Below are 57671 nucleotides of genomic sequence, written 5' to 3'. Positions count from 1 at the left end.
AACATAAACAAACCGGAAAGATTGTAGAGCGGATAATAGAATAAAAATTTTTATACAGCCTCAGTTTTTACAATAGCCTGCTTACTGGTTAGGAAATTATTGGCGGAACCACTGGCATCGCTTTTTTTAATTTTTTAAAACCGGTTACTTAATCTTAAGTTCTATTTTGGCCCCGGGAAACGAAAACCAATACTGCATATTGCCTTTTCTGATAAAGAAAAACTTAAAAAAAGGCCATTTTTTTAGCCATTGTGTATTTTTCACTACATTTATGTTATCATAATCCATCAAAAAACCTTTTAGCATGAAAACGAAAAATGAAGCTGCTGACGTGCAGCGCTCTGAAGGCCGGGACATTGGAAACATTTTAAGTGCGGTGGTACTTACTACCGGATTTATTGCACTAATTCTTTTTGCAATTTTCGGTAAGTTTTAAACCCGTTTTTATCAAAAAATTGTAGCTAATGAAATGAAATGTACACTGTAATTAAAAATGTTCACACAATGTTTATCAAGCCCGGTTATGCCGGGCTTGTTTTTTACATAGACTTTTAGCTAACCAACACTACTAAAATATTCCACGCATTTATATAAGTTTTCTTTATGATAAGACAATTGAATCTTCAACCAATAAAATAAGCTTGCTTTTCGTTATTTACTGCAAGAGCTGTTTTATCCAATATTCAAAACCAATATTTCATGCAGGCAGAATCTATCAGCAATCCATTCTCAGTAATACATTATAATTATTCCTGGTCTGCAGTCAAAGAACAGGTTTATGAACTCCTCAATCGTTTCCCAAACAGGTATAAGATGGCCTATCATGAAGAAGACGAACAAAAGATCATTCTTTTTACAAGTCTCGATTTTAGTGTTTTTGGTAAGCAAAGAATGACTGTTGTATATATTTCAAAAATTGATGATGCCAATGACAACTGCATACTTGCTTACGAAGCAAAAAATTATACAGGCGATATAACAAGCAAAGAAGATTTTGACCGCGGTCAATATTTTATTGATGCTTTAACGGAAGATATGATGCTAGTATATTAAAAAACAATTCTCACCCCGCAGTCTTTGAATCTTTGTAATGCAGCCGGCATTGGAAAAACAAAGCCCAAATAACAACAAAGCGTTCAAGTGTGCGACGCAACAGCCGATGCAATGAGAACTATTGCCGGTATCAAAATCTTCTTCTATTCTCCAACTCTTTACCTCTAAAAGCAGTTTATATTTGCTGCCATGCAGCCAAAATCTAACAGCTTATTTCAGCTTGCAGTTATAGTTAGTGCATTAGGTTTCTTTGTAGATGTTTATGATCTCTTACTCTTTGGCATTATACGTAAACCAAGTCTTACTGATCTTGGCTTTTCACCCGGTGAAATACTTACGCAGGGTGAATTTCTCATCAGCATACAAATGACTGGCCTCGTTGCAGGTGGCATTCTCTGGGGTATTCTTGGTGATAAGAAAGGCAGGCTGAGTGTACTTTTTGGTTCGATCCTTTTATATTCAATTGCCAACATACTCAATGGCATGGTATATAATATTACACAATATGCAGTGCTGCGTTTTATTGCAGGCGTTGGTCTTGCAGGTGAACTTGGCGCTGGCATTACATTGGTGAGTGAATTGTTGCCAAAAGAAAAACGCGGTATCGCGTCTGCCATGATCGCATCATTCGGTATCCTCGGTGCAGTCACTGCATTTTTTATGAAAGAATTTTTTGACTGGCGCATGTGCTATTATATAGGGGGTGGCTTAGGAATATTGTTGCTATTGCTCCGCGTATCTGTGCATGAAAGCGGTCTATACAAACAACTTAAAACAACAGAAGTGCAACGTGGTAATTTTCTAATGTTCTTCAACAACAAAGAACGGTTCTTTCGTTACATGCGTTGCATACTTATTGGTTTGCCTGCGTGGTATATCATTGGCGTACTCGTAACATTCAGCGATGAGTTTGGAAAAGAATTTGGTATTGCAAATATCGATCCTGGTAAAGCCATCATGTTTCAATATATGGCCATAGCATTTGGTGATCTCACTGTAGGCTTATTAAGTCAACGCTTGAAGAGCCGCAAAAAAGCGCTCTTCATTTTTTATGGTGTTACTATTTTCTTTTGCATTTTATATTTTATACAAAGTGGTGGTAGCACGAATACATTTTATCTCATTTGTGCCGGACTGGGTTATGGTACTGGCTTTACCGTAGTGTATATAACCATGAGCGCCGAACAGTTTGGTACAAACCTTCGTGCAACTGCGGCTATTACTATTCCTAACATGGTGCGAGGCACATTGCCATTGATTTTACTCTTGTTCAAATTTATGCGCTCACTCTTTGCTAGTTACATTACAGGTGGCTGGGTTACGGGTCTTATTCTTATGATCATTGCGCTTATTGCAGCTTACTATACCGAAGAAACATTTGGTAAGGACCTGAATTTTGTAGAAGTATAAAATTTGTTGGTCAACTGCACTGCTACTATTAAGCTGTTGTTGTGTCACTCACTTTTACGTCCCGAACTTTATGGGGCATTACTTCAATCTTGTTTTCATTTACCAGGTTCGCAAAGCTATAAACACATTGCCAATAACTACTTTTGCTTTGCATAATAAACGTCATCATTGATACATCAATACAATATATATTCCACCGGGGATCATGCAATGACTATTTCATTCGGCAATGCAATTAATATTGAAACCCATGAAAAAGTAATGGCATTATTTCATCAGCTTACAGCAATGGAACTGCATGGTGTAAAAGATGTTATTCCTGCATACACAACCGTAACTGTTGTATATGATATTCAAAAAATAAGACAACAAACTGATCTTAATGCTTATGAGTTTATATACCTAATTGTAGAAGCAACACTAAAAGATTTGACTGTAAAAACCACAGAGCAACAATGCATTGAAATACCTGTTTGCTATGATCTTTCTTTTGGCATTGATCTTCCTGCAATAGCAGAGCAAAAAAAGGTAAGCGTAGAAGATATCGTAACAATACATACATCAACAAAATACCATGTATACATGCTGGGCTTTCTGCCGGGCTTTGCTTATATGGGTTTCGTAGATGACCGTATTGCCAAAGCAAGATTGACATCACCACGTACGCAGGTAGCAGCGGGTAGTGTAGGAATAGCAGGCAATCAAACAGGCATATATCCATTTGATTCTCCCGGTGGCTGGAATATTATCGGCAGAACACCGCGACTATTGTTTGATGTAAACAAAGAAGAACCATGTTTACTGCAAACCGGCAACACTGTACAATTTATTTCCATTACAAAAGACGAATTTGACTTTATAAAACAACAGCATGAGCATCCGCATCATTAAACAAGGTTTGCTTGATAGCATACAGGATATGGGCAGGTATGGCTATCAACACCAGGGTATCAATCCCGGCGGTGTTATGGATACTGTTGCGGCTGTTACAGCCAATATACTTGTCGGCAATGAAATGACTGAAGCCGTAATAGAAATGCATTTCCCGGCAGCTACTATTCATTTTGAAAAAGCTGCAGTAATTGCAATCAGTGGCGCAGATTTTTCTGCTGCAATAAATAATGAACCTGTTCCATTAAATACTGGTTTAGTCATTGCTCAAAACTCAACACTATCCTTCACCAAATACCTCAACGGCGCAAGAGCCTACCTTGCCATACAAGGTGGTTTATCAATAACACCATGGCTTAACAGTTATAGCACGAATAACAAAGCAAATGCCGGTGGTTATCATGGAAGAGCTTTAAAGAAAGACGATCTCATTCATTGCCGTGCAGAACAATTTGCCTTTGAAGCATTGCCTGCTTCATCTTTTGTCGTAACACCTGTTACTGCAAACACAGAACAGTTATATAATACTACAAACAGGGTTCGTTGCATTGAAGGGACAGATTTTCAAAACCTGCAGGCAACAAGTCAACAAAGTTTTCTCAATACATCTTTTTCCATCAGCATGCAAAGCGACAGGATGGGTTACCGCTTATCAGGAGATGCTATTACATCAACAGAATCAACTGAACGCATTTCTGCTGCTGTTATAAAAGGCAGTATTCAATTATTACCAGATGGACAATTGATCATACTTATGGCAGATCATCAAACCACCGGTGGCTATCCCGTAATAGCACATGTTATCAGTGCGGATATTAACCCGCTTGCACAAAAGCAGCCAGGCACTTCATTAATGTTTAGTATTATTTCTCTGGAAGAAGCAGAACAACTCTATATAACACAACAACAATATTTGCAGCAATTACAGGATGCCTGTAACTTACAGTTAAAGCAATTTTTTTCATGATATGTTATCAATAGATCTCAATTGTGATATGGGCGAAGGCATGCCAAATGACGCAGCTATTATGCCTTACATAAGTTCTGTGAACATTGCTTGCGGCTATCATGCAGGTGATTCATCAATCATGCAAAGAACCATTGATCTTGCTCTGCGACATAATGTGGCTATTGGTGCACATCCGGGCTTTGCAGATAAAATAAATTTTGGCAGAACAGAGCAAAAACTTTCTCAAGAAGATTATTATGAACTGGTAAAACAACAATTATTAATAATACAGCAACATATTAAAGCGGCAGGAGCTTCTATGCATCATGTAAAACCACATGGCGCCTTGTATAACATGAGTGCAATGAACAATACGCTGGCTACTATAGTTGCGAAAGCCGTTAAAGATCATGATCCTTCACTTATTTTATATGGATTAAGTAATAGCTATTCTGTTACCGCAGCCGCAACAATCGGTTTACAAACCGCATCAGAAGTTTTTGCCGACCGCACCTATACACATGAAGGTAATCTAACACCAAGAACAAACACAAATGCGCTTATTACACATAAAGCACAATCAGTAAAACAGGTATTACAGATGATACAGCAGCAAACAGTTACTACTATTGATGGTAAAATAATTCCTGTAAAAGCAGAAACGATCTGTATTCATGGAGATGGTACACATACGGTGAGTTTTGTAAAACTAATTGCTGAACAACTAAAAAAAAATAACATACAAGTAAAAACTATTTAGCTTTTGCAACATAAAATGAATATATGTAGTAAGTCATAAAAAATGTTGTAGTACGCTTTATTACAAATTACTGTTAGCACAGTTGCCATTATAAACTTTAATTGATTCTTAGTTGGCTTAGTCTCTTTTTAAGCATGTTCCCCATGTATGCTTTTCTAACTTTATCGTTATCCAAGAAACCGAATCCAATCATCTATCAAAAATCTGTGTGTTATGCAAAAAGAAGTTATAACGAACCCTTTCCGCATTCAGTACTACGATTATTCATGGAACGACATCAGGGACATGGTGAACACTATGGTAGCCCGGTTCCCACAGCGTTACAGGCTGGCTTATCACAATGATTATTATGAAAAGATCATCCTGCTCATTAACCTGCATCCAACATTCAACATTGAGCATGCAAACCTTATTTATATTTCCAAGATAGATGCAGAACCACAATCAAGCCTGCTTGTGTATGAAACCAAAAAATATAATGGCGACATAACAACACTTAACGATTTTAAGAGAGGCATCACCTGTATGACAGAATTTTCAAACGATCTTTTTCTTGTAAATCATGTAAACTGATCTTACAGTATTTATACCTGTTTTACCCCCCCAAAACAACCAACAAAAAAGCACGTCAACAGTAAGCCCCCTTTCTGTTACGTGCTTTATGTTTTTATAGCTGTTAATTTATTTTATTGTACCCGGCACCATTACTGCTATTGAACTTTTCTTGCGTCGCACTCTTGTACTGCATTGTATTTAGCAACAAATGAGAAGGCAAAAGTGGAAAGCGAATATTATGTTTTGACCTTTCACCTTTCCACTTCTCACCTGATGAATTTAGTTCCGAACGTACAAGTGAGTGACACAACGAAAGCATCATAGCATTACCTCAGCCTGTCCCATTTATCTCTCACACTTCATTTTACTTTTTAAACAGTTCATACATCCGTTACTATGCGCAGCATTATAAACAGTTAACATTTGCACGCATAAATCTTATTCAAAACTGTTTATAAAACTATTTTATGGCTACCTTATTTACTAAAACACCAAAGCAAAACTGTAACACAAAAAGTATGTTTACAATTAGCTTATCATTCATCATTTTATTTTCGGTATTATTTACAAAAACAAATGCGCAGGATGTACTTGCCGGCATTACATCAAACGGTGGTGTTGAAGGACATGGCACCGTATTCTCTATTAAAACAAACGGTAGCGGCTTCTCTGTTATACAGGGCTTTGCAGATTGGGGTAAAATACCACATGGCGATCTTTATAAGGATACAGATGGAAATTTTTATGGCATGACCAACCTTGGCGGCACCTACAATCAGGGTACTATATTCAAAATGACTCCCGGAGGAGCGGTTACCATTATAAGACATCTTAACAGCTTAACTGATGGGAGTAACCCTTATGGCGAACTGATCAAAGGAACAGATGGCTATCTGTACGGTATGACAAGTGCAGGTGGTACCAATACTTATGGAACGATCTTTAAAATGTTGCCTGATGGTACTTCATTCCAGGTATTAAGAAACCTTGCTTATGCAACAGATGGTACAAATCCACGTGGCCATCTTGTACAGGCAGCAGATGGAAATTTTTACGGCATTACCTACGGTGGTGGTGCAAATGGCGGCGGCACTATTTTTAAAATAACATCAACAGGTACATTCTCTGTATTACGTCATTTTAATACCACGACAGACGGAAATAAAAGTTATAACAGCCTTACATTGGGTAAAGATGGTAATCTTTATGGTGCTACTTATTACGGCGGCACTTTCGGTTATGGAACTATTTTTAAAATAACAACAGCCGGTGTTTATACAGTTATCAAAAACCTGAACGGCCCAACGGATGGCGGCTCTGTTCAAAGCGATCTTATACAGGGAACTGATGGTTATTTGTATGGCACAACCAGCATGTATGGCACGTACGGTAATGGAACAATTTTTAAAGTTTCTACTGCTGGAGTCTATACTGTATTACGTCATCTTTCCTCAGGTAAGGACGGTGGTTATCCCTATGGTGGCCTTTATCAGAACACTGACGGCGCATTATATGGCTTAAACAGAACTGGTGGTACCGGTGGTGCCGGTACGGCTTACAAAATAACCACTACGGGTGTTTATACAGTGTTGCATTCATTTGTTACAGAAACAGAAGGCAACACACCTGATGGAAGTTTCGCCAAAGGAAATGATGGTAATCTCTATGCGCTCACAAGTACAGGTGGTACATACAATTTTGGTACGGCTATAAAAATGACTACTACAGGAGCGGTAACTACGCTGGTTCACTTCAACGCTGCCACAAAGGGAAACGCACCCATGGAATCTCTTATTAAAGGTAAAGACAGTGCTTTCTATGGACTTAACAGTGAAGGTGGAGCATATGGTTATGGAACAATTTTTAAAATATGTGGAGGCACAACAAGCATTTTACGCTCATTCAATAGATCTGCGGATGGCGGTTATCCTATGGGCAGCCTTATTCAGGCAACAGATGGTAATTTTTACGGTATGACATCAGACGGTGGTACTTACGGTTATGGAACCATCTTTAAAATAACACCAGGTGGTGTATACACGGTTTTAAAACATTTTAGCGGCACAGCGGATGGTGGTAATCCTAACGGCAGCCTGGTACAAGCAACAGATGGCTTTTTATACGGTATGGCAAAAGGCGGCGGTGCAAGTGCTGGTGGTACTATATTTAAAATTTCCACAGCAGGCGCATTTACATTACTTCACAGTTTTAGTTATACAACAGAGGGTAGCAGCCCCGAGGGAGATCTTGTGCAGGCAACTGATGGCAACTTTTATGGTATGACTGTATCAAATGGAAAGTTGTTCAAAATGACTGCTGCCGGTGTGGTAACGATACTACACACTTTCGTAACCGGTACTGATGGTTATTCTCCATTTGGCAGTCTTATACAAGCCAAAGATGGAAAACTATATGGAATGACAACAAGTGGTGGCACCTACGGTTATGGCACTATTTTCAACATTACAACAGCCGGTACTTTTAAAACCATGAAGCATTTTAACCCGGCAACTGATGGTAAAATGCCAAAAGGGAAATTGTTGCAGGCCAACGACAACAACTTCTATGGGCTCACAAGTGCAGGTGGCACTAATAATGTAGGAACAATTTTCAAGATTACTCCGGCCGGTGCTTACACAGTGCTGCGTCATTTCACTATGAGCACAGATGGAGGAAGCGCTTTCGGAAGTTTAATTATCGCACCGGTAAATAATCTTATTGCAAACACACAGAGCGTTACAACTGATGAGGATACAAAGAAAATAATAACATTATCCGGCAGTGGTGGTTCCCCACTCTCTTATGCTATTACTACTTCACCAAGAAGAGGCAAACTCGCAGGCACAGGAGCCGACAAAACTTACACACCTAATGCCAATGTTTCCGGTAAAGATTCCTTCTATTTCAGTGTAAAAGTTGGCTGTATTTCTTCTGCACCTGCAATTGTAAGAATAACAGTAAAACCAATTGCTGATACGCCTGTATTGGCACCTATCGGTAATAAATCTGTAGTAAAAAATACAACACTAACTTTCACAGCAACTGCAACTGACGGAGATGCAAAAACTAAATTCACCTATTCTTTAATAGGTGCACCAGCCGGCGCAAGCATCAATGCAACAAGCGGTGTATTTACCTGGACACCCGCAACAGCAGGCTCTTATAGCTTTAAAGTACGCGTTACAGATAACAGCACACTTGCTTTATATGATGATGAAACAATAACTGTTACGGTAACGAATACACTCACTGCATTAACGTCAGCAGATCAGGGGCAGGCTATTATAAACGTTCAGGCATCTATTTATCCCAATCCCGTTCATGATAAATGTTATGTAACACTCAATACGCCTGCCGAAGAAGTTACCATTCGCATTATTGATATTAATGGTAAAATCATCAGTACAACTTCTTATGAGGCATCAGGTAAGAACAGAATAGAGATCAATGCGGCACAATTAAGCCGTGGAATTTATTTTGCACAGGTACAAACACCAGATGGAAATGTTTCTCTAAAATTTATTAAACAATAATAGAAGAGACTCTTTATAAAAAAGAATGCAGCATAAGCTGCATTCTTTTTGTTTTTGAACCGGACTGCATTACTGCTATGATGCTTTACTTGCGTCGCACTCCTGTACTATCGTTCACTATGCAGCATTGGCAAACAACTTTTATTTAAGCGTTGCTTTAAATTATTATTACAGGTTAATTGCTATTCCTACGTAATAATTTCTTACAGGTGCCGGGTTAAAATACCTACCACCAAATGCGTTGATATCATTTCCCAAACTATACCCTTCATTCAGTAAATTATCTGCACCGGCAAAAATTTTCAGTTTCATTTTATGTAAAAGAAAATCTTTTCCCATTTTCAACTGCAGCAAATGATAAGGCTTAGCTGATACAGTGCTTGCATCATCCAATGATATAGATGATGTATAATTGAAAGTTATGTTAGTATAATAATCATGCATAAATTTTACATCAACACCACTTACATCAATAGCACGCGGTACACCTGTTAATTTATTACCTGAATAATCATTACTGCCTGATTTGTATGAATCAAATTTGTAAGGCTGGTAGCTAAAGCTGTTCCATATATTTAATGATTGTACAAATCCCTGATGAGCATTAATAATATTTGCATTCATCCAAAGCTCTGCACCTTTTTGTATCGTTCCTCCTGCATTTACAAAATACTCATTACCATTATCATCTACTCTTCGCACAATAGCGTCTTTCAAAGCAAAATAATAGAAGGATGCATTGTATTGAAGTTTATTATTAACAACAGATCCTTTTATTCCTGCTTCGTAATTCCATCCATATTCAGCCTGCAAAGTATTTGTAAATAAACCACTCGAAGGCAGCACTTCTGCAAGTGTTGGTGGCGAAAACCCTTTTGCAGCAACAGCATACAATGAAACATTTTTTATAATGCTATAAGTTATGCCAACTCTTGGACTTACCGTATTCCCTGTTTTTTTGGTTATGGGATACACACCTGAACTGTCTGTCAGGCGGCTATATTTATATTGCAAATTATTATTACTTAAACCTGCCTGGAATAACCATTTGCCGGTTGTTATGTTTACCTGGGCAAATAAAAAATATTGCGTTGTATATACGCGGTCTTTATATTGATTATCTCCCAGAGTTCCACCATTGTTGTCATACACTCTTATATAAGAGTTATTGTATTGCAACTCTCCACCGGCATTCGTTTTTAGCGTAAAGCTATTCCCTTTGTTAATTGTGTATTGGAAATCTGTTCTGCCGCTATAGTTGAACTCCTTTCGTTTTTCATAGTTGGTGATAAAAGGATTTTTAAAATCAGTATGATTAAAAACAAACGACGTTGTATTATTAAAATGTTTTGCAAATGCTGACCGAAACGTAACGGCACCAAAATAAGTTTTGTTATACACGCCTGCATTTTGTTCTACTGCTCCGGGAGTTGAACCTGATGGCTGCCTTGCCAGTGTTGGTAAAGAATCCATTTGTTTTTGTGTAATACCGCCGGGGGTTTCGTAATGCAGGTTGGCATAAAAGCCAAGGAATAAAAGAGAAGATGTTTTATTTAACTTCCAGTTGAATTTACCCTGAACAATATCTTTTCTCAATGCGCTTTGCTGACGATAACCATCGCTTTGAGTATGTGATTGCTGAAGGCCAAAGAACAATTTATCGGTATGTTCTTTTATACTTACATACTCTTTAAATAATCCATACGATCCACCACTAAGACCTGCATCTATACCGCGTTTATCATCTGTATTTAAAATAACTGCGCCTCCGGTATTGGCTCCATAAAAACTGGAAGATGGTCCTTTTATAATTTCGATTGAGGAGAGTTCATTAAGATCAATAAGATTTAAATAAGTGTTGCCCGTTGCATCTGTTAATGGCACATCATCCATATATATTTTCACATTCCGTACACCAAACGGAGAACGTAATAAGCTACCCCGCATGGAAAGACGGTAACTACCGGGAGAACGTTCTTCCATTCTTACACCTGCAATTGTATTTAATAAAGGAACCATCGAAGTTCCATCATAACGCATCAACTGTTGTTTGTTTAACAGAGCAACAGAAGCTGGTACATCTTTCCATTTTAAACCTGATGCAAATGCGGTAACGGTTACTGCATTTAAGGATGCTGTATCTGATGAAGTAGCATTATTATTTTGTGCAGTGCACATTATACTGCATAGTAATAAGCAAACAACCAAACTGTAATTAGCTGAATATTGATTAGAATGTACAAGGGTGCGACGCAAGCAAAGCATCATAGTAGTAATGTAATTTGGTTCAAAATAAAATAAAAAAACCCGTGCATTTGTGGCAGCGGGATTGATAATATAGTTTAGTTACGTTATATAAAGCTTTCTACTTTTTCATATACATCACTTCTTTTACCAGTTTTACTGTGCGTGGTACATCCGGGAGGTAAGCAGCGGCAAGATTTGGCGCATAGTGCATAGGTGCATCCGCACTGGTGATGCGACGGATGGGTGCATCAAGATAATCGAAACCTTCCTTCTGAATGCGGTACGAAATTTCAGAAGAAACAGAACACATAGGCCATTGTTCTTCAACAATTACCAAACGGTTTGTTTTCTTTACACTGTCAAGAATCGTTTGCCAATCTAATGGACGAATCGTTCTGAGATCAATAACTTCTGCGCTTACACCTTCTTTCTCTAACTCAGCAGCAGCACTTAAAGCCACTTTCATCATTTTATTATAAGAAACGATGGTCACATCGCGGCCTTGTTTTTTTACATCGGCTTTGCCCAATGGAATGTAATATTCTTCTTCAGGTACTTCGCCTTTATCACCATACATTACTTCACTTTCCATATATATTACCGGATCTTCTTCATAACGGATGGCTTGTTTCAATAAACCTTTAGCATCGTAAGGTGTAGAAGGCGAAACCACTTTTATACCGGGAATATTTGCATAGTAACTTTCAAAAGCTGTAGAGTGTTGTGCACCAAGCTGACCTGCGCTGCCGTTGCCACCACGAAAAACGATGGGACAACCAAGCTGACCGCCACTCATGGCAAGCATTTTAGAACCTGTATTTAAGATCTGGTCTAACGCCAATACAGCAAAGTTCCAGGTCATATATTCAACAATAGGCCGTAACCCGTTTTGCGCCGCACCCACACCGATAGCAGTAAAACCAAGCTCTGCAATAGGTGTATCAATTACACGTTTTGGACCAAATTCTGCCAGCATACCCTGGCTTACTTTGTAAGCGCCGTTGTATTCGGCAACTTCTTCACCCATCAAAAATACCCTGTCGTCTCTTCTCATTTCTTCGTTCATGGCCTCACGGATGGCCTCACGAAAAGCAATTTGTCGCATAGTTTATAATTGGTTTGTGCGCTTAAATCCTGATTGTTACGGGATGCAAAAATATAGGTTTATAGGTTATAAAATACAAAGGACGTTTTGCTTTGCTGATAAATGTTTGGAGCGCTGAAGTGTGCGACGCAAGAGGCGATGCTATAGAATTCAAAAGTTGGGTTCAAAAGAAAAATGGTCGGATAGAAAACAGTTAGATCAAACAAAAAACCACCACAAAAATGTGATGGTCTTATAATGTAAACTGTATGTAGACGTTAGAGCGAATTATTCGCCTACCACTTCGAATTCCATTTCTGCAACGTTGCCGCCGCCGAAATCGATAGAAGATTTGTAAGTGCCTAATTCTTTCACCTCATCAACGATGGTGATGCGTTTGCGATCGATCTCATAACCTTTCTGATCTTTGATAGCGCGTGCAATCTGAAGAGCTGTAACGCTTCCGAAGATCTTGCCGCTGGTGCCTGTTTTTGCACCGATCTTTACAGGGCCGCTTTGTAAAGCAGCAATTACCTGTTTAACCTGCGCCAGCATTGCAGCTTCTTTTCTGGCTTTTACTTTCAGCTTTTCTTCTAATTGTTTAAGATTAGAAGGGCTTGCTTCTACCGCAAGTTTCCGGGGGATCAAATAATTACGGGCATAGCCGTTCTTTACCTTAACCGCTTCATTTGCCTGGCCCAGTGTATCTACATCCTGGATTAATATTACCTGCATTGTTTTGTTTTTTAGTTCCCAAGAGCCCAATCGGTGAATTTGATTTAGACTGTCTCCGCTGTAAAACGGATTAGGGATGGTTACTAATTATTCTATTTCAAAAGATCAGTTACAAAAGGTAACAGTGCCATCTGGCGTGCCTTTTTAATGGCATCTGAAACCTTGCGCTGATATTTTAAAGAGTTACCTGATAAACGGCGGGGAAGAATTTTACCCTGCTCGTTGATGAATTTCTTCAGGAACTCGATGTCTTTGTAGTCGATGTATTTTATACCATACTTTTTGAAACGGCAGAATTTCTTTTTAGGTTTTTCCTGCTTTATCGCCGTAAGGTATTTTATTTCGTTTGCCTTTGCCATGATTTATATGGTTGCTACTTTTTCAATTCCTGTAGGTACACCACTTCTCTTTTTGGCATTGTACTCGACGGCGTATTTATCGAGTGCAGTGATCATGTGACGCATCATATGCTCGTCACGTAGCATTTGTACTTTAAACTTCTCATTGAAGCTGGATGGCGCACTGTATTCCAGAACCCAGTAAATACCTGTGGTTTTCTTCTGGACAGGATACGCCAGTGATTTCAGACCCCAGGGATTGCTGTGCGTAATGCTTCCGCCGTGCTCAATTATATAGTCGGCGTACTTTTTCTGGGCAGCTTTAAATTCTTCCTCAGAAAGCACAGGGGTAAAAATCACCATCAATTCGTAATTGTTCATTACCCTGAAATTTTTTGTTATTAAATAGATTTTCGGGCGGCAAAGGTAAGGGAAGCAATTGGATTATTGGAGCTGGAACTCAGTAATTTTTGGTATTTGTTTTTTAACCCGGCAAAAGTAAAAAGATGAAGCTTCAGTTGCGTCGCACTCTTGTACGTTCTGTTCAATACTGAACAGGCATATGAGGTTTTGTAATATTTGATAATCAGTAGTTTATCAGCAAAACCACCGCAGTAAATGATTAAGGCAAACTTTATCAAAGATTAGAAATATCAGTACATTTTACAGGTGCAATTGTTTTACATTTATCCCCGCTTAAAGTGGTCAGTGTAATTTTAATATCATCAAAAAAATTATTTTATGGCACAAATACTTAACGATGCTGATGTGAAAGCCTTTCATAAAGATGGCTATGTAATTGTAAAGAATTTCTTCAGCAAACAGGAAATTGATAAGCTTTATAGCATTGCAACCGGAGATGCAGTGGTAAAAGAAAATGCAGTTGATTTGAATGATCAAAGCGGACGCAAAACAAAACTTACGTTGTGGTTTACACCGGGTAATGACGTTTATAGTATGTTGCTCCGCAGCGAAAGAATGGTAAAATCCGTTGGCAAATTATTAGACAGTGATAGTCCTGTTTGTCATTTTCATACAAAGCTTATGCAAAAAGAGCCACGGGTTGGCGGCGCCTGGGAATGGCACCAGGATTACGGTTACTGGTACAAGAACCAGTTTCTTTTTCCGGACCAATTGGTGAGCGTAATGATTGCGTTAACAGAAGCGAATAAAGCCAATGGATGCTTACAGGTAATAAAGGGCTCACACAAAATGGGACGCGTGAACCACGGCTTTAGTGGTGAACAGGTGGGTGCAGATATGACCATGGTAAATAATGCACTGCAAACAATGGAACATGTATATGTAGAAATAGAACCGGGAGATGCCTTATTCTTTCACAGCAATATTTTACACCGCAGCGAAGCCAATCTCAGCGATAAACCAAGATGGTCTCTCATCTCCTGTTATAATTCATTAAGTAATCATGCATACAATGATGAAAGTACTTCGTGGAGAGAACCGGTAAAAATAGTACCAGACAGTGCGTTGATGGATGCTGCGATTGGCGGCGCTTCAACTGATGGTGACTTCCTAAAAAAAGAAAAAGACCCTGCACTAAAAGAAACAGGTTGGGAAAAAGAAGTAGCCACAAGCTAATAAACAACAAAAGAATTTTTGTATTTAATGCTGCCTTTGTATCTTCCGCTCAACAACATTTACACTCATTAATTTAAAACATTGCTATGCCACTTGTAAAAGTTATCGAAGTGATTGCATCTTCAGAAGTAAGTATAGATGATGCTATACGAAACGCTGTAAAAGAAGCATCCAAAACCATCCGCAACATTGATTCTGTTTGGGTAAAAGATATTAAAGCACATGTAAAGGGTGGAAACATTACAACATTTGGGGTTATTTGTAATATTTCTTTCAGGCTCGATTCATCACCCATTTAAAGGAATTGGAAAACAAAAAACACCCGCTATATAACCGGGTATTATTATGAAAGTTTGCTGTTAAAAAATTCATTTTAGTATACCTGTAAATGATCCGTTGAAACTTTGCTTTTGGTAAGTTGGCCAAAATGATGCAAATAAAAGATGCATCCTAATTTTGGCGGCTAATTGTATTTCTTTATTTTTGCTGCCCTATAACAAATAAGTTATTGTACGGAGGTTGTAGCTCAGTTGGTTAGAGCGTCAGTTTGTGGCACTGAAGGCCGTGGGTTCGAGACCCATCATCCTCCCGTAGTAAGCCTTGTAAACGCAAACCGTTTACAAGGCTTTTTTTATTAAAATAATAACTATGAATAATACCCTTTTACTGGTTCCTTTTGTTGCGGCCTTACTTTCATGGCTAATGATAAAGTTTGCCGTCAGAAGTATATTCAGACCTTTCAAAGTAATTAATATTGCCGGTATTAGATGGCGCGGCTTATTACCAAAAGTGAAAGAGGGAATGACTGTTTCTATTGCACATGCCGTAAATATTGAAATACTTAACTCCTCATTCATAAATGAAAAGCTCACAGGACCTGAAACGCTTGAAAAAGCGATGCCTGCGATTGAAGCCCATATTGATAATTTCCTAGATCATAAACTAAAAGAAGCAATTCCTGTTATATCTATGTTCATTGGTGAGAAAATTACTAACCAGTTGAAAGAGTTGTTTTTGGAAGAGTTAAAAGAGCTTTTTCCGTCAGTTATGTCGCAGTTTATTGGCAACTTGTCGCAAAGCAGTGAACTCGAAAAGGAGATTGTGTTAAAATTGCAATCGGTTTCTATAGAAAAAACTGAAGCGCTCTTTTATAAAAATTTTAGAAAAACAATAAGAAGGATAGAAGTTGTTTTTGCAATCAGTGGTTTGCTGGCAGGCATTATTCAGTTAGTGCTTACCTTGCTGGTGTTAAGTGTTGTTTAAAAATTAATTTTTCCAACGCAGCATACGAACTACAGATGCTTTTTTTGGAGATGATAAAGTGATTGCGACGCAACGATGATGCTATAAAAATCTTTGCTGGAATAATATTTTTAACCGCTTCTTTAGTTGAGCCGTTGCTTAATAAATAAAACACCAAACATGTTGCAAACCATAGAAAGAGCTAAACCTTTGCTGTGATTAGTTTTTAAAATCTGAAAAAGAAACGAATTGATGAAACTACTATTTACGCTCATATGCAGTTTGGCACTAACCACAGTTATGGCACAGCCTCCTGCCGGATCATTTAACAGACAAGGGAATGGCCAGAATATGAACATTGGTCACATGTATGGCAAAGTTGTTGACAGCAGTACTAATAAAGGCATAGATGCAGCCAGCGTGCAATTGATCGGGCACAAATTTGATTCAGCAACCAAGAAAATGAAGGATGTTATCGTCGCTACATTAATCACTGAAAAGAACGGAGATTTTAGCATTGAAAACCTTTCCATGTTTGGAAATTACCAGCTGCATATTAGCGCTGTTGGTTATACTGACTATAATAAACCTGTTTCGTTTGGGATTAAAAGACCGCAAGGTGGAGCTGCCAGTACAGACAATAGTCAGCAGGATCGCGCCCAGCAAATGCTTGGAATGATTGATAAAGACCTTGGCAATATTAAACTTGCTGCATCAGAGACAAATCTTACCGGCGTTACAGTAACTGCATCTGCAAAACCCTTTTTTGAAATGGGCGTTGACAGAAAAATATTTAATGTAGATAAGAATATTGTTAGCACAGGTCAAACTGCAACTGAGTTAATGAAGCAGATACCTACACTAAATGTGGATATTGATGGCAACGTTACTTTAAGAAATGCTACACCAACTTTATTTGTTGATGGGAGACCTACAACACTTACACTTGACCAGATACCTGCTGATATTATAGACAGGGTTGAACTTGTAACTAATCCCTCCGCAAAATACGATGCCTCTGGCGGTAATGCCGGTATACTGAATATTGTTTTAAAGAAGAATAAAAAGACCGGCTATAATGGCGGCGTAAGAATGGGTGTTGATTCACGTGGCAAAATAAATACCGGTGTTGATATAAATGTGCGCCAAAACAAACTAAATTTTTTCCTCAGTGGAAATTATAACCAACGCAAATCAAAATCAACATCCATAACAGACAGGAATAATTTTATTGATCCTGTAAGCACCATTCATCAAACAAGTGATGCCGTGAACGAAGGCTATTTTGCATTTCTTCGTGGCGGCCTTGATTATTTTGTTGACAACAGAAATACGATTTCACTTGCTGCAAATTATAATCGTGGGCAGTTTAATTCTTCAGAGTCGCAGATTATCGATTCAACTATCAATACTGTTTTTGCTACGCACAGCGACCGCTATACCAACTCGAAGAGAAACTTTAAAAATTTTGGCGGAATGCTGAGTTTCAGGCATAATTTTACGGAAAATGGACATGATATTACTGCTGATATAAATTATAACTCAAGCACAAATAATAATGCTGGTAATTATACAACAAACTATTTAACGCCACCATCCTACTCAATAAAATATCCTTCCCTGCTTCAACAGACAAATGGTTTTGGTTCCAATAAATTTTTAACCATACAAAGTGATTACGAGAACCAATTCAATGATAAAAATAAAATAGAAGCGGGGGTAAGAACAGCAATTAGAAATTTTGAAAACTTAAATGATCAGTATTTTTATGATTACTCAACTGATGAGTATGCCTTGCTTCCTTCTATAAGTAGTAAATATAAATTTACAGACCAGGTTTACGCAGCTTATACAACCTATAGTCTTAAAACAAAGAAAATAAATTACCAGTTAGGATTACGTCTAGAAAGTTCTAACTACGATGGAAATCTTATTGGTAAAGATTCTGCCTTTTCCGTCAAGTATCCTGTAAGTCTTTTCCCAAGCGCTTTTATAACTTATAAACTTACCGAAAAACAGGACTTCCAGGTAAATTATTCACGCCGTATAAACAGGCCAAATTTCTTCCAGTTACTGCCTTTTATTGACAACAGCGATCCACTGAACATAAGCATTGGTAATCCGGATCTTAAACCGGAATTCACTAATTCTTTTGAATTGAATTATAATTACGCCTATAAAAAAGGCGCAAACTTTCTGGTATCAGCTTATTATAAAAGAACCAATAATCTTATCACAAATTTTATTTACAGAAATATAAATCCAGACACAACCATCAACAAAAACGATAGTGTATATTATACCACATTTGTAAATGCAGATAACAGCAGGTCTTTTGGAATGGAGTTTACCAATAAAATAACCCTGGCTAAGATCTGGGATCTTACGGTTAACGTGAATGTATTCAACTCAAAGATAAATGGTGGTGATGCACAAAGCAATATAACCAATGAAAAATGGAGTTGGTTTGCTAAAATTAATAACAACTTTAAATTACCAAAAGGGTTTTCCATTCAGTTGTCCGGAGATTATCAGGCAAGAACTGTATTACCAGCTAACTCTGGTGGTGGTCGTGGTGGAGGTGGTTTCTTCGGCGGCTCTATTACTTCTGCACAGGGATATCTTGATCCAAGATACAGTTTTGATGTTGCTGTAAAGAAAGATTGGACATGGAAGAATGGAAAAAGCCTTTCGCTTACACTTAGCATGAACGACTTTCTTAGAACCCAGGTGTATAAAACATATTCCGAGTCTGATTACTTCAACCAGTATTCAGAACGCAGAAGAGACCCGCAGGTTCTGCGCTTCAATCTTAACTACCGTTTCGGAAAATTTGATGCAAGTTTATTCAAACGCAAAAATACAAAAGCAGATAACAGTGGTGGAAATGATATGATTCAATAATGTTTTCTCATAACAGCAAGATAGAAAAAGAGGCTGCACTATTGTAGTCTCTTTTTTATTTATTATGAGCCGGGCTATCGCTTTTCATAGCATCGTTCCTTGCGTCGCACTCTTGTACTTCAAAACGCTGGCACCATTTATAAAATTACTATCTCCAGGCTGAATCATTGAGTTTAGAAGGTATTTCCTTTTTGTTATCAATGGAAAATTGGGAGTAGCTGCTGTGCAGCCAGAAACATTTTTAAAGCCATTGTAAAAATCTTTCGAAGACTGGCGCAGCAACACCAGCCTGAATTCACTATAACAGAAGGGGCAGTTTTCAAACCAGTTGGTGGCTGTGATCAAGAGGGCTTATGCTTTTGAAGACATGCCGATAATTTTTTGGAACGTACAAGCGAGTGACACAACAGGCGATGCCATAAAACATCATAGCCGGAAACAAAAAAGCAGTATTGCGGTAAAACAATACTGCCTTTTATTAAGCCTTCGTCAGCAATTAATTATTTTCTATTGCCGCAATAAAACTCAGGTCGAAATTCTGGTGGAACAACCCTTTGGGATTTTCTGATGAACCCGTCCACTGTGCACCTTCTTTATAAAGGTTCTTTTCTTTCCAATGACTTTCAGCAATAGCCATCATAGCCTCTTTGGCACAGGTTACTTTAAAAGCATATTGCTTGTTGCTGTCGAGCTTTACATCCTTAAGCTCAAAAGATAACCATTGTTTCTCCATAGATTTTTTAATAACAACAATAGTCTCAGCAACTTTTTCTTTCCACTCACGTTTTGCAGTGTCAAACTCAAATACGCTTAACGTGGCTTCTCCTTCGCTAATAATTATTTCAGGAAAAATGGAGATAGATTTCAAATCTCCTGTTTTGTTGGCACGAAAGGTTTGACCTGCAAAGAAATCTTTCTCTTTGCCTACCCGGCCCACCCAATAATGATGGCCAGTTTGAGTGTTTCCTATGGTGCTAATGTTTTTCACGTTACTGTAAGAGGATAGATTTTTCATGGATTGAGGTTTTTTATTAAGACAATAACGCATTATTGTACACTTTATGTGTGTATGAATGTTAAAATCTTTGGTTTTTTATGCGTCTTTTTGTTCTTGTTTTTAAAACCATATTCCTGTAATTTTGATATTCTGCAACGCTGCATACAATAAATATGTGGCGTTGTATTTTTTTATCTAACGCAAACCTCAATGTTATGAGTGATGTAATGTATGTATCCAAAGAGGCTTACGAGAATATGAAGGAAGAGCTTCACCGCATGAAATCGGTAGACAGGCCTGCTGCTTCAAGGGCTATTGCAGAAGCAAGAGAAAAAGGTGATCTTAAAGAAAATGCCGAATACGATGCGGCCAAAGAAGCCCAGGGCATTTTGGAAGCTAAAATGAAATTGCTTGAAAATCAACTGGCTATAGCCAGGATAGTAGATGCAAGTACTATTGACACAAGTAAAGTTTCTATAATGACAAGGGTAACTATTACCAATATTGGTACCAAAAAAACGGTTACTTATCAGATAGTAGGTGAAAAAGAAGCCGACCTGAAAGCCGGTAAAATATCTGTAGGTTCTCCCATTGGCCAGGGTTTACTTGGCAAACTCAAAGGCGATATTGCCGAAGTTAAAGCACCAACGGGGGTTATTAAATTCAGGATTGAAGATATTACTGTTTAACGCCAGCCTTACATCTTATAAGAAGTGCAGTAAATAACTGCACTTTTTTATTTTCCACAGGCTCCATACATGTTTAGTAGCTCTAAAAATATTTTTTATTATAATAAATCCTATTTTAGTACCATCATAACAACTGCATTTGATTAAAATAGGCGCCATATTGTTACTTACACTTCACCTGTGCAGCAGTGTTTTCTATACTTTTATTTTCAAATATTTTATATCGCTCTCAGATAAAGATGCAGTTTCACAAATAGACAAAGCAGCATATAAAGATGCAGAACTTGTGGAAATAGCTATCCCGCTGAATATGCCTTACATGCAAAGCCAGAATGACTATGAACGTTATGATGGCAGCATTGAATTTAATGGCACACATTACAATTACGTTAAGCGCAAAACAACCAATGATACATTACATTTACTTTGCCTGCCCAATGCGCAAAAAACACAATTGTATGCAACAAAAAACGATTACGCAAAGCAACTAAGTGATGCTCCTTCAAGCAAAAAAGGAAGTGAATCATCCGCAATAAAAAGTACATTTTTTAGCGAATACAGCTATCAATCCATGCAATACGATCTTACCTGTTTTCATATCCGGATTAACCAGCATATAACAATCATGAATCCTTTCTTAGCCAGTTGCTTTATTGAAACAGCAGGCAAACCTCCACAATCGCTTGTATAAGTTTTTTAGAACTGCATTTTGAATAACAGCAAAAAAGGCCTGTATTATTTTATTAGCCAGCCTGCATAGCTGCACTCATCAGTTGTTGCGTCGCACACTTATACGTTCTGTTCAGAATTCAGCATGTTGCAAGACGCAGCATAAATGCAGTCTCAAACAGCAATTCAAAGTTTCATTATAAATTATTAATCACTTTTTTTACCATGCCATATATACCATTGGAAGAGCATTTGCCCGGCATAACCGGTTTGCTTGAATACAGGCAGGATACAGCAGCACCAATCCGTGAATTAACGCAGGTACTCATGCGTGGAACTTCAACCTTATCAGAAGCAGAACGAGAGTTAATTGCAACAATTGTTTCGCATCGCAATGATTGTAAGTTTTGTGCAACTGCACATACTGCTGCAGCTGATGTTTTACTTGGCGAGCATAATACTTGTGAAAGTATAAAACAGGATATTAACACTGCGCCTGTAAGTGATAAAATGAAAAAGCTTTTGATCATTGCATCACAAGTACAACAAAGCGGAAAGAGTGTAACTAAAAGTGCTATCCGGGAAGCAAAAGAAGCTGGTGCAACAGATGTTGAAATTCATGACACAGTTTTAATAGCTGCATTGTTTTGTTTATACAACCGTTATGTAGATGGCCTTGCTACAGTAGCTCCGGATGACCCTTCATTCTACACAAGCCTTGGTGGAAGACTAAAAAAGAATGGCTACAACCGTTTGCCGCAGGGTTATGACCATCTTAAACAAACAACTACACATTAAGATGGAAACAGGAACCGTTAGCCCGAACGAGAAAATAAATATTACAACATTGCCGGTTTCGGAAAGTTATATTACAGGCAGGCCTGGCATTGCTTTTATTATATGTTTTCTAAGTACGTTTTTCAGTGGAATTATTTCTATGCTGATGTCTGTTTATTTACCCATTGTAGTAAAAGATCTGCTGGGAAATGTATCCGAAGAAAAGCTGAATGATGTAAGTGCATGGATCAATTGTGTTTTTATTTTCGGTTGGATGTTTGGTGGCATTGCATTGGGCATTATCTGTGATAAGATCGGACGTTCGAAATCTGTGATTTTATCTACTGCCACCTTTGGCTTTTTTGCTTTAGTAACAGGCATCTCGTCATCCTGGTTACTGGTAAGTATATGCAGGTTCCTATCAGGCTTTGGTATAGGTGGTGTGTTAGTTACAACAACTATTCTTGTTGGCGAGTTATGGCCTGAAAAGAAAAAAGCAGTTATACAGGGTATTGTTTCTTTGGCCATGCCTGTGGGTTTTTTTGCAGCAGGTGCAATTAACAATTTTACAGAAGACTGGCGAACTGCATTCTGGATAGGCCTTGCTCCTGTTGCCTTAGCTTTATTTGCTTATTTTACTTTACCTGAATCAGAAAAATGGAAAACGGATAAGCAAGCCGTACAAAAAAAAGAAAGTATCAACAAACAACTTTTTGCGCCTGTTTACAGAAAAAATTTATTGATCGGCTCTGTTGTGTTTGGCGCCATGCTTATTGGTTTATGGGCAATTTTTTCATGGGCGCCTACATGGGTGCAAAGTATTTCCACCAGTTATGATGTACAACAACAACGTGGTATGACAATGATGATACTTGCAGGTGGTGGTATTATCGGCAGCTTCTTTTCCGGTTGGATCGTTAATGCAATTGGCTTGCGCAAAACAATGATGATGTGTTTTGCAGCCTGTTTCATCATGGCCTTTGTTGTATTCAAATTAAACACAACTGTTACTGTTGCAACCTTTGCAGAGATGGCATTGCTTGTATTCTTCTTTGGTATAAGCCAGGGGGCATTAGCAGTATATATCCCTGCACTATTTCCTGTTTCAATTTGTGCATCTGCAACAGGTTTTTGTTTTAATGTAGGAAGATTATTTACAGGTACTGTTGTATTCTTTATTGGTGCACTGGTAACATTGCTTGGTGGTTATGGAAATGCTGTTTTTACTTTCTCATTCATCTTTGTTATTGGTTTTATTGTAACATGGTTGGCGAAAGAAAATCGAAAAGCTGAATAGTGTTCTAAACCTACAAGAGTGCGACGCAACGAAAGTATCATAGTATTACTAATGCCCGGCTCAAAAAAAATTACATAACACATCTTATATAAAAATGGCACACATAGAAGTCCCCGAAGGCGTACCAGGCATAAGAAGTTTGGTAATGTTCAGACCAGAAACTGGCAAGCCGCTGTATGAATTAGCACAAGTTTTATTGAGAGGTCCATCAACATTAAGTGAAGCAGAAAGAGAATTGATTGCAGCTTATGTTTCTTACCGCAATGATTGTATGTTTTGCATGAGCAGTCACGCAGCCGCAGCAAGATGTTTATATGGCGACGCAAAAAATACAGTTGATGAAGTATTAAAGGATATGCGGCATGCACCTGTTAGCAATAAGCTGAAAGCCTTGCTGCATATAGCTGGTAAGGTACAGATACTTAGCAAAGAAGTAACACCCGATGATATTGTTGCTGCAAGAAAAGAAGGAGCAGATGACAGGGAAATACATGACACTGTTTTAATTGCTGCTGCATTCTGTATGTTCAACAGGTATGTAGATGGGCTTGCAAGTTTTACACCAACAGATCCTGAAGTGTATGAAGCAATGGGAGAACGCATGGCAAAGGGTTATGTAATGCCAGCAGAAACTGCTTATTAATTTAAAATCTAAAATCTTTTTATGGCATATATAGATCTTCAAAATGATTTACCGGGCATAAGAGGTCCGATGGCATTCAGGCCTGAGACTGCAAAGCCTTTAAATGAACTCGCGGAAATTTTATTGCACGATGATAACAACACTTTATCACGTGGTGAAAGAGAATTGATCGGTGCTTATGTGTCTTCTTTGAATGATTGCTTCTTTTGTCAGAATGTGCATGGAGCATTAGCGCAACATTATATGCAATGCGATATGCAGTTCATAGACAACATTAAGAAAGATTTTCTTTCATCCAACATTTCAGATAAGATGAAAGCATTGCTTGCCATTGCAGGCAGTGTACAGAAAAGTGGGAAGCATGTAACTGCAGAACAAATTGATCATGCAAGAGAACTTGGTGCAACAGATAGAGAAATACATGATACTGTTTTAATTGCTGCTGCATTCTGCATGTTCAACCGATATGTAGATGGGCTTGGTACTTGGGCGCCGCAAGACAGGCAGGTGTATGTAGAACGTGCACCACGCAGGGCTGCAGAAGGTTATATAGATTTTGATCTGTACAAATAAATCACCTCACTTTAAAATAAAAATATGGCACATATAGAAGTTGATCCAAATCTTCCGGGCATCCGGTCGTTAATGGCTTTCAGACCAGAGACCGCCGAACCCATGAGTGCGCTTGCAGAAATTTTATTGCGCAGCGATGATGGCCTTTCACGTGGAGACCGTGAGCTCATTGCTACGTATGTTTCTTATTTGAATGATTGTTTTTATTGTCATCATTCGCATGGAGAAATTGCGGTTTGTTATCTCAACGGCAACCGTTCGTTGGTAGATGATGTAAGAAATGATTACACAACTGCAGATATTTCTGATAAACTCAAAGCATTGCTGAACATTGCGGGTAAAGTGCAAAAGAGTGGCAAAGCTGTTACTGAACACGATGTTGCAAAAGCACGTGAATCTGGTGCAACGGACAGAGACATTCACGATACGGTGCTTATTGCCGCTGCATTCTGCATGTTTAACAGGTATGTTGATGGTCTTGCGGCAAAGACCCCAACAGATTTGAGTTCTTATCCGTTAAGAGCTAAGCAGGTAGCAGAAAATGGATATGGCAGTCATATTTATTTACAAAAGCAACCTGCATAAGTATTCAAAGAGAAATTTATTTATGAACCCGACAAAGAATATATCTCAGCGTCCCTTGCGTCGCACACTTGTAAAGTATAACATTTGTCAACTGATTGTCAAATTATAAAATACACAATGATAAATGGTGCAACACAAAGTTTAGTGGCTGTGTCTTTTTTAAATGCTATAGCAAACAAATTGCCATACATAATGCACTAATTAAACTTAATTTTTTTGTACGTAATTGAGTAAAGATAGGAACGTACAAGTGTGCGACGCAACCAAAGCTTAATAGTTATTCAAAAGACCGGATCATAAAAAAACTCATGCTTCTATTTACTCATTATTAAATAAAAAACACATGCATTTAAAACGTACTCATCATGATCAAAAAAATTTCAATACCACAAACCCATCATAATTATTAAACCAAAAAATCAAACTCAATGAGAAAAAGTTTGTTAGTCATTACAGGGCTATTGTGCATGCTGCTGCTGCCGCCCTGTATTTATGCACAGAACAAAACTGTTAGTGGAACTGTAACAGATACAAAAGGAGTTCCGCTGGCGGGTGTTAGTGTTATTGTAGAAAAAACAACAATAGGTACTGCAACAGATGCAGAAGGAAAATTCAGACTGGCGGTACCTGCCGGTTCCTCGATTGTTATTAGTTCTACCGGTTTTAAATCGCAGACATTTAAAGCTGATAATATTTCAGGCGATTTAAATGTAAAGCTCGAAGAAGATATTGCGCGGCTTGATGAAGTGATTGTAACAGGTTTGGCTACTACTGTAAAGAGAAGAAATCTTGCAAACGCAGTTGGAACTATTTCTTCAAAACAACTAAACGGTGTTGCCCCTGCACAAACTTTTGATGCTGCTTTGAATGGAAAAGTGGCAGGTGCCTATATCAATGCAAACAGTGGTGCGCCGGGTGGCGGCTTATCTGTAAAATTAAGAGGTGTAACTTCTATATTCGGTAATACACAACCGCTGTATGTAGTTGATGGTGTATTTATGGATAATTCTGCAACTTCTGCGGGTTTAAATGCAGTTACCGCAGCCGCAGCGGGTGGCAATGTATCTACCCAGGATAATGCCAGTAGCCGTATAGCAGATCTGCGCGCAGAGGATATAGAAAACATTGAAATTTTAAAAGGTGCTTCCGCAGCGGCAATTTATGGATCCAGAGCGGCCGCTGGTGTAATTATTATCACCACTAAAAGAGGTAAGTCTGGTCAAACAAAGATCAGTTTTTCGCAGGATGTTGGCTTTGTAAAAGTGCGTAAGCTGTTGGGTGTGCGCCAGTTTACTGCAGAAACTGCTGCAGGTTTATCAAGCGATCCTGAAACCAGTGCTGCATTAAAACAGCAATTCCTTGATGCACAATCTGCAGGAAAACTATACGATTATGAAAAAGAAGTTTATGGCAATACCGGCTTTACCCGTAACAGTGTTTTAAGTATGACCGGTGGTAATGATAAAACAAGTTTTTATTTTTCGGCAGCGCAGAAAAAAGAAGAAGGCATCGTACAGAGAACAGGTTATCGCAATACCAGCTTGCGTTTAAATGTAGACCATAAAATTACCGATAACATAAAGTTTGGAGTTAGTACAAACTATGTAAACTCTTCTGCAGACAGAGGGTTAACCGGTAATGATAATGCAGGTGTAACGTATAGTATTTCGCTTTCGTCAACTCCTGATTTTGTTGAACTGCATCCTGATGAATTCGGCAATTATCCTGCAAACTCCTTCTCAGCATCAAACGTTTTGCAAACAATTGCTTTAATGCAGAATAATGAAAATGTAAATCGTTTTACAACGGGTTTTAATGTAGATGCTACTTTGCTAAAAGGAAATAAATCAACTACAAAATTCATAGGCAGGGGTGGCGTTGATTTTTACAATCTTGTTACTAATGCACAATTTCCAAGAGAACTTCAGTTTCAATCTGTAAATAAAGGAACATCTGTACAAGGTTTTACAAAGAGTTTGAATACAAATTATATCTTATCTCTGGTAAACACTTTTAATCCGTCAGATAATTTAGGGTTCACTACATCTGCAGGTTATACACAGGAGCAGGGTGATTTCAACAATATCCTGGATGTGGCAACGCAGGTAGCACCAGGTCAGACAAATGTTGACCAGGGTGGTGCTTTAACAGCACAGCAATTCAGAAATAAGTTTGAAAATGATGGAATATTTGCACAGGAAGAAGTAAGTATCCTTGATGCGATCAATTTAAATGCTGGTGTACGTTTTGATCGTTCAACCAATAACGGTGACGTTGAAAGATTTTACACCTATCCAAAAGGTGGCTTATCAATCAATCTGACACGTCTCGGTGTACTTGATAATAATTTCTTCAACAACATTAAGCTACGTGCAGCCTATGGGCAGTCTGCAAATTTTCCTGCATTCGGCAGTAAGTTCACCACACTTGTTGCTTCAAACATCGGAGGATTACAAGGTTCTATTGTAAACATTCAGGGTGGCGATCCAAATATAAAACCAGAGAGACAAACAGAACTTGAAGGCGGCCTTGATTTTAGTGTGCTTAATAATAAACTTAGTTTTGAAGTAACATTCTATAACAAGAAGATATATGATTTTCTTTTATTGGCAACCGTACCGCCTTCTTCCGGTTTCTCAACAAAATTTATTAACGCAGGTGACCTGCGTAACCAGGGTCTTGAAATTGGCATGAACGCACAGCCAATTTCTTCTAAAACTATCAAATGGAACACTTCCGTAAACTTCTGGCTTAACCGTTCAAAAGTTACTAAACTTACTATACCACCGGTACAGCTTGGTTCCTTTGGCACCAGCTTAGGAACCTTCCAGATAGAAGAAGGAAAATCTGCAACACAAATTGTAGGTACAAATGCACCTGCCCAGGAAGGAGTTGTGGTTTTAGGAAACCAGGAACCAAAATTCCAGATGAACACATTTAATGAAATTACTTTCTTTAATAAGCTTAGTCTGCGTTTTCTTATTCACTGGAAATATAAAGGAGACAATGTAAATCTTACAAACCTGCTTAATGATTTCGGCAGTACCAGCGCAGATTACGATGCTGATGCAAACAACAACCAAACACCAGATGGTGTAGACAGGATCATGTCATTTCTTGGGGTAGTGCAAGAGGCTTTGTAGAGAACTCTGGTTATCTGCGTTTCAGGGAAATAGGTTTGTATTATACATTCAATAAAATACCAGGCAAGATTATTCATGGTTTACGTGCAGGTGTTTCACTCAACAATTATATCACCATCACAAAATACAGTGGTTATGATCCTGAAGTTTCCAACTTTGGTACAGGCTTCTCTACCGGTGTAGATGTCGATCCTTTCCCTGCGTCTAAACGTGCTTCATTGAATGTAACTATTGATTTCTAAAAAAGAAAACCTATAAAAATGAAAAGAATACTCAATTTAAATATAATAGTAGTACTGCTGTTTGCCGCGTATCTCCCTTCCTGTAAAAAGGATTACGGTAACCTCAACAGTCCTACTATCGAAGACTATTTAAAAAATGCGTCGAAAGATCAGTTAAATGGTCTTGTAGCAGGAACACTTTCTGGTATGCGTAACAATGAAGGATTATACCTTGATGCTGTAGGTGTTATGGGTCGTGAAATGTATCGTTTTTCCAATGCAGACCCAAGATATACCAGCGAATTGTTAGGCTCCGCACCAGTGAACAATACAGGATTCTATATCACCAATCCATGGGGATCCAGGTACCGTGTTGTAAAGAACTGTAATGTATTGATAGATGCCGCCACCAATTCAACACAGATCGCAGACGATGAGAAAAAGGGATATCTCGGTTTTGCAAAAACGATCAAGGCATATGATCTGTTGATGAACCTAAATCTCACTTATACAAATGGTATTCGTGTAGATGTATCAGATCCCAATAATCTCGGTCCAATACTTGGTTATGATGAATCTATTGCAGCTATTGCATCATTACTTGATGAGGCCAAAACCGACCTTAGTGGCGCTACGGTTCTGTTTCCGCTCACCGATGGCTTCGGTTCACTTTCAGATGCAGCAGGGCTAACTAAGTTTAATCGTGCACTTGCTGCAAGAGTTGATGTATATCGCCAGCAATGGGCAAATGCCTTAACTGATCTTAATGCATCTTTCTTTGATCTTAACGGAGATTTTAATACAGGCGTATTTGAAGTATTCGGTACAGGCACAGGAGATCAGTTAAACACCGCATTCTTTCCACAGGAACAAAATGGTGAAGTGCGCTTAGCACATCCCTCCTACGCTGATGAAATTGAAGGTGGTGATGACAGGATCAATAAAGCTACATTGCGTACCACACCTGTAACAAAAGATGGACTTACCAGTGACAGGGATCTGTGGGTCTACACTTCAAGCGTGGCGCCTATCCCAATTATCAGGAATGAAGAATTGATTTTGATATATGCAGAAGCTAGTATTCAAACCGATGATTTTGATAATGCAATTACTGCTATTAACATCATACGTAATGGTCACGGGCTCGAAGATTATAGTAATTCAGAACCTTCCAAAGATGATCTTATTAATGAAATGCTCAATCAAAGAAGATATTCATTATTTTATGAAGGTCATCGTTGGGTTGACATGCGCAGATATAATAAACTGGGTGAACTACCACTAGACAGAACAGGAGACCAGGTATGGTCTGCATTACCAATACCGCAAACAGAAGGAGAATAAAAATAATAAAACAGAGACCTTAATAAAGGTCTCTGTTTTATCGCTTATATTATTCAACAGATTAAATACACCTGAGCATAATAAAACATTTACACAGAAATTACTTTCAGTTAATTGGTATAGAAACTAACTTATCGCATAACACTATTGAAAAAAATATTTGCCATATTATTAGTTGCAGTTTACCTGTTAAATCTGGCGGGATATTCCTTACTCTTTGACTATTTCATAAACTGCGCAGATGAACTAATGGTAGAAGAATTAGACAATGGCAATTATAATGAAGCTGCACTAATTGAAATTAAAGTGCCGATGGATTTACCTTATGGACCGCAGCAAATGGAATATGAACGTTTTGATGGAGAAATTGAATTAAATGGAATTCATTACAACTATGTAAAACGAAAAGTATATAACGATACACTTTATTTATTTTGTGTGCCTAACCTCAGTAAAACCCAATTGAACAATGCCAGAACAGCATATGCAGGAAGTAGCAGCGATGTTACTAATCCGGCTTCAGAGAAAAAACAATCTGAACCCTTTGCAAAAAAAATTACTTCTGAAAATGAATGCAACAAACCCGATAATGAATATTTAATTTTTACAGCTGTTGCTTCCTTACAAAAATACCAGCTTTTTTCTCCTCATTTATCAACATGTTTTTTAGATTCCCCCGAACAGCCCCCTGATATTTCCTGCTGATATTATCCTCTCCTTAATAATCATATTTCTATTTACACTTGCTTTTATATTGGGCTGATTGCATGCTGCAAATTTCTTTGTGTTACAAACTGCAGTATTTCATAGCGTCATCGTTGCGTCGCATTATGTTCATCTGTAGCTTATAAATCATGCTTTTATCAATGCGTAACAAATAATGTATTAAACCCGGAACACAAAATTCTATAGTGATTTAATTTTTTGCTGTGCTGCAATAATTGCTACAGTACAAGTGTGCGACGCAAGTGAAGCTTAATGCATATTCAAAGGCCTGGTACATAAACAGTAAAATACAGGAGTGTAATTAGCATTTCATGTATTATGATCTATTGCAATTTCTGCACAGCAGAATACTGCACAATGGACCACCGTTGAAAAAAACATGATTGTCCATTTTGGATAACATTACCCGTTGTATAGATATACTGCAACAGGCGCCAAAACTTAATTAAATGAAACATACTATATCTAAAATAATTGTATTTATACTGCTAGCTTCGCACCCCGCATGCAATGAAAAAGTTACTCCTAACGGAGAAATGATAAACCTGCTTTCTACCGTTGCAAAAAGCGAATGTGTAATTCAAAATTCTTTTTGTCCTGAAGCACAGTTAGCGTACTATGATTCTGTGTTAAAACATTCCTCAGACTATATGCAAACAGTGATGGCCTCATATTGTGAAGCCAGTACACTTCTTGAATTGGGAGATGAGCAGCGCTCAATAAACACATTTGAAAGATTGATTGAAAACGTAGACCCTGCAGATCTTTCCCGCATACCAATGATTAGGAAAGATCTTGCTGTTGCATATTTACGGCTTGGGGAAAGAATTAATTGCATTCATAACCATGGTGAAGAATCCTGCGTGTTTCCTATACAAGGTAGTGGCATACATATAAATAAAACAGGCTCACAAAAAGCCATAGAAGTATATGAAACGCTTTTGAAGAATGATCCCGGAGATCTTGAATCAAGATGGTTACTCAATATTGCTTATATGACCATTGGTGAATACCCAAGATCTGTACCGGCTGAATACCTGATAAAAGGGCTTGATGCAGATACTTCCAAAATTGTAAAACCATTTATTGACGCTGCAATAAACATAGGATTAAATACAAAAAATATGGCTGGTGGCAGTATTCTTGAAGACTTTAATAATGATGGCTATTTAGATATTATAACATCTTCATGGGGTTTAAAAGAAAGCATGCATTATTGCAGGAACAATGGCAATGGCAGCTTTACAGATGTATCTGATTCATCAGGACTAAAAAGTTTTACAGGTGGTCTTAATATTATGCAAACAGATTACAATAATGATGGACTCAAAGATATCTTTGTATTGCGTGGCGCATGGAAAGGAACATATGGCAAAGAACCCAACTCTCTGCTGCGCAATAATGGTGATGGTACTTTTACCGATGTTACAAAAGAAAGCGGGCTACTTTCTTTTCATCCAACACAAGCAGCCACATGGAATGATTTTAATAATGATGGCTGGCTGGATGTTTTTATCGGAAACGAATCAAACAGTCAATATGATGCAAACACCTCTGAGTTATATATCAATAATAAAAACGGCACTTTTACAAACGTAGCTATTCAAAGCAATAGTAATATTGAAGCTTTCATAAAAGGGGTTACATCGGGGGATTATGATAATGACGGCTGGCCTGATATTTTCATCTCAACATTAGATACTCAAAAAGTGTTGCTTAAAAACGAAGGCATCAAAAATGGTGTTGTTCATTTCAAAAATGTTACAGGGCAGGCAGGATTAAATGAATGCAAGGCCCGTACTTTTCCTACCTGGTTTTGGGATTATGATAATGATGGCTGGCTTGATATTTTGGTATGCAGTTACGACTTTAATAAATCACTGGGATGTTATACTGCAGCAGAAGCATTGCATATGCCCGTTGGTAATGCAGGCAAACAATTTCTCTTTAGGAATAAGCATGACGGAACCTTTGAGGATGTTACCAACAAAGTTGGTTTGAATAAAGTTGCTTTTGCGATGGGTGCCAATTTCGGAGACATTGACAATGATGGTTATCCAGATATATATCTTGGTACCGGAAACCCGCTTTTCCAGTCATTAGTACCCAATAAAATGTTTAAGAATATGGATGGCAGGAAATTTATTGATGTTACTTCTTCTGCAAGGGTCGGTAATTTACAAAAAGGACATGGGGTTTCGTTTGCTGATCTTGATAATGATGGAGATGAGGATATATATGTTGAAATGGGCGGCGCTTATACCGGAGACGCTTATCAAAATTCGCTTTATATTAACCCCGGTCAAAATAACAACCATTGGATAAACCTTTCTTTGGAAGGAACTATATGCAACAGGGTCGCTATCGGGGCAAAAATAAAAGTCACTTTCCGCGAAAATGGCGTTGAAAGGTCTGTATACGATGAGGTAAATTCAGGTGGTAGTTTTGGCTCAAATCCTTTGATACAACATATAGGCATTGGGCAAGCTTCGATAGTAGAAAGCATTGAAATAAAGTGGCCTGTAACCAATACAATACAAGTATTCAAAAACTTAAAACCAGATTGTACTGTTAAAATAAAAGAAGGTAATGATCATATTATCATGATCTCACTTAGCAAAGTAGATTTCACTTCTGAAAGTGCAGGACTTATCAGTTGCGGGAAGAATTAGCAAGTAAAAATTTAAATTAAAAGCTTCTCAAAACACAATCGTTTTGAGAAGCTTTTTTTATTTGAGTAATTATTCCTAAATCTGCAGGCAGAAATCATCAATCCGCAATAGTATGACCATCTTTTCAAAAATTATCGCCGGAGAAATTCCCTCTTACAGAATTACAGAGAATGAAAAATTTTATGCTTTCTTAGATATTTTTCCACTGGTAAGAGGGCATGTATTGGTAGTTCCAAAAATAGAAGCAGATAAGTTCTTCGATATGCCCGATGATTACTTAAGTGAAATGTTGTTGTTTGCAAAGCCAATTGCAAAAGCAATTGAAAAAAGTTTTCATTGCGATCGTTGCGGTATAGAAGTCATCGGTCTTGAAGTGCCTCATGCACATATGCACTTGCTTCCTATCAACTCTTCCGATGACCTCAACTTTACAAGAAAGAAATTGAAATTATCTCCTGATGAATTAAAAGAAATACAGGAAAGAATTATGTCTGCAATGCTGTAGACTGTTGCTTTTGCAAAGCTTCCAACTGCAGAACATATCTTCTGCAAACATACAATGGTATAATTCCAATAACACCAAAGCTGCAATCAATCAGTATATGATAGATTGGAATACCTCTTATATTTCCACAAATAAATGCAAGTGGAATGATACTTACACAACAAAACATTCCCCAACTCAGAATAAATTTATTTCTCACAGGGTTTTTATAAACACCATAAAATAGTGCTGCAATTACAAGATGTGCAAAAGCTAACCAATCATACCCATAAAATAAAAAAGGATACTTTCCATAAGTATCAATAACACCATTAACTTTATTCAACCATGGGCCAAAAAACTGGTCATTATTCATATAGCCATGTTGCTGAAGAAAACTTAGTTCAGTATAAACAGGAAATGCAGTAATACCACTTAATGCAAGTACAATAATAAAGAACACTACAAGTATTCTTATCTTTTTTAAGCGTTGCTGTTGCATACAAATTATTTTTTGAGGATGCGCTCCTGGTTCCTGGAAATAAAATCTTCCCAACCTTTAAAACTCTTTGTAAGCTTACCTATCGGGGATGAGGTTTGATAATGATGACACAGCGCAACCGCAAGCGCATCCGTCGCATCAAAGTATTGCGGCCTTTCCTCAATACTCAAAGTTTGCTGCAACATTTTCCAAACCTGTTCCTTTGCTGCATTACCATTACCGGTAATCGATTGCTTCACTTTTTTTGGTGAATACTCCGTAACATTTATTCTTCCCTGCATTGCTGCTGCAATAGCCACGCCCTGCGCTCTTCCAAGCTTTAGCATGCTTTGTACATTCTTACCAAAGAAAGGCGCTTCAATAGCAAATGTGTGTGGCTTGTATTGCGTAATTAACAAATTTACTTTAGTATGTATCATTTCAAGTCGCTCATAAATATCTTTTACCGAGCCAAGCTTTAATACATCCATACAAAGGATCTTTATAACACTGCCATTTACTTCAATAATAGCATAGCCCATTACCACTGTACCGGGATCTATGCCAAGAATAATATTGCTTTTAGAGATTGCCATAACAATAACATACAAATGTACTTAACGAAAATCGACGGTCAATCATGAATCATGAATGAGTAGTAAGAATTATTTTGAACCAGGCCAAGAATAAACTTCAGGTTTCTGTTGCGTCGCACTCTTGTACTGGTGAATGGTGAGTGGTCAATGATGAATAAAACCATTGTGCAATTTATTGACCATTCACCATTGACGATTCACGATCCGAACGCACAAGTGAGTGACACAACAGGCGATACCCAAAGAACTAAAAGCCTGCTACATACAAAAATTTCCTTTTATAATTACGATTATGCCTTTTAAAAAGAATAATAATGCATGTGTGATAATGCAGTAATTTTCGTAAAATTTTTACAGTGGACGTATTAACGCTGAATGGCATTACAAAATATTATGGCCGCATTTGTGCATTGAACAACGTTTCGTTTTCAGTACCGGAAGGAAGCGTGTTTGGCATACTCGGTCCGAACGGCAGCGGCAAAACAACCATGCTGGGCATTGTGATGGATATTCTTAAAGCAAGTGCGGGAACTTTTACTTTTATGGGACAGCCGCCAACTGCAGCTATGCGCAGGCGCATTGGCACACTGCTGGAGACGCCAAATTTTTATCATTACTTATCTGCTGAAAGAAACCTGCGCATTGCTGCAGAGATAAAAGGAAAAGGTTTTGAACAAATAGATAGTGTATTGCAGAAAGTGAATTTGTATGAGCGAAGAGCCAGCAAGTTCAGCACGTATTCTTTGGGCATGAAACAAAGGTTGGCTATTGCATCCTGCTTGCTGGGAGATCCAGAAGTGCTGGTATTTGATGAGCCTACAAATGGCCTTGACCCTGTTGGTATTGCGGAGATAAGAGAGCTGATAAAAAATCTTGCTAAAGAAGGTAAGACGATTATTATGGCAAGTCATATGTTGGATGAAGTGGAAAAAGTTTGTACGCATGTTGCCATTTTAAAATTTGGCAATCTTATTACTGCGGGCAATGTAGATGAAGTATTGGTGAATGAAGACATCGTGGAAGTTGGTGCAACAAATATGCAGTTGCTTGAAAATGTATTGTCTTCAATGAACGGATATAAAGAGATAAAAAAGCAAAAAAATTACCTGCAGTTATTTTTTGAAACTGGTACAGCCAATCTTGAAACGATTAACACACATTGCTTTAATAATGGTGTTGTGTTGAATCACCTCCAATTGAAAAAGAAAAGTCTTGAAACAAAATTCCTTGAACTTACCAACAAATAAAACGCATGTTGCAATTATTAAAAATAGAATGGCTGAAAGTAAAGAATTACAGAACCTTCTGGATTCTTTCGGCACTGTACCTTTCCAGCATTGCAGGCATTAATTATATCGTTTACGCTATTCAATATAAAATTTACCACGACCAGAAAACAGGTGATATAGCCAATATGTTTCTTGGTGGCCCGCCCTTTGCTTTTCCAAAAGTGTGGATTATGACGTCTTATGTAAGCAGTTATCTTTTGTTCATCGCCGGTCTTATCATGATCATTTCTGTTACCAATGAATTCTCTTTTAAAACGCACAGGCAAAATATCATAGATGGCGTTACAAGATCAGAATTTATCGTCACAAAACTTATTTGCGGATTGATAGTTGCATTGGTGTCTACCGTTTTTGTTTTCTTAACCGGGATGGTATTCGGTATTACCGAAGCTTCCAACAGTTTTAGTTTTGAAAACACACAATATCTCTTTTATTTTTTTCTAAATGCGTTAAGTTATTGCTGGCTGGCTATACTGGTGGCATTGTTGTTTAAAAGAAGTGGTATATCGCTGGGTGTATTTTTTCTTTACACTATCATACTTGAAAATGTGTTGATGCGTATACTGAATTATTATTTTGATAACTGGGGCAGTTATCTCCCCATCCAAAGCAGTGATGACCTGTTGCCATTGCCGGTCTTTGAAAAAATACAACAGCAAATATCCAACACAACCGTAAATGTGCCGCTGCAGCTTGTATTGGTATGCATTTATCTCTCTGTTTATTTTTTTATCAGCAAAAGAAAATTTGAGACAGCCGATCTGTAATTTTTTTTTGTTACAGGCTGCAGTAACTCCGGTTAAACATCCTTGCGTCGCATTACGTTCATCAATACTGCATAGATTGAGCAATTCATTTTTTTATAAGATCATTCAGCGTAGCTTCAATAGAAGGAAATACAAAACGGAACCCTTCGTTCCTGATTTTATCATCATTTACTGTAGCGCTTTTTAAAACTTCAATACTCATTTCGCCCAATACAATTTTTAAGACAAATGCAGGTACATGAATGGGAATAAAGAAACTGCCGCTCATTTTTTTTGCAAGTTGTAGTGTAAGTGTTTTATTGCTTACAGGTTTTGGCGCAACAGCATTGAATATACCATTGATCTCGTTTTCCAACGCATATATATACATTCTGCAAATGTCTTCAATATGTATCCAGCTGATCATTTGTTTACCCCCACCAAGAATAGCCGCAATGCCAAATTTAACAGGCATTTTGAATTCCTTTAATGCGCCACCATCGTTGCTCAACACAATTCCTGTTCTCAGATAAACCAATCGTTTTCCGAGCGTTTCCATTGGCTTTGTACTTTGCTCCCACTGCTGGCAGGTGTTGCCGAGAAAATCATCAGAAGAAGGCGCATCTTCCTTAAACCCGGTTTTTAATGATGCATCGTTATCAGGGCCATACCAGCCTATTGCAGATGAGCTTATAAAAGCTTTTACTTTATTCTCATTTTCCCTCAATGTCTTTATCAGTAACTCACCGCTTTTCGTTCTGCTTTGTAGAATTTCCTGCTTGCGTTTTTTTGTCCATCTTTTGTCTGCAACACCGGCACCCGCAAGATGGATGATATAGTCTGCTTTTTGTATTGCCGCGATATCTATTGCATCTTTTTCTACATCCCAAGATGCATAAGACACAGATTTATGATCAGATGTTCTGGCTGAGCGTGACAAAATAATTACTTCATATCCTTTGCTGATAAGCATTGCAGTAAGCGCTTTACCTATCAAACCTGTTCCGCCTGTTATAAGTACCGTTTTCATTCGTCTTTTTTAATATAATAACAAACTTAATAAGAAAGAAATGGAGGGCATTGCATTACAACCAAAATTTCATACATTTATGGTCTTCAATTTGCTAACCCTGCAATTCTTTATCATTAAAAATATTTATTATGAAAACAAACAATTTCAGAAAAAGTTTCTTATTGCTTGCTGTATCAGTTTGCTTTGCTTCGCTTACTTCATTTGCTCAGGAGAAAAAATCAATGACAGTTTCCGGTGAAGTACTGGATATGGCTTGTTATTCTGCAATGGGTGCAAGTGGCGAAGGACACAAGTCCTGTGCCACAGATTGCATAAAGGGTGGCTCACCCATGGGTCTTCTTACAAGTGATGGTAAAGTTTACCTGTTGGTAGAAAATCATGATAAGAAAGATGCATATGCCCAGGCAAAAACACATGCAGGCGAACAAATAACTGTTACAGGTACGCTTTCTGACAAAGGCGGATTATCTGCAGTAATTGTAGATGAAGTAAAACCTAAAGGTTAGTTTATTGTACTCAGCCGCAGTGCTGCTATTAAGCTTTCGTTGCGTCGCACACTTGTACTGCAAAGCATGAATCATTAGACGAAAGGTCAAAAGTAAAAGGTGAAAATATTTTACCCTGACTTTTGACCTTTCACTTTTCACTTTGCAGATAAATGCTCCGGACGCCGAAGTGAGTGACACAACAGGCGATGCCAAAAGCACTGCAGCTTGATATACAAAAAAATTCCCCCGACATACGCCAGGGGAATAACAACTAAAAACACGATAGAATCATAAGTCCTGTCTAATCTGGTTTTTTCCCGTCCAGGAAGGTATTGATCGTTGAGATCTGCGTTTCTTCATTTTCATCTTTTTTCACTGTGTACTTGCTGTAAAATTGTTCAACAGAAGTAAGGGTGTTTCCAAACAGCTCCATGTTTCTGCGAACATAAGCGGGCACATTATCATACTCGCCGTTTGCCTCCGCAGAATTCATGTTGAAAGAGAGGTTGCGTAATTTATTGATGCGTTCAGCGGCTCGCTTCTTTTGTTCTTCTTCTTCATTCAAGGGTTCATTATTCAACTCAGCTTCAGAAATAAACCTGGGTTGCGCTGCTGTATTTACTGGTTCTTCTTTTACCACAAACCGGAAATTGGTTTCTTCATCTGCAGGTTCTTCACGGAACAACATTTTCGGTTGCTCTGGTTCCATAACAGGCTGTGGCTTTATTTCAATTTTTGGTTCCGGCGTTTGCATTACCGGTTGCGAAGGCGTTTCCTTTACAGTTTGCGCATCTGCATAAATATTACTTGGCCTGCTTAAGAACGGGCCTGCAGCAACAACAGGTTTACCTACAGGTTCTTCTGGAATTTTTTCTGTGTATTTCATTGCTGGAACTTCTGCAACCGGCACTGGCTTAATTTCTTCCTGTTTTGGTGCGGCAACCGGTTCTGTAATTTCTACAGCAAGTTCGAAATGCAAAGGCTCTTTACTTTCAACCATTGCGGGTTCTTCTTTAACATTAGTCTGTGTTGCAAAAGGAAGAATTACGGAAACAGGTTTTGGCTCTTCTTCTGTTAACTGCGGTGCATACACATCTTCTTTCTTTTCTTCAACAACTGCCTTTAGAGGTTGTGGTTGCACTTTCTTTTCTATTCCTTCAATATCTAGCTGCAAAACGATTTTCTCTGGCTCAGCCTGCACTTTCTTTGTTTCTGTAACAGTTGCCTTCTTTGCAAAAGGATCTTTATATTCAAAACCTGTTGCAATAATGGTAATGCCTATTTTATTACCAAGCGTGTTGTCATAACCTGTTCCAATAATAAGATCAGCATCTTCGCCACTTTGTGTGCGCAAATAATTATTGATCACTTCAAATTCATCCATGGTACATTCATGCTGACCATCACCACTGTTGATATTTACCAATATCCATTTAGCGCCACGAATATCATTATCATTCAGTAACGGAGAGCTTAATGCTTCTTCAATAGCAAGTTGTGCACGGTCTTCGCCTTCTGCGGTTGCGCTGCCAAGAATTGCAACACCACCATTTTTCATTACCGTACATACATCGGCAAAGTCAACGATGATCGTGCCTTTACTATTAATGATATCTGTGATACATTTTGCTGCAGTTGCCAATACATTATCAGCTTTACCAAATGCATCGGTCATTTTTAAATTACCATATTGCATACGTAATTTATCATTGCTGATAACAAGCAAAGTATCTACGTACGGTTGCATCTGGCGAATGCCTTCTTCTGCTTGTCTAAGCCTGCGTGGACCTTCAAAACCAAATGGTGTGGTAACAATACCTACGGTTAGTATTCCAAGATCGCGACAGATCTTGGAAATAATTGGTGCACCACCGGTTCCCGTGCCACCACCCATACCTGCAGTAATGAATGCCATCTTGGTATTCACTTCAAGTATGCGGCGAATCTCTTCCAAAGATTCTTCTGTTGCCTGTTTACCAACTTCAGGATTTGCACCTGCACCAAGACCTTGCGTAAGATGTGGCCCCAACTGAATCTTGTTTGGTATACGACTTTGTTCTAATGCCTTGGCATCTGTATTACATATTATAAAGTCTACACCTTCAATGTCCTGGGCGAACATGTAATTTACTGCATTGCTACCACCGCCACCTACACCAAGTACTTTGATGATGGATGACTTTTGCTTCGGCAGATCAAAATGTATCATGCTTTTGAATTTATGTGTTTGGGTAAGTAAGTAAATTTTGAAGCTTTATGCCTTAAGCTTTAGCTATAGGCAAAACCATTGCTTATAGCTATTTTATTTCCATATCGCCTTCTTCTTTAAAGAGATCAATAATGCCATCTTTAAATTTGTCCCAGAAATTATTAAGTCCTTTTCTTTTCTTCGTGTCAACCATATCTGTTGTTGCAAATGCTGCTGTTTCTGCAACCATTGTTCCGCTCTTCAATGTTTCAGGCACATGTACTTTTTTGAAACGGCTATCAAACTCTTTGCGTTTATTTTCATAATCACTGTATCCTTTTAATATAAGACCGATACATGTTGAATACATGGGCTTTCTTAATTCATCAATATGGTTAGGCGCAAGATGCTCCGTAGGTAAACCAATTCTTGCACTTAAACCTGTGATATATTCTGTTAACTGCAATAAATGATTCAGTTGAGAACCGCCACCGGTAAGGATTATACCACCATTTAATGCACGGTTATCCATACCAACCTGTTTTAAATGATATGTTACAAAATCCAGTATCTCGCCCATTCTTGCCTGTATAATGTTTGCAAGATTTTTTACGCTTATCTCTTTTGCAGGCATTCCTTTTAAACCAGGAATGGTAATGAAAGCATTTGCTTTTGCTTCGCTAGCAATTGCAGAACCAAACTGCACTTTCATTGCTTCCGCCTGACTTTTTAATACACCAAGTCCCATACGTATATCATTTGTGATGTTCTCACCACCAAATGGTATCACTGCTGTATGTCTTAATGTGCCTTCATAAAACACAGCGAGATCACTCGTACCACCACCAATATCAAGAATAGCAACACCGGCTTCCATATCAATATCACCCATTACTGCGCTTGATGATGCAAGTGGTTGCAACACTAAATCTTTTGTTCTTAGCCCGCTTCTTTCAACTGCACGATTGATATTACGGATCGCATTTCTATCTCCTGTAATGATGTGGAAGTTTGCACCAACTTTCACGCCATTGTAGCCAACAGGATCTTTAATATTTTGAAAATTATCTACATGAAAGTCCTGCGCAATCACATCAATGATCTGATCACCTGCAGGAATAAAAGTTTTTCTTTGATTCTCGACTAACTGATCGATCTCGTGTTGCTTGATCTCGATCTCAGGATCTTGTCTTACAATATCACCACGGGTTTGCAAACTTTTGATGTGATGCCCTGCAACGCCTACATACACTTCATTAATTTCAAGATCAGGATTGCTTTCTGCGCAATTCAATAAAGCCTGTTGAATGGCTTTGATCGTTTGATCAATATTCAATACCTGTCCGTGTTGTACGCCGTTGCTGTTGGCACGACCAAACCCGAGGATCTCAAGTTTGCCGAACTCATTTTTTCTTCCTGCAATAGCTGCAATCTTAGTGGTACCGATATCAAGACCAACGATGATAGGTGACTCCGAACTATCGTGTTCATTCTTCGGAAGTGTCACCGAAACATTTGTGCCCTGGTTCATAGATATGTGTTTTAGTTGTTTGTTGTTTATAAAAATTTTCTACGGTTTACGAATTAAAATTTTGTACTTAGCTGTATCTCTTTACTCATCGCCTGTTGTGTCACTCACTTGTACTGTTGAGCTGTGAGCGGCGAGCTCTGAGCTTCGAGCTTCTTTTTTGCTCGTGGCTCGCAGCTAATAGCTCATAGCTATTCTTCAATACAAGAGTGCGACGCAACGATGCTTAATGCATGCACTACAGCTGGTATCAAAAAGAGCTTAACGAAATCCATTTTACTGCTTCTTCAAAACTGCCTTTGGCCTATTCTTATCTGCTGCAGGCTTTACTGTTTTCTTTTGCACTACTACAGGTTTTTTATTTGTCATTACTTTCTTATCCGTTGTTGTTATCACAGAATCCTTTACCACAGCAGGTTTTGGCATTGCTGCCGCGAACACTGTATCATTCATAACCGCCTGCATTTCTTTCATGGTATTGGCAAATTGTTTTACCGCAGCCGCTGTATCCATGTAAACTTTACCACTGCCACGTTTTACCGCAACCACCTGACCACTATACTGCACATCTATTGTCTCATATTTTTCAAAACCAGTTTTTACCCAAACCTGTTTGTAAAAACTTTTTAGTTTTTCAAACTTCTCTTCAAGATCATCGGCATTTCCAATCTTTATAAGCTGATCTCCCAACACAGGCGTTATTTCATAAGTACGTTGCGGCGTAATATCTATCTGTGCCACCTGCGCCAGTAAGAAACTATCCTGCTGAATGTATTGTGCAATATGTTTTACATCATCCATCAACAAACTATCCGGCTTCGACAATTTCATTTTATCTGATGGAAAAGAAGTGAACATAGGCACACGTGCAGAAAGCTCATCACTCAATGGCAAACGCTTGCAGCTACTATCGATATAAAATGAACTACCTGCGAGTGTAAAAATTCTTGCGAGTGGTTCACGCTCTTCGATCATTGCATGCAGCACCTGTGTATTATCAAAGAACAATTCTGCTTTTTTTATCCATGCATTTTTTTCAAGCTCATCTTCTATACTTCTTAATGCTACATCGTTTGTTTCTTTCCCTTTACCTGCACCATTCTTCTGCAACACTTTCATTACAACTTTGTCATCAACAAACACATGATCATACGCGCCTTCAATTTTTATATCAATGCCTGTGCATGTTTTTGAATCTTTCTTTTGCATAGCTGCTACCAGCAAGGTGCAGGTGCCCACACCCAGCACAATCCACAGAACCATTTGTAGTCGCTTCTTCCACATATTAACCTCTCCCTAAATCCCTCTTCCTTAAGGAGAGGGATTTTGAAATACGTTTAATCCGTTTCAAGTATTTGTTTCACCGGTTCCAATAATGTATCTATATCTCCTGCTCCACACATTACAACCAATTCTGGTTTATGCATCTTTACCCAATCAAGCATTACTTCTTTAGTCAGTACCTGCCTTTGTGGCAACTGCATATTGTCTAAGATCAATTCACTTTCTACACCCGGCATTGGTAATTCTCTTGCCGGATATATTGGTAAAAGAATTACTTCATCTGCCATGTCAAGACTTTGCGCAAACTCTTTTGCCAAATCATTTGTTCGGCTGTATAAATGTGGTTGAAATATCACCATACATTTTTTGTCAACAAACAAACTTCTAATACCACTTATTAATGCTTTCAATTCTTCCGGGTGATGCGCATAATCATCAATCAAAATATGCCGACTTGTTTTCAACACATACTCGAATCTCCTCTTTACACCTTTGAAATTGGCAACCGCATTTTTTATTTTCTCATCATCTATCTTCAAATACTTTGCAACAGTGATGGCCGCTATACTATTTTCTATGTTATGCAAACCACCCATATGCAATAGCACACCCTTCAGTTTCCAGCCTTTGCTTATAACATCATATCTATAACTTCCATTCTCCACATCGATATTTGTCGCATACACATCAGCTTTAGGATTATCAAAACTGTATGTATAATGATGATCAGCTTTCAATTCGTTACTTCGCTTCATTCCATATTTGCTGATCAAACAACCACCTTTTTTTACCCTGCCTGCAAACTGAACGAATGCATCTTCTACAGCCTGCGGTGTTCCATAAATATCCAGGTGATCAGGATCCATGGCTGTTACCACCGCAATATCCGGCACCAGCTTTAAAAAAGAACGATCATATTCATCAGCTTCTACAACGCAAACATTTTTCTCACTACTCCAGAAATTCGTGTTATAGTTTGCTGAGATTCCGCCGAGAAATGCATTGCATCCATAACCGGTATCCCGTAATATATGCGCCGTCATTGTTGTGATGGTTGTTTTACCATGCGTACCACCAACACATACATTGAAAGCAGCTTCTGTTATCCATTGCAAAACATCGCTACGCTTTACAACTTTGTAATTATTCTCCCGGTAATAAACCAACTCTTTATGATCAGCAGGAATAGCCGGTGTATAAACAATCACATCTATATCTTTTGGAGCCAGGTTTACATTTTCTTCGTAATGAATGTTGATACCGCTTGCTTCCAACTCACTTGTTAAAACTGTTTTTGTTCTGTCGTAACCACTTACTCTTTTACCAAGTGAAATAAAATAACGAGCCAGTGCACTCATACCAATTCCGCCGATGCCTATAAAATATACTTTCTGTATGTCCTTTAATCCTGTCATTAATTTTTATCTGGCTCGTTAATTAACTTTTATAATAAAGCCAATATTTCTTTGGCAATTATTTCATCTGCATTTGTTACAGCATACTTTGCAATATTTGTCTTTAGCTTTTCCTGCAAAGCTTCATCTGTTGCAAGTCTTGTAATAGCCCCAAATAACTTTGCATTCACCTCGCTGTCTTTAACCATTAATGCGGCATCCCTGTCAACCAAATATTTCGCATTCACCGTTTGATGATCTTCTGCTGCCAGCGGATAAGGCACAAATACCACTGGCTTCTTTGCCACACATAATTCAGCAACACTCATTGCACCCGCTCTTGAGATAACTACATCTGCTGCTGCATATGCTTTATCCATATCATGAATAAAATCATTAACCCATACATTTTTCGATGGCCTGCCTCGCTCTATAAACCTTTGTGCGGTTGCTCTTCCCGTTTGCCAGATCAATTGCAGATTTAATGATTCTAACTCGCTTACGTGCTGCGCCATGATCTCGTTAATACTTCTAGCACCAAGGCTTCCGCCAACTGCGAGAATTGTTTTCAGATTTGGATCAAGCCCAAAAGATCTGATAGATTCATCTCTTGTCGCGGTAGAATTTACAATTGCTCTTCTTACAGGATTGCCTGTAATCATGATCTTCCCTGCAGGAAAAAATTTTCCCATTCCTTCACCTGCAACAAAAATCTTTGTTGCATTCTTGCCGAGCATCATATTACTCTTACCTGCAAACGAATTACTCTCATGTATAAAAGTTGCAATGCCTTTGCTTTGCGCATACTTCAACACAGGAAAGCTTGAATACCCGCCAACGCCAACAGCCGCATCAGGTTTGAATTCATTAATGATATTCTTTACCTGCGAAAAACTTTTGATAAGTTTGAATGGCAGCGATATATTTTTAAACAAAGAACTTCTGTCAAACCCGGCAATATCAAGACCTTTAATATTGTAACCCGCCTGCGGCACTTTTTCCATTTCCATTTTTCCTTTTGCACCAACAAAAAGAATTTCTGCATCCGGTCTTTGGTTCCTGATCGCGTTAGCAATCGCAATAGCCGGGAAGATGTGTCCGCCGGTACCTCCCCCTGCGAGGATGATCCTTACCTTCCCGTTCTCCGAAGAGTTGCTATTGCTTTTGTTAGTCTCCATTAATCCCCATCCCTAAAAGGGAAGTCTCTTTATTATTTTGTTACAAACTTTTGTTCTTTATGCACCGCCTGTTGTGTCACTCACTTGTACGTTCGGAACATTTAGTGAACAACGAACGGTGAACAATAAAATAGAAACTCTTTGCCTATTGCCTCTCTTTACCTTGTTGGCTTGTTGCCTTTCTTCCCTCAGTACAAGAGTGCGACGCAACGAAAGTTTAATATTTATTCTTAAGCATGGCTCAAAAAATATATAAGCACTTATGCATTTACTGTCGATTCTTGTTGTTCGCTTTCAGTTGCTTTCCCTTCCATTTGTTCTAAGTTTCTTGCAACACTCAACACAATACCGATAGATGCGCAGGTAAACAAAAACGAGCTACCGCCCATACTTACCAACGGCAACGTAACACCCGTAACAGGAATGAGGTTTACACCTACCGCCATGTTTGCAATGGCTTGAATGACCAGCGTAAAACTCAATGCCAGTGCGAGGAAAGCGCCAAACGCATAAGGGCATCTTCTGAAAATTCTTATACACCGAAACAGGAAAACGAGATACAGAAAAATGATAACGACACCACCAAACAATCCATACTCCTCGATGATGATGGGATAGATGGAATCGTTATAAGCCTGTGGCAAATAATTGCGTTGTAAACTATTGCCCGGCCCACGACCAAATAATATACCACCATTTGCTATTGCAATATTTTGTTGCTGCACCTGGTATGGAATTTCTGTATCGCCTGCATAAATAAAATCCTGAACACGGCTAACCCATGTACCAAACCTTCCTACAGAAGTTAATGATGATTCAGATGCCTTTGTGTTATCTGTTTTATCAGCATCATATGTTGTGACAGCCACACTTACGATGATGAGAATCGGTATCATTGCAACTGCTATCACCAGCAGTATATGCTTAAAATTTACACGACCGATGAACATGAGCAACAATGATGTGGCACCTGTAAGCAATGCATTTGACAAATTCGCCGGCATGATCAATGCACAGGTGATGCAAACAGGAATAATGATCGGCAGAAATCCTTTTTTGAAATCCTTTATATCTTTTTGTTTGCGGCTTAACTGTCTCGATATATACATGAACAAAGCCAGCTTCGCAAAATCACTTGTTTGAATAGTAAGATTGATAACAGGGACTTTTATCCAGCGGCTTGCATCATTTACTTCTACACCAAACAATAAAGTATACAATAAGAGCGGAACTGATATGAGGTATAAGATCAGCGATACTCTTGAATAAATTGTATAATTAACACGGTGCAGAAAATAAACAACCGCTAAGCCAAGTACAATAAATGATAATTGCCTGAACAGATACACTTCAGTATTTCCTTTATACATCTTATATGCCAAAGAGCCAGTAGCACTATACACTACAAGCAGCGAAGTGATAGCAAGCATTACAACAATGCCCCAGATATATTTATCTCCGCGGGTACGTGTAAGCAAACGTCCACCTGCACCTTCTACAGAAGGCATTTGAGAGAAAAATTTATCTGCCGCTTCGTTGAACATTTAATTTATAATTCTTTTACTGCATCCTTAAATTGCTTCCCGCGGTCTTCATAATTTTTAAAGAGATCAAAGCTTGCACATGCAGGGCTTAATAACACTACATCTCCTTTTTCTGCTAAACGGAAAGATTGCTTTACACAATCAATCGCATTGTCTGTATCCAATACTGGTGCTATCATTCTGAAGGCCTCATGAATCTTTGTATTATCAATTCCCAAACAAACTATTGCTTTTACTTTCTCTCTAACCAATTCTTCAATCTCACTGTAATCATTGCCTTTGTCAACGCCTCCAAGAATAAGCACGGTAGGTTTTCTCATACTCTCCAAAGCATACCAGGTACTATTCATATTTGTGGCCTTACTATCATTAATGAATTCCACACCACGCACAGTTGCCACATGTTCCATCCTGTGTTCAAGGCTGTGAAAGTCAGCCATAGAATCACGTATCCTTTCCTTCCGTATGCCAAGCGTGGCGGTTGCAATACCTGCTGCCATTGTGTTATACTGGTTGTGTTTACCCTTTAATGCAAAATCATAGATACTCATGCTCATACGTTCTTCCTGTACTTTCAGCATCATCTGGTCGCCTTTTATCCAGGCTCCTTTGTTTAATTCTTGTCTCATAGAAAATGGCAATGGGTTAGTTTGGAGATTTATGTTTTCTAAATGTTTCGTGATCACTTCATCGTCTAAACAATAAATGAAATAATCTTCCTGCTGTTGGTTTTCAATGATCTTAAACTTGCTGTTGATATAATTTTCAAATTTGTAATCGTACCTGTCTAAATGATCTTCTGTTATGTTTAAGAGTATTGCTATATCCGGCCTGAAATCTTTTATATCGTCTAATTGAAATGAACTTATTTCTGCTACATACAATGGCTTTGGATCTTCTGCAACTTGTTTCGCAAACGAATAACCGATGTTGCCAACCAATGCACAATCAAGACCAGCCGATTTACAGATGTGATAAATGAGAGATGTTGTTGTGCTTTTACCATTACTGCCGGTGATTGCAACAATTTTACTATCACCTTTAAAACGATATGCCAGCTCTATCTCGCTGATCATAGGAATTCCTTTTGCTCTTATCTTTTTCACGAGTTCATTCTTTTCAGGAATACCGGGACTCTTCACTATTTCATCTGCGCTCAGAATTTTTTCTGTTGTATGTCCGCCTTCTTCAAAATCAATTCCATTGTCAATGAGCTCTTGTTTATAATTTGCTTTCAACATCCCGCCATCGCTTACAAAAACATCGTACCCTTTTTGTTTTCCTAACAATGCTGCACCAACACCGCTTTCCCCCGAACCAAGAATAACAAGACGTTGACGCCCCCCCGCCCCTAAAGGGGAGCTTTGGAGAACATCAGCATTTTTATTTGTTCCATTGTTTGCCACTTGTTATTCTATTTATACCAGCTTTTGTTCTTTACTCATCTTCGTTGTGTCACTCACTTGTACGCTTTATTCTTTTTTGAGCTGAATAAAGATTATCAGTACAAGAGTGCGACGCAACGAAAGCTTAATGCTTATTCAATTGCTTAGTACATAATATTCCTTCTATTCTATCCTCCCTTTATGGGCAGGGCTTCTTATCTTATCTTCAACGTAAGTATAGATGCGATTACAAGCAATATGGTAATGATCCAAAAACGTACTGCTATTTTGCTTTCGTGAAATCCTTTCTTTTGATAATGATGATGCAGCGGACTCATTAAAAATATTCTTCTGCCTTCGCCGTATTTCTTCTTTGTGTATTTGAAATAACTAACCTGTAAAACCACGCTTAAATTTTCTACGAGAAATATGCCGCAGAAAATTGGTATCAATAATTCTTTGCGTACAATGATTGCGAGTGATGCGATGATACCTCCGAGTGCAAGACTTCCAGTATCACCCATGAAAACCTGCGCCGGATAAGCATTGTACCAGAGAAAGCCGATGCAACCACCAACAAACGCGCCGACAAAAATCGAGAGCTCACCAAGGTTTGGTATATACATTACGTTGAGGTAATCTGCAAAAACATAGTTACCACTTACGTACACAAATATGCCCAAAGCCGCACCAATAATGGCACTCACGCCCCCAGCCAATCCATCAAGACCATCTGTTAAGTTGGCACCATTCGATACTGCAGTTATGATGAATGTTACGATGATGATGTAAACGATCCATGTATAAGCTTCTGCGCCCGGACCGATCCAGCTAATGAGTTGCGCATAATTGAACTCATGATTTTTTACAAATGGAATAGTTGTGATTGGGGTATGCACTCTTGCAAACTTTCTGTCAACTCCATCAATTTTCCTTGTGATAACATTTGTATCTGAGTTAGTGTTAGCTCCTGCAACTATTGGCGCTACAGTACTATCATTGATGATCTCTCTTTCCATTACAACAGAATCATTAAAATAAAGCGTTGCGCCAATAATAATTCCCAAACCTATCTGACCAATTATTTTTGAAACACCCGCTAAACCATCACTGTCTTTTTTCTGATACTTTTCTCCGCTGGCCTGTGCTTTCTTTCTCGCTTTGATCTTAAAGTAATCATCAAGGAAACCAATGATACCAAGCCATACCGTGCAGAGCAACATCAGGCGGACATACACTTTATCAAGATCTGCGAACAACAATGTTGGAATAAGTATTGACAAAAGAATAATGATACCGCCCATTGTTGGCGTTCCTTTCTTTTCATTCTGACCGGCAAGACCAAGATCACGAACAGATTCTCCGATCTGTTTGCGCTTAAGAAAGTTGATCATGCGTTTACCATAAATCGTTGCAATAAGTAATGACAATACTACCGCCATAGCAGCCCTGAAGCTGATGTAAGAGAATAGATTTGCGCCACTCAAATCAAACTCTTTAGACAACCATGTGAATAGATAGTATAACATAGAAAATTATCAGCACTTATTTCTCCAACAAATCAAACATTTCTTTTAAGGTCTCCTTATCATCAAAGTCTACATACTGACCGTTGATAATCTGGTATTTTTCATGCCCTTTGCCTGCGAGCAAAATGATGTCTTCTTTATTCGCAAGGCTTACAGCAGTTTTTATCGCTTCTCTTCTGTCTGCAATAGAAATAGATTTTCTTTTTGCAGCACTGTTCAATCCGGCTTCCATATCTCTTAATATTTCTGCAGGATCTTCACTTCTTGGATTATCACTGGTAAAGATTGCTTTGTCGCTGTAATCGCAGGCTATCTGCGCCATTACAGGTCTTTTTGTTTTATCTCTCTCACCACCGCACCCAACTACGGTTATAATATGTTCGTAACCTTTTCTTAATTTCTTTATTGTTGTCAAAACATTTTCCAACGCGTCTGGTGTGTGTGCATAATCAACAATACCAATGATGTTGTGCGTATTGCTGATGATGTAATCGAATCTTCCTTCTGCGCCATTTAGCATACTTAAAATACGCAGTACTTCTTCGCTATTTTCACCAAGACAAATTGCTGTACCGTAAACCGCGAGAAGATTGTATGCATTGAATTCACCGATCAAACGGAAATGCACTTCTTTATCATTCACTGTCATGATTAAACCCGTAAGTGCATTTTCCAATATCTTTCCCTTAAACTCTGCAATGGTTTTTAAGCTGTAGTAATACTTCTTTGCAGCAGTATTCTGCAGCATTACAGTTCCACGTTTGTCGTCAAGATTGGAGATGGCAAATGCATCGCTGCCTAACCCGTCAAAGAACTTTTTCTTGGCTTTTATATAAGCTTCGAATGTTTTATGATAATCGAGGTGATCATGTGTGATATTGCTAAACAAACCACCTGCAAAATGCAATCCTGTTATGCGATGTTGTTCTATTGCATGGCTGCTGCATTCCATAAACACATGACTACAATTTTCTTCAGCCATCTGGTGCAATAAAGCATTCAAACTAATTGCATCTGGTGTGGTGTGTGTAGCTGGAATGATCTTGTCAACAATTTTATTTTCTACCGTGCTTACCAAACCACACCTGTAACCCAATTCTGTAAAGAGCTTGAAAAGAACTGTTGCAATTGTTGTTTTTCCATTCGTTCCCGTAACACCTATCAGCCTGAATTTTTGCGAAGGCTCATCATAAAAATTGTGTGCTATATAACCGGCCGCTTCAGATGAATTGCTTACCTGGATATAAGTAATGCCTTCTAAAACGGTCGAAGGCATTACTTCGCAAACAATCGCTGAAACACCCAATCCAATTGCTTTTTCAATGAAATCGTGCCCGTCAAATTTTTCTCCCCTGATAGCAATAAATACAGAACCCTGTGAAACTTTTCTTGAATCGATCTGAATATCATTTACCAATATATCGGTGGCACCGTTTACTGATTGTATCCTTACCTTATATAATATATCGCTCAGTTTCTTCAAACCCCCTCCTTACTCCCCCGGTGGGGGAGAGATTTTTTAATCTTGTTATGCTGTTGTAATAACATTTCAATTATTAATTCTTTACCTGGCTTTTGTCTCATAATATTCAAACCGTACAAGAGTGCGACGCAACGATGCCCCATAGATATTTTGTTGCCCGGTCCATAAATCAATTCAATTGTATACTTACCTGCTGACCTTGCTTAACAGTCTGTCCGGCTAATAATGATTGTATTACTACTCTTCCTTTGCCCTGCACATTTACTTTCAACCCCATGCTCTCACAGGCAAGCACTGCATCTTTCAACGTCATACCTGATAACTGTGGCATTGTTTTATTGCTGATAGCCTGTGTTTTTATAACCGGTTGAGTATCTCCTTTACTAACCATAGCATACTGTGCCTTCTTTGCTGATGAATCTTTATACTTTACACCAATAGTTTGCATGATCTCTTTTACATCTTTCACAGCACCGGCATATATATAATTGATACTATCATTTTGGGTAGCCGTTGCATATTGCATATTGTCTTTTATGAACATGCTGTATAAACGATCTGCCACTTCTTTGAACACAGGTGCTGACAACTGCCCGCCATAATGCAATGGTGCATGTGGTTTTGTTTTGATAACAACAATGCAGGTGTACTGCGGTTTGTCTGCAGGAAAATAACCCACAAAAGAAGCCTGGTAAATTCCATCATCGTAACCATGTACACCATCTGCAACATGCGCTGTGCCTGTCTTTCCGGCAACCGTATAAGGAGCATCTCTGAAAATTAATTTTGCTGTGCCCTCTGTTACCACTGCTTTCATGCAATTCTGTGCATCTTTTACAATTCTCGGTTCAACGATCTGCTCATTGATCACTGCTGGTTCAATTTGCCTGTACACGATACCATCACTCTGAATACTGCTTACGAGATAAGGGCGCACCATTTTGCCATTGTTGGCTATTGCATTGTAGAGCGTTAATGTTTGCATAGGTGTAACCTGCAACGCATAACCAAAACTCATGGTGATCATATCACTCAACCCTTCTTTATTCCTTTTTGTTTTTGCAATGCGTGGTTTTTCTTCGCCTTTTAAATCAATACCTGTAAGTGTATCCATCCTTAACTGGTGCAGGTATTTTGCAAACTTATCAGGCTGCGAACCAAAGGCGTTGTAAGCAATCTTACTCATGCCCACATTTGAGCTGTGTGCAAAACATTCTCTTACTGTCATTACAGGTTTAGGTGCACGTTCTGCATCATTTACATTACGCACACCAACAAATGCATTACCCGTACTGCCCACTTCAACCAGATCATTAATAGATGTTTTACCTTCGCTTAATACTGCTAACAATGTTGCAAGCTTTATAGTAGATCCTGGCTCTGTAGCGCGCAAAGCGTAATTATAATCTTCCCAATAAGAACCATCCGGTCTCTGACCAAGGTTAGCCATTGCTTTTACCTGGCCTGTCTGCGTTTCCATTACTACACATGTTCCATATTGCGATTCGCTTTGCACAAGCATTTTCATAAGTGCGTTCTCGGCTATTTCCTGGATACGGGTATCCAATGTTGTCACGATGTCTTTTCCATTCTCCGGCTCAATTTCATTTTCATTATTCACCGGAACTGCTACGCCACCTGAAATGAATCGCACCAAACGCTTTCCCTCTTCGCCTCTCAAAACTGTGTCGTACGTTTGTTCCAATCCTACTTTTTGTGCGTTTGCTCTTTCCAAACCAATTGTTCTGTAAGCCAGCAATTGATAAGGGTTCAATCTTATATTCTTTGTCTCTGCTATAAAGCCACTCGTATTCTTTCCTAACCTTACTAACGGAAACTGTCTTAGTTTATAATAGTCCTGAAAGCTTACTTTTCTTTTGAGTAAATAGTAACGGTCTTTCTTTTTATAACCAGTGCTTAATATTTTTTTGTATGCACTTTGTGTTTTGTCCTTGAATAAATCTGCCAGGCAATAACTTAATGAATCAAGGTTCCTGTAAAAAAGTTCACCATTTTTTTGTCTTAAACCATCTGCACCAAAATCTACATAAATGTCAAACTGCGGAACACTGGTGCTGAGCATTTGCCCATCATCACTGTAGATAGTGCCGCGGTCTGCATCTATAGGCTGCATCTTCAAATGCAGGCTATCACTCATTCCGCGCCACATGCTACCTTGTACCTGCTGGATGTAAAACGCCTTTACAAAAATGATTACGCATACAACTGCAATAGCTATATATGCCATGTATACCCGCCATAGTATGTCGCGTTTTACTTCCATCTACAAATTCATTTGTGGTTAGCAACCACACGTCCAGGTGCTTCAAAGGTTAAGTATGTTGGTTTTTCGCTTATCTACTTCGCAGATTTCTCATCAACAGTCAACCGCATGGGCTGTTCGGTGGAAATCTTTAAACCAAGTGGCGTAGCGGCCTGCACTACTTCAGTTTCACGGCTTTTAAAAATTGCTTCGCTCTTTAAACTTTTGTACTCGTACTGCAATTCTTTTACTTCTTTTGCCGTGCTGTTAATATCCCTGATAGTGTTGTCGGCCATATGCCCGTTGGCTATGTAGATCACTGCAAGCAGTGACAAAAACAAAAAGAAAACGAGGTTCTTTGTGATCCATTCGTAACCTATCCATCTCTGGAGCAGGCCTTTTTGTTTCGTTGTATGTTGTTTTTCGCTCTTCAATTTTTTATGTCGATATTTTTGATACCAGCTTTTGCTCTCCGTGGTATCGCCTGTTGTGTCACTCACTTGTACGTTCGGAAATCTTTTCAGCTACAAGCTTCGAGCCATGGGCTTCGAGCAAAGGCTCGCAGCTAATAGCTCACAGTTATTCTTCAGTACAAGTGTGCGACGCAACGATGTTTAATGCATGTACTAAAGCCGGGCTCAAAAATTTTCTCTTTTAATTATATCATATCCTTTCTGCTATTCTCAATTTTGCACTTCTTGATCTTGGATTTCTTTTAGTCTCTTCTTCTGTTGCAACTATTGGTTTTTTAGAGATCACTTTTAGCAACACTTCTTTTTCTTCCTGCACAAAAGGGTTTTCTATTACTTCATCAAAACCGCCTTGTTTAAAGAAATTCTTTACCAACCTGTCTTCGATAGAATGAAAGGTGATGATGGCTGCCCGTGCGCCAGGATTCAACACCTGCGGCAACTGTTGCAACATTTCTTTCAATGCACCCATTTCATCATTTACTTCTATACGCAGCGCCTGGAAAACCTGCGCCAAATACTTATTGGGATTGCCTTTTACCACCGGATGCAGCATTGCACGAAAATCATTTATTGTCTTTAGTGAAGACTGCTTTCGATTTTGCACGATATGCTTAGCCAGCGTTTTTGAATTGGTTACTTCACCATACTGCTCAAATAATTTATGCAGTTGCAGTTCGGTGTAAGTAAGCAAGACTTTTTCGGCAGTAAGTTCTGTGCGTCTATCCATGCGCATATCCAGCGGGCCTTCGAAACGGATGGAAAAACCACGTTCGCCCTCATCAAACTGGTGACTGCTTACGCCAAGATCTGCCAGTACACCATCCACTTTTGGAAATTTGTGGAGGCGGAGAAAGCGTTGCAGGTGACGAAAGTTTTGAGGCACAAAAACCACCCGCTTGTCATCGGGTAAATTTCTTTGCGCATCTGCATCCTGGTCAAAAGCGATCAGCGTTCCATTTGCACCAAGCTTTTCCAAAATGCCCCGACTATGACCGCCACCGCCGAATGTGCAATCAACATAAACACCGTTTGGTTTTATATTGAGCGCTTCAAGGCTTTCATGGAAGAGAACCGGCACATGATAACCAGACCCCGATGCTACATTTGAACCTTCATGCTTCTTTTCTTTCATCACTTTTGTTTTAGTGATTCAAATGTTACATCAGGAAAGACTGATCCCATCGCCTACCATTACATCCTGCGCAAGCTTGCTAAAGTCTTCCGGTGAAAGTTTATCAAAGAACTCTTTATACTCATTTGCATCCCATATCTTGATCTTATCAAGATCGCAGGCCAGTACAATATCTTTTGTAAGACCGGCATGTTCTTTTAGAGATGGCGGAAGTAACATTCGGCCCGCACTATCAATTTCCACTTCTGTTGCACCACCCAAAAAACGTTGCTTGAATTGGCGTACCTTGGCATCAAAATCATTCAGTTTGATCAGTTTCTCCACGATACTTTCCCAGGTTTTTATAGGATATAGCGTAAGGCATTTCTCAATTCCACGGCTTATAATGAGGCGATTTTCCCCCTCGGGCAATTGCTTTTTCAAGCCGCCCGGAAGCAGGAAGCGCCCCTTGGAATCGAGCGTTGCCTCATATTCACCAAGAAAACCAATCATTTACGCGTATTTAGGAATTATTACCATTAATTGACACAAAATAACACTTTTTCCCACACAGATAACAAAAATTTTATTTTTGAATTTGTCCACATACCTAAACGTGCGGATACATAAGACTGGCAAGGGTTTCGCTTGTTTATGCACTTTACCTGGTTGCTTTTAATGTGAATTACTGTGGAAAAACTGTGAATTATCAAGACTATGTAAAACGCAACTTCAGATGCTGGCCTCGCAAACATTTTTGTAACAACCAAAAGATTCGGCAGCGATATATAAGCAATCTAAAGCAGGTAAAGGAAAGATTGATCTTTTGAATCTCCCGGTATAAGAAATCTTCCGGCATACAAACCGACGTAACCGAAGATGTAGTCCGGGAATAGTTCAGCCAACAGGTTGGGCAGATATAAAGATTTGCGCAGTTAGTGAAAAATGGAGCAGTTTGAAGATGATAAAATGAAAATTAGTTTAAGTATCATTTAACTGTAGCACAGCTGAATAATTATATTATGATTTCTTAAGTTTGAACAAGACTAAAAATTATTGATCAATTCCTGCAACCATTAAACAATGGGAACGTTAGGCATCATAAGCATTGTAATTATTCTTGCAAATTTTCTTGTTTCCTATAAAGGGTTTAATGACCGCAATTTTTACAGCAAATACAATTTTGTTGTCGAAAATATTCTTCTCTATAAAGAATACCGGCGCATTGTAACATCGGGGTTTCTGCATATCAACTGGATGCATTTGATCTTTAATATGCTTTCACTTTATTTCTTCAGCAATAGCCTTGAAGCATCTATCGGGCCGGTTAATTTTCTTATCATTTATTTTGTTGGGTTAGCCGGAGGTAATTTGCTGGCACTGTTCATTCACCGGCTGGATGCAGCTTACAGCGCTGTTGGTGCATCCGGTGCAGTAAGTGCCATCATCTTTGCAACTATTGCCTTATCACCGGGAATGAGTATACGTTTCTTTATTTTGCCGATTAGCCTTCCCGCCTGGATCTATGGCCTGGCTTACGTAATATATTCTATTTATG

Annotated in this window: 53 protein-coding genes and 1 tRNA gene (2 of these 54 cut by a window edge); 32 read left to right on the top strand and 22 right to left on the bottom strand. The window is 38.5% G+C overall.

The window, feature by feature from the left end; translation table 11 throughout:
- The 9 genes from FRZ67_RS16720 to FRZ67_RS16685 all read left to right on the top strand — a co-directional run.
- On the top strand, positions 1 to 44 hold the 3' end of the coding sequence (locus FRZ67_RS16720; RefSeq protein WP_147191331.1) for a Gfo/Idh/MocA family protein. 1150 nt of this gene lie to the left of the window's left edge; the window shows 44 of its 1194 coding nt (coding positions 1151-1194); its start codon lies beyond the left edge, outside the window; the stop codon is at positions 42 to 44.
- Between the two features lie 260 nt (positions 45 to 304).
- Entirely contained in the window at positions 305 to 436 is a 132-nt protein-coding gene (locus FRZ67_RS23785) for a hypothetical protein (protein WP_262713644.1), read from the top strand.
- Positions 437 to 699: 263 nt separating this feature from the next.
- Positions 700 to 1053: a hypothetical protein gene (locus tag FRZ67_RS16715; RefSeq protein WP_147191329.1), complete on the top strand. Its 354-nt coding sequence runs from the start codon at positions 700 to 702 to the stop codon at positions 1051 to 1053.
- Between the two features lie 189 nt (positions 1054 to 1242).
- Positions 1243 to 2463, top strand: a complete 1221-nt coding sequence (locus tag FRZ67_RS16710) for an MFS transporter (protein WP_147191327.1) — start codon at positions 1243 to 1245, stop codon at positions 2461 to 2463.
- 168 nt (positions 2464 to 2631) lie between these two features.
- Positions 2632 to 3354 (top strand): 5-oxoprolinase subunit PxpB, encoded by a 723-nt coding sequence (gene pxpB, locus FRZ67_RS16705; RefSeq protein WP_147191325.1) that lies wholly within the window; start codon positions 2632 to 2634, stop codon positions 3352 to 3354.
- Positions 3335 to 4321 carry a 5-oxoprolinase subunit C family protein gene (locus tag FRZ67_RS16700; RefSeq protein ID WP_147191323.1) on the top strand — a complete coding sequence of 329 codons (987 nt, stop codon included), beginning with the start codon at positions 3335 to 3337 and terminating at the stop codon, positions 4319 to 4321. Before pxpB ends, FRZ67_RS16700 begins: the two co-directional genes overlap by 20 nt.
- Position 4322: 1 nt before the next feature.
- The gene (locus FRZ67_RS16695) at positions 4323 to 5063 is read left to right on the top strand and encodes a 5-oxoprolinase subunit PxpA (RefSeq protein ID WP_147191321.1); all 741 of its coding nucleotides are present in this window, start codon (positions 4323 to 4325) and stop codon (positions 5061 to 5063) included.
- Between the two features lie 213 nt (positions 5064 to 5276).
- On the top strand, positions 5277 to 5636 hold the full coding sequence (locus tag FRZ67_RS16690; RefSeq protein ID WP_147191319.1) for a hypothetical protein: 360 nt from the start codon (positions 5277 to 5279) through the stop codon (positions 5634 to 5636).
- 449 nt (positions 5637 to 6085) lie between these two features.
- A complete protein-coding gene (locus tag FRZ67_RS16685) occupies positions 6086 to 9151 on the top strand; it encodes a choice-of-anchor tandem repeat GloVer-containing protein (protein WP_147191317.1) in 3066 nt (1021 codons plus the stop codon).
- A gap of 168 nt (positions 9152 to 9319) precedes the next feature.
- On the opposite strand, the gene FRZ67_RS16680 is transcribed toward FRZ67_RS16685, so the two are convergent.
- The 5 genes from FRZ67_RS16680 to rpsF all read right to left on the bottom strand — a co-directional run bounded on the left by FRZ67_RS16680 (position 9320) and on the right by rpsF (position 13936).
- A complete protein-coding gene (locus tag FRZ67_RS16680) occupies positions 9320 to 11329 on the bottom strand; it encodes a TonB-dependent receptor (protein ID WP_158638389.1) in 2010 nt (669 codons plus the stop codon).
- A gap of 187 nt (positions 11330 to 11516) precedes the next feature.
- A complete protein-coding gene (locus FRZ67_RS16675) occupies positions 11517 to 12503 on the bottom strand; it encodes a pyruvate dehydrogenase complex E1 component subunit beta (RefSeq protein ID WP_147191313.1) in 987 nt (328 codons plus the stop codon).
- Positions 12504 to 12770: 267 nt separating this feature from the next.
- Positions 12771 to 13217 carry a 50S ribosomal protein L9 gene (gene rplI, locus FRZ67_RS16670; RefSeq protein ID WP_147191310.1) on the bottom strand — a complete coding sequence of 149 codons (447 nt, stop codon included), beginning with the start codon at positions 13215 to 13217 and terminating at the stop codon, positions 12771 to 12773.
- 92 nt (positions 13218 to 13309) lie between these two features.
- Positions 13310 to 13576: a 30S ribosomal protein S18 gene (gene rpsR, locus FRZ67_RS16665; RefSeq protein WP_147191308.1), complete on the bottom strand. Its 267-nt coding sequence runs from the start codon at positions 13574 to 13576 to the stop codon at positions 13310 to 13312.
- Positions 13577 to 13579: 3 nt separating this feature from the next.
- The gene (gene rpsF, locus FRZ67_RS16660) at positions 13580 to 13936 is read right to left on the bottom strand and encodes a 30S ribosomal protein S6 (protein WP_147191306.1); all 357 of its coding nucleotides are present in this window, start codon (positions 13934 to 13936) and stop codon (positions 13580 to 13582) included.
- A gap of 360 nt (positions 13937 to 14296) precedes the next feature.
- On the opposite strand from rpsF, the gene FRZ67_RS16655 reads away from it, so the two are divergent.
- The 5 genes from FRZ67_RS16655 (at position 14297) to FRZ67_RS16635 (ending at position 19300) form a co-directional block, all read left to right on the top strand.
- Positions 14297 to 15154 carry a phytanoyl-CoA dioxygenase family protein gene (locus FRZ67_RS16655; protein ID WP_147191304.1) on the top strand — a complete coding sequence of 286 codons (858 nt, stop codon included), beginning with the start codon at positions 14297 to 14299 and terminating at the stop codon, positions 15152 to 15154.
- An 86-nt stretch (positions 15155 to 15240) separates the two neighbouring features.
- The gene (locus FRZ67_RS16650; protein WP_147191302.1) at positions 15241 to 15453 is read left to right on the top strand and encodes a dodecin family protein; all 213 of its coding nucleotides are present in this window, start codon (positions 15241 to 15243) and stop codon (positions 15451 to 15453) included.
- A 216-nt stretch (positions 15454 to 15669) separates the two neighbouring features.
- A tRNA-His gene (locus FRZ67_RS16645) sits at positions 15670 to 15743 on the top strand.
- A 59-nt stretch (positions 15744 to 15802) separates the two neighbouring features.
- Positions 15803 to 16417 (top strand): hypothetical protein, encoded by a 615-nt coding sequence (locus FRZ67_RS16640; protein WP_147191300.1) that lies wholly within the window; start codon positions 15803 to 15805, stop codon positions 16415 to 16417.
- A 279-nt stretch (positions 16418 to 16696) separates the two neighbouring features.
- Positions 16697 to 19300, top strand: coding sequence for a TonB-dependent receptor (locus FRZ67_RS16635; protein WP_147191298.1), 2604 nt, complete (start codon positions 16697 to 16699; stop codon positions 19298 to 19300).
- A 496-nt stretch (positions 19301 to 19796) separates the two neighbouring features.
- On the opposite strand, the gene FRZ67_RS16630 is transcribed toward FRZ67_RS16635, so the two are convergent.
- Positions 19797 to 20315, bottom strand: a complete 519-nt coding sequence (locus FRZ67_RS16630) for a hypothetical protein (protein ID WP_147191296.1) — start codon at positions 20313 to 20315, stop codon at positions 19797 to 19799.
- A gap of 197 nt (positions 20316 to 20512) precedes the next feature.
- Between FRZ67_RS16630 and greA the strand changes: the two genes are divergently transcribed.
- From greA to FRZ67_RS16570, 13 genes are all read left to right on the top strand, one after another.
- Complete coding sequence (greA, locus tag FRZ67_RS16625) at positions 20513 to 20986, top strand: transcription elongation factor GreA (RefSeq protein ID WP_147191293.1); 474 nt, start codon at positions 20513 to 20515, stop codon at positions 20984 to 20986.
- Positions 20987 to 21125: 139 nt separating this feature from the next.
- Positions 21126 to 21677 carry a hypothetical protein gene (locus FRZ67_RS16620; RefSeq protein WP_147191291.1) on the top strand — a complete coding sequence of 184 codons (552 nt, stop codon included), beginning with the start codon at positions 21126 to 21128 and terminating at the stop codon, positions 21675 to 21677.
- Between the two features lie 203 nt (positions 21678 to 21880).
- The gene (locus tag FRZ67_RS16615; protein ID WP_147191288.1) at positions 21881 to 22453 is read left to right on the top strand and encodes a carboxymuconolactone decarboxylase family protein; all 573 of its coding nucleotides are present in this window, start codon (positions 21881 to 21883) and stop codon (positions 22451 to 22453) included.
- A complete protein-coding gene (locus FRZ67_RS16610) occupies positions 22422 to 23729 on the top strand; it encodes an MFS transporter (RefSeq protein WP_158638388.1) in 1308 nt (435 codons plus the stop codon). Before FRZ67_RS16615 ends, FRZ67_RS16610 begins: the two co-directional genes overlap by 32 nt.
- A 94-nt stretch (positions 23730 to 23823) precedes the next feature.
- Positions 23824 to 24372 (top strand): carboxymuconolactone decarboxylase family protein, encoded by a 549-nt coding sequence (locus tag FRZ67_RS16605; RefSeq protein WP_147191284.1) that lies wholly within the window; start codon positions 23824 to 23826, stop codon positions 24370 to 24372.
- 21 nt (positions 24373 to 24393) lie between these two features.
- The gene (locus tag FRZ67_RS16600; protein WP_147191282.1) at positions 24394 to 24945 is read left to right on the top strand and encodes a carboxymuconolactone decarboxylase family protein; all 552 of its coding nucleotides are present in this window, start codon (positions 24394 to 24396) and stop codon (positions 24943 to 24945) included.
- Between the two features lie 24 nt (positions 24946 to 24969).
- Complete coding sequence (locus FRZ67_RS16595; protein WP_147191279.1) at positions 24970 to 25530, top strand: carboxymuconolactone decarboxylase family protein; 561 nt, start codon at positions 24970 to 24972, stop codon at positions 25528 to 25530.
- Between the two features lie 428 nt (positions 25531 to 25958).
- Positions 25959 to 28673, top strand: a complete 2715-nt coding sequence (locus FRZ67_RS16590; protein WP_225975375.1) for a SusC/RagA family TonB-linked outer membrane protein — start codon at positions 25959 to 25961, stop codon at positions 28671 to 28673.
- A 35-nt stretch (positions 28674 to 28708) separates the two neighbouring features.
- Positions 28709 to 28915, top strand: a complete 207-nt coding sequence (locus FRZ67_RS23655; protein ID WP_225975374.1) for a hypothetical protein — start codon at positions 28709 to 28711, stop codon at positions 28913 to 28915.
- A gap of 18 nt (positions 28916 to 28933) precedes the next feature.
- Positions 28934 to 30238 (top strand): RagB/SusD family nutrient uptake outer membrane protein, encoded by a 1305-nt coding sequence (locus FRZ67_RS16585; RefSeq protein ID WP_147191277.1) that lies wholly within the window; start codon positions 28934 to 28936, stop codon positions 30236 to 30238.
- 147 nt (positions 30239 to 30385) lie between these two features.
- Complete coding sequence (locus FRZ67_RS16580; RefSeq protein WP_147191274.1) at positions 30386 to 30943, top strand: hypothetical protein; 558 nt, start codon at positions 30386 to 30388, stop codon at positions 30941 to 30943.
- A 470-nt stretch (positions 30944 to 31413) separates the two neighbouring features.
- Positions 31414 to 33636, top strand: coding sequence for a CRTAC1 family protein (locus FRZ67_RS16575; RefSeq protein ID WP_147191271.1), 2223 nt, complete (start codon positions 31414 to 31416; stop codon positions 33634 to 33636).
- 112 nt (positions 33637 to 33748) lie between these two features.
- Complete coding sequence (locus tag FRZ67_RS16570; protein ID WP_147191268.1) at positions 33749 to 34141, top strand: HIT family protein; 393 nt, start codon at positions 33749 to 33751, stop codon at positions 34139 to 34141.
- Here FRZ67_RS16570 and FRZ67_RS16565 read toward each other — a convergent pair.
- Together FRZ67_RS16565 and ruvC are read right to left on the bottom strand one after the other, a co-directional pair.
- The gene (locus FRZ67_RS16565; RefSeq protein WP_147191265.1) at positions 34122 to 34622 is read right to left on the bottom strand and encodes a hypothetical protein; all 501 of its coding nucleotides are present in this window, start codon (positions 34620 to 34622) and stop codon (positions 34122 to 34124) included. The genes FRZ67_RS16570 and FRZ67_RS16565 overlap by 20 nt on opposite strands.
- A 5-nt stretch (positions 34623 to 34627) precedes the next feature.
- The gene (gene ruvC, locus FRZ67_RS16560) at positions 34628 to 35197 is read right to left on the bottom strand and encodes a crossover junction endodeoxyribonuclease RuvC (protein ID WP_192903879.1); all 570 of its coding nucleotides are present in this window, start codon (positions 35195 to 35197) and stop codon (positions 34628 to 34630) included.
- 108 nt (positions 35198 to 35305) lie between these two features.
- On the opposite strand from ruvC, the gene FRZ67_RS23445 reads away from it, so the two are divergent.
- Genes FRZ67_RS23445 through FRZ67_RS16550 form a run of 3 tightly spaced genes read left to right on the top strand, consistent with a single transcriptional unit; the run spans position 35306 to position 37253 of the window.
- Positions 35306 to 35500 carry a hypothetical protein gene (locus tag FRZ67_RS23445; protein ID WP_158638387.1) on the top strand — a complete coding sequence of 65 codons (195 nt, stop codon included), beginning with the start codon at positions 35306 to 35308 and terminating at the stop codon, positions 35498 to 35500.
- Positions 35501 to 35553: 53 nt separating this feature from the next.
- Positions 35554 to 36444, top strand: coding sequence for an ATP-binding cassette domain-containing protein (locus tag FRZ67_RS16555; protein ID WP_147191263.1), 891 nt, complete (start codon positions 35554 to 35556; stop codon positions 36442 to 36444).
- A gap of 5 nt (positions 36445 to 36449) precedes the next feature.
- Positions 36450 to 37253 carry an ABC transporter permease gene (locus FRZ67_RS16550; RefSeq protein ID WP_147191261.1) on the top strand — a complete coding sequence of 268 codons (804 nt, stop codon included), beginning with the start codon at positions 36450 to 36452 and terminating at the stop codon, positions 37251 to 37253.
- Between the two features lie 85 nt (positions 37254 to 37338).
- Here the strand turns inward: FRZ67_RS16550 and FRZ67_RS16545 are convergent, their stop codons facing one another.
- Entirely contained in the window at positions 37339 to 38262 is a 924-nt protein-coding gene (locus FRZ67_RS16545) for a TIGR01777 family oxidoreductase (RefSeq protein WP_147191258.1), read from the bottom strand.
- Between the two features lie 131 nt (positions 38263 to 38393).
- Between FRZ67_RS16545 and FRZ67_RS16540 the strand changes: the two genes are divergently transcribed.
- Positions 38394 to 38771 (top strand): hypothetical protein, encoded by a 378-nt coding sequence (locus tag FRZ67_RS16540; RefSeq protein ID WP_147191256.1) that lies wholly within the window; start codon positions 38394 to 38396, stop codon positions 38769 to 38771.
- 283 nt (positions 38772 to 39054) lie between these two features.
- Here the strand turns inward: FRZ67_RS16540 and ftsZ are convergent, their stop codons facing one another.
- The 13 genes from ftsZ to mraZ all read right to left on the bottom strand — a co-directional run bounded on the left by ftsZ (position 39055) and on the right by mraZ (position 56626).
- Positions 39055 to 40962, bottom strand: a complete 1908-nt coding sequence (gene ftsZ, locus FRZ67_RS16535; RefSeq protein ID WP_147191255.1) for a cell division protein FtsZ — start codon at positions 40960 to 40962, stop codon at positions 39055 to 39057.
- 88 nt (positions 40963 to 41050) lie between these two features.
- Positions 41051 to 42472, bottom strand: a complete 1422-nt coding sequence (gene ftsA / locus FRZ67_RS16530) for a cell division protein FtsA (protein ID WP_147191254.1) — start codon at positions 42470 to 42472, stop codon at positions 41051 to 41053.
- 273 nt (positions 42473 to 42745) lie between these two features.
- Positions 42746 to 43732 carry a cell division protein FtsQ/DivIB gene (locus tag FRZ67_RS16525; protein ID WP_147191253.1) on the bottom strand — a complete coding sequence of 329 codons (987 nt, stop codon included), beginning with the start codon at positions 43730 to 43732 and terminating at the stop codon, positions 42746 to 42748.
- A 74-nt stretch (positions 43733 to 43806) separates the two neighbouring features.
- A complete protein-coding gene (gene murC, locus FRZ67_RS16520) occupies positions 43807 to 45168 on the bottom strand; it encodes a UDP-N-acetylmuramate--L-alanine ligase (RefSeq protein WP_147191251.1) in 1362 nt (453 codons plus the stop codon).
- A gap of 29 nt (positions 45169 to 45197) precedes the next feature.
- Positions 45198 to 46325, bottom strand: coding sequence for an undecaprenyldiphospho-muramoylpentapeptide beta-N-acetylglucosaminyltransferase (murG, locus tag FRZ67_RS16515; protein WP_147191249.1), 1128 nt, complete (start codon positions 46323 to 46325; stop codon positions 45198 to 45200).
- 260 nt (positions 46326 to 46585) lie between these two features.
- Positions 46586 to 47869, bottom strand: a complete 1284-nt coding sequence (locus tag FRZ67_RS16510) for an FtsW/RodA/SpoVE family cell cycle protein (protein WP_192903878.1) — start codon at positions 47867 to 47869, stop codon at positions 46586 to 46588.
- A 5-nt stretch (positions 47870 to 47874) separates the two neighbouring features.
- Positions 47875 to 49275: a UDP-N-acetylmuramoyl-L-alanine--D-glutamate ligase gene (gene murD / locus FRZ67_RS16505; protein WP_147191247.1), complete on the bottom strand. Its 1401-nt coding sequence runs from the start codon at positions 49273 to 49275 to the stop codon at positions 47875 to 47877.
- A gap of 194 nt (positions 49276 to 49469) precedes the next feature.
- Positions 49470 to 50783: a phospho-N-acetylmuramoyl-pentapeptide-transferase gene (gene mraY / locus FRZ67_RS16500; protein ID WP_147191244.1), complete on the bottom strand. Its 1314-nt coding sequence runs from the start codon at positions 50781 to 50783 to the stop codon at positions 49470 to 49472.
- Between the two features lie 16 nt (positions 50784 to 50799).
- Positions 50800 to 52266 (bottom strand): UDP-N-acetylmuramoyl-L-alanyl-D-glutamate--2,6-diaminopimelate ligase, encoded by a 1467-nt coding sequence (locus FRZ67_RS16495; RefSeq protein WP_147191242.1) that lies wholly within the window; start codon positions 52264 to 52266, stop codon positions 50800 to 50802.
- Positions 52267 to 52435: 169 nt separating this feature from the next.
- On the bottom strand, positions 52436 to 54514 hold the full coding sequence (locus tag FRZ67_RS16490) for a PASTA domain-containing penicillin-binding protein (protein WP_225975373.1): 2079 nt from the start codon (positions 54512 to 54514) through the stop codon (positions 52436 to 52438).
- A gap of 110 nt (positions 54515 to 54624) precedes the next feature.
- Complete coding sequence (locus FRZ67_RS16485; protein WP_225975372.1) at positions 54625 to 55029, bottom strand: FtsL-like putative cell division protein; 405 nt, start codon at positions 55027 to 55029, stop codon at positions 54625 to 54627.
- 163 nt (positions 55030 to 55192) lie between these two features.
- A complete protein-coding gene (gene rsmH, locus FRZ67_RS16480) occupies positions 55193 to 56134 on the bottom strand; it encodes a 16S rRNA (cytosine(1402)-N(4))-methyltransferase RsmH (protein ID WP_147191238.1) in 942 nt (313 codons plus the stop codon).
- A 30-nt stretch (positions 56135 to 56164) separates the two neighbouring features.
- Complete coding sequence (gene mraZ / locus FRZ67_RS16475) at positions 56165 to 56626, bottom strand: division/cell wall cluster transcriptional repressor MraZ (protein WP_147191236.1); 462 nt, start codon at positions 56624 to 56626, stop codon at positions 56165 to 56167.
- 570 nt (positions 56627 to 57196) lie between these two features.
- On the opposite strand from mraZ, the gene FRZ67_RS16470 reads away from it, so the two are divergent.
- Positions 57197 to 57671, top strand: partial view of a rhomboid family intramembrane serine protease gene (locus FRZ67_RS16470; protein WP_147191234.1) — the 5' portion only. Its footprint extends 359 nt past the window's final position; only the first 475 of its 834 coding nucleotides appear in the window; the start codon lies at positions 57197 to 57199; its stop codon lies beyond the right edge, outside the window.

Origin of the sequence: Panacibacter ginsenosidivorans (genome assembly GCF_007971225.1) — a bacterium.
GTDB lineage: Bacteria > Bacteroidota > Bacteroidia > Chitinophagales > Chitinophagaceae > Panacibacter > Panacibacter ginsenosidivorans.
This window is presented reverse-complemented; position numbering and strand designations above follow the sequence as displayed.

What these genes read in the sequence shown, in the direction of transcription:
- FRZ67_RS16525 (WP_147191253.1), bottom strand. Translation starts at nt 43,732, where the DNA reads ATGGTTCTGTGGATTGTGCTGGGTGTGGGCACCTGCACCTTGCTGGTA.
- ruvC (WP_192903879.1), bottom strand. Translation starts at nt 35,197, where the DNA reads ATGGCAATCTCTAAAAGCAATATTATTCTTGGCATAGATCCCGGTACA.
- FRZ67_RS16715 (WP_147191329.1), top strand. Translation starts at nt 700, where the DNA reads ATGCAGGCAGAATCTATCAGCAATCCATTCTCAGTAATACATTATAAT.
- FRZ67_RS16595 (WP_147191279.1), top strand. Translation starts at nt 24,970, where the DNA reads ATGGCACATATAGAAGTTGATCCAAATCTTCCGGGCATCCGGTCGTTA.
- FRZ67_RS16635 (WP_147191298.1), top strand. Translation starts at nt 16,697, where the DNA reads ATGGCACAGCCTCCTGCCGGATCATTTAACAGACAAGGGAATGGCCAG.
- FRZ67_RS16685 (WP_147191317.1), top strand. Translation starts at nt 6,086, where the DNA reads ATGGCTACCTTATTTACTAAAACACCAAAGCAAAACTGTAACACAAAA.
- FRZ67_RS16630 (WP_147191296.1), bottom strand. Translation starts at nt 20,315, where the DNA reads ATGAAAAATCTATCCTCTTACAGTAACGTGAAAAACATTAGCACCATA.
- FRZ67_RS16650 (WP_147191302.1), top strand. Translation starts at nt 15,241, where the DNA reads ATGCCACTTGTAAAAGTTATCGAAGTGATTGCATCTTCAGAAGTAAGT.
- FRZ67_RS16570 (WP_147191268.1), top strand. Translation starts at nt 33,749, where the DNA reads ATGACCATCTTTTCAAAAATTATCGCCGGAGAAATTCCCTCTTACAGA.
- murC (WP_147191251.1), bottom strand. Translation starts at nt 45,168, where the DNA reads ATGACAGGATTAAAGGACATACAGAAAGTATATTTTATAGGCATCGGC.
- FRZ67_RS16680 (WP_158638389.1), bottom strand. Translation starts at nt 11,329, where the DNA reads ATGTGCACTGCACAAAATAATAATGCTACTTCATCAGATACAGCATCC.
- FRZ67_RS16590 (WP_225975375.1), top strand. Translation starts at nt 25,959, where the DNA reads ATGAGAAAAAGTTTGTTAGTCATTACAGGGCTATTGTGCATGCTGCTG.
- FRZ67_RS16510 (WP_192903878.1), bottom strand. Translation starts at nt 47,869, where the DNA reads ATGTTCAACGAAGCGGCAGATAAATTTTTCTCTCAAATGCCTTCTGTA.
- FRZ67_RS23785 (WP_262713644.1), top strand. Translation starts at nt 305, where the DNA reads ATGAAAACGAAAAATGAAGCTGCTGACGTGCAGCGCTCTGAAGGCCGG.
- greA (WP_147191293.1), top strand. Translation starts at nt 20,513, where the DNA reads ATGAGTGATGTAATGTATGTATCCAAAGAGGCTTACGAGAATATGAAG.
- FRZ67_RS16575 (WP_147191271.1), top strand. Translation starts at nt 31,414, where the DNA reads ATGAAACATACTATATCTAAAATAATTGTATTTATACTGCTAGCTTCG.
- murG (WP_147191249.1), bottom strand. Translation starts at nt 46,325, where the DNA reads ATGGAGACTAACAAAAGCAATAGCAACTCTTCGGAGAACGGGAAGGTA.
- rpsR (WP_147191308.1), bottom strand. Translation starts at nt 13,576, where the DNA reads ATGGCAAAGGCAAACGAAATAAAATACCTTACGGCGATAAAGCAGGAA.
- FRZ67_RS16690 (WP_147191319.1), top strand. Translation starts at nt 5,277, where the DNA reads ATGCAAAAAGAAGTTATAACGAACCCTTTCCGCATTCAGTACTACGAT.
- rpsF (WP_147191306.1), bottom strand. Translation starts at nt 13,936, where the DNA reads ATGAACAATTACGAATTGATGGTGATTTTTACCCCTGTGCTTTCTGAG.
- FRZ67_RS16585 (WP_147191277.1), top strand. Translation starts at nt 28,934, where the DNA reads ATGAAAAGAATACTCAATTTAAATATAATAGTAGTACTGCTGTTTGCC.
- FRZ67_RS16550 (WP_147191261.1), top strand. Translation starts at nt 36,450, where the DNA reads ATGTTGCAATTATTAAAAATAGAATGGCTGAAAGTAAAGAATTACAGA.
- FRZ67_RS16675 (WP_147191313.1), bottom strand. Translation starts at nt 12,503, where the DNA reads ATGCGACAAATTGCTTTTCGTGAGGCCATCCGTGAGGCCATGAACGAA.
- FRZ67_RS16545 (WP_147191258.1), bottom strand. Translation starts at nt 38,262, where the DNA reads ATGAAAACGGTACTTATAACAGGCGGAACAGGTTTGATAGGTAAAGCG.
- FRZ67_RS16610 (WP_158638388.1), top strand. Translation starts at nt 22,422, where the DNA reads ATGACCATCTTAAACAAACAACTACACATTAAGATGGAAACAGGAACC.
- FRZ67_RS16605 (WP_147191284.1), top strand. Translation starts at nt 23,824, where the DNA reads ATGGCACACATAGAAGTCCCCGAAGGCGTACCAGGCATAAGAAGTTTG.
- FRZ67_RS16490 (WP_225975373.1), bottom strand. Translation starts at nt 54,514, where the DNA reads ATGGCATATATAGCTATTGCAGTTGTATGCGTAATCATTTTTGTAAAG.
- rplI (WP_147191310.1), bottom strand. Translation starts at nt 13,217, where the DNA reads ATGCAGGTAATATTAATCCAGGATGTAGATACACTGGGCCAGGCAAAT.
- FRZ67_RS16710 (WP_147191327.1), top strand. Translation starts at nt 1,243, where the DNA reads ATGCAGCCAAAATCTAACAGCTTATTTCAGCTTGCAGTTATAGTTAGT.
- FRZ67_RS16655 (WP_147191304.1), top strand. Translation starts at nt 14,297, where the DNA reads ATGGCACAAATACTTAACGATGCTGATGTGAAAGCCTTTCATAAAGAT.
- mraZ (WP_147191236.1), bottom strand. Translation starts at nt 56,626, where the DNA reads ATGATTGGTTTTCTTGGTGAATATGAGGCAACGCTCGATTCCAAGGGG.
- FRZ67_RS16565 (WP_147191265.1), bottom strand. Translation starts at nt 34,622, where the DNA reads ATGCAACAGCAACGCTTAAAAAAGATAAGAATACTTGTAGTGTTCTTT.
- FRZ67_RS16600 (WP_147191282.1), top strand. Translation starts at nt 24,394, where the DNA reads ATGGCATATATAGATCTTCAAAATGATTTACCGGGCATAAGAGGTCCG.
- FRZ67_RS16700 (WP_147191323.1), top strand. Translation starts at nt 3,335, where the DNA reads ATGAGCATCCGCATCATTAAACAAGGTTTGCTTGATAGCATACAGGAT.
- FRZ67_RS16540 (WP_147191256.1), top strand. Translation starts at nt 38,394, where the DNA reads ATGAAAACAAACAATTTCAGAAAAAGTTTCTTATTGCTTGCTGTATCA.
- ftsZ (WP_147191255.1), bottom strand. Translation starts at nt 40,962, where the DNA reads ATGATACATTTTGATCTGCCGAAGCAAAAGTCATCCATCATCAAAGTA.
- FRZ67_RS16615 (WP_147191288.1), top strand. Translation starts at nt 21,881, where the DNA reads ATGCCATATATACCATTGGAAGAGCATTTGCCCGGCATAACCGGTTTG.
- FRZ67_RS16640 (WP_147191300.1), top strand. Translation starts at nt 15,803, where the DNA reads ATGAATAATACCCTTTTACTGGTTCCTTTTGTTGCGGCCTTACTTTCA.
- ftsA (WP_147191254.1), bottom strand. Translation starts at nt 42,472, where the DNA reads ATGAACCAGGGCACAAATGTTTCGGTGACACTTCCGAAGAATGAACAC.
- rsmH (WP_147191238.1), bottom strand. Translation starts at nt 56,134, where the DNA reads ATGAAAGAAAAGAAGCATGAAGGTTCAAATGTAGCATCGGGGTCTGGT.
- mraY (WP_147191244.1), bottom strand. Translation starts at nt 50,783, where the DNA reads ATGTTATACTATCTATTCACATGGTTGTCTAAAGAGTTTGATTTGAGT.
- FRZ67_RS16695 (WP_147191321.1), top strand. Translation starts at nt 4,323, where the DNA reads ATGTTATCAATAGATCTCAATTGTGATATGGGCGAAGGCATGCCAAAT.